Source organism: Spirosoma sordidisoli, assembly GCF_004138325.1.
GTDB lineage: Bacteria > Bacteroidota > Bacteroidia > Cytophagales > Spirosomataceae > Spirosoma > Spirosoma sordidisoli.
Window position 1 is genome coordinate 57,672 of sequence record NZ_SBLB01000014.1, and the last position, 48,174, is coordinate 105,845.

Sequence of the window (48,174 nt, forward strand, 5' to 3'; positions counted from 1 at the left end):
TTGCTGAAGGGTTTGCTCAATTTCGCCCAACTCAATGCGGAATCCCCGAATTTTAACCTGCGCGTCAATACGGCCCAGGTACTCCAGTTCGCCCTGCGGTAACAGCCGCACCAAATCGCCACTGCGGTAAAGCCGGTGGGACACGGGGTGGGTTAGGTCGTCGGTCTGATCCGACAACGGGTTTGGCATAAATCGCTGCGCGGTTAGTTCCGGCTGGTTCAGATAACCCCTCGCCAGTCCCGCGCCACCCACGTATAGCTCACCCGTTTCGCCAACGGCTACCGGTCGTTGCTGTTCGTCCAGGACGTGCGTAGTCAGCGTTGAAATGGACCGACCAATCAGACTACTCGATTGGGCAAGATGTTCTCCCCGGAGGGCCAGGTAGGTTACGTGTACGGTGGTTTCGGTAATGCCGTACATATTGACGAGCTGACAAGTTGGGAATGCCTCTTGCCAGGGGCGAAGTTTTCCCGGATGCAGGGCCTCACCACCAAAAATGACGTATCGAACCGATAACGGAACTGACCGCCCCACAATATGCTCCTGCAATACATAAAACGCGGACGGTGTTTGATTAAGCACCGTGACGCGGTGCGTAGCAAGCAACGCGCCATACAGGTGAGCGTCTTTGGCGATGTGCTTAGGCACGATAATAAGCCGCCCCCCAAACAGCAACGCGCCGTACATTTCCCAGACGGAGAAATCGAAACAGAACGAGTGAAACATCGTCCAGACATCCCGTTCGCTGAAATCAAAAAGCGACGCGTTCATCTTCATTAGACTGACTACATTGGCGTGTTCGATCATTACGCCCTTTGGTCTGCCCGTCGATCCTGATGTGTAGATGATATAGGCTAACTGGCGGGGTGTCGGTGGCTCTGATACAGCTTCAATGAATTCACTGTTAATGACCGATGCATCCCGATCAAGGCACACGAGGGTTCGGGTCGCTGGTTGCTTCAATCCCTCGGTCGGATGGGCTGGTTCGGCTTCCAGTTTGGGGCGCGCAATGCCATCGGTAACAACTACCGTTGCGTTCAAATCAGCAAGGATATACTCGATTCGGTCAGCCGGATAATCCGGGTCAATGGGTACGTAAGCTCCCCCCGCTTTAAGAATTCCCAATAGCCCCACAATCATGGCGATGGAACGGTCCAGGCAAATAGGAACCAGGGTTTCCGGCTTTACGCCCTGTTTTCGGAGGTAGTGCGCCAACTGGTTCGATTGCTGGTCCAGTTCAGCGTAGGTTAGTTGGCTGTCAGCACACACGACGGCCACTTGATCGGGTGTCTGGCGGGCCTGATCCACAAATAGGTCAACTAATGTTTTGTCCGTTGGGTACAGCGGTTCGGCCAGATTCGGTGAGGCTTGAGTCGGTTTGTTCATGTTCAATTAGAGAAGTTCATTCCTATCAGCCAGCCAATCGCTCGACAGGTACGCATAGAGGACGGTATCCATCAACACATTATTTTTAACGACACTGTCCCGGAGTAACCCTTCCCGACGAAAGCCGGCCTTTTCAAGTACCTTGATCGAGGCCGCATTGTGCGCCATTGGCTGCGCGTAAAGCCGGGTAAGCCTAAATTGCGCGAACGCATAGTCGATCATGGCCCTCAAGGCTGCCGACACAATCCCACGTCCCCAGTGCGCCTGTCCAAGCCAGTACCAAAGTTCGGCTGAAAACCGGTCAATGTCGTCGCCGATTCGTAGGCCAATATTGCCTACGGCTTCTCCGCCTACGTCAATAGCAAAGTTGGTTTCCAGTTCAGGGTCAACGACGTATTGTATCCACCGCTGGGCATCGGGTTGGGTATATGGGTGAGGGAAGCTATCGCGGAGATGAAGCCAGATGGCTTTATTGTTGGCGTGCTGAGGCAGGTGATCTTCATCGCCGTATTGCCACGAGCGGATCAGACAGGGGCCACAATCAATTTTCATGGGTTGAGGTATAAAGAAGAAGCAGACTCTACATATTAACATCGACTAATTAGAGCCACTGTTTTGACGGTAGAAACGGGAGTTGTCACCAAGTAAACAATACCAAGATTTCGCTGGATTTATGTAAAATATTTGGATTTCGTTAAAAACACGAGCGACAGGAGCGTAACCCACATAAGGTTACTCCTGTCGCTCTTATAAAAAACGTCTGCTTTCGTTACCGGGAGGCAATCTGAGCTTCGAGTTTTTTAAGTTCGGCGACCTCTTTTGTCTGAGCCTGAATGACTTTCCGAGCCATCATTTTCATCTTCTCCGTTTTTCCCTCCTTTAAAAAAGCGTTGGCCATGTCGATGCCCTGCTGATGGTGCTGTGCCATCATACTGGCAAAATCGTGATCCACATTGCCGTTCATCGAATGGCTGCCACCGTGCATAATTTCCATACCTTTCTGCCCCAATTTTGAGGAAGACATTTGGGGCTTGTGGCTGCTGATGAACTGCGTCAGCTCCTTAATTTCGTTCTGATTAGCCGTTTTGATTTTACCCGCTAAGGCTTTTACCTGTGCGTTTTTGCCCTGCCTGATTTCCATCTCCGACATCTCTACTGCCGATTGGTGGTGCATTTTAAGCATCATGGCAAAATCATGGTCGGGGTCGCCGGTCATCTTCATGCTCATCATCTGATTCATGCCGGATTGCATGGCCTTCATCATCCCGTTGCTGGCCGACTGCTGGGCCAATGTTGGTTGAGCGAGTAGTAGAGCCGCACTGAGTGAGACCACGGTGAACAGTTTGTTTTTCATACGTATTGGCAACTTGATTAATTGAGAAATGACAAAACCGCCAACACGCGCTTTTAGGCAGTATCGGCGGCAGAATGTCGATAGAATTATTTAAGTTCTGCGTTCGGTATGCCATGTTTATTAGCAAACGCAGCTAATTCCTTGAGGGCACTGGCCTGCTCCGTAATGATAATACTGGCCTCATCGGTCGGTGCTTTATCATTGCCGTACTTAAATTGAAGCGTGGCCATTGCGATAGCCCCCTTGTGATGCTCAATCAACCGGCGCACAAAATCAACGTCCACATCGGCGGTGTTCGGAACCTTTGCATAGGCCTGAATCATCTGCTTCATGGCTGTTTTCATCTCCTTTTTGAACTGCTTATAAACGTTGGCATCTATCTTTTCGGGCGCGGGATGTCCGTTCAAAAACGATTGCAGACGTGTCTGGCTTTCCTTGTCGCCCTTAATGGCCATATCGGCCAGTTTCTTCGCTTCAGCGTGTTTGCCATACTGATTTTCAGCGGTTCCCAGATCAATGCTTCCCTGGTGGTGCATCTTCATCATCATGGCGAAGTCCATGTCCGGGTCGCCCGTCATGTCCATGTTTTCCATATCGCGCATCATCTGCCCCAGTACCCGGTCCGATTCCCGGTCAAATGCTTGGTCGTTGGGATCATTCGATGAGGTCCGCGCACTGGCTTCCGTCAGGATTTCGGGTTCAATAGCTTCACTGCTATTCTTGTCGCACCCCGTCAGGGTGAGGGCCATAGCTAATGCCAGCCCGGTCAGGTTGGTTGCTGATAAAAAGTTCTTTTTCATGCTGTTGAGTAATGTGATTTTACCCCTGTATAACTGTGGGTAGTTTGTAAAGGTTGTTACAATATTCTCTACCAAGCTTATAGAATTTTTGGGTTAGGGTATTTTGGGGTTAATTAGCATCTGTTTTGAGTCGTAGAAGATGCTTAATTATTACTTTTTGTCCTATGATACATGATATAGCTACCTTTACCAAGCTGATCCACGAGTATAAGCAAAGCCCTGATCTAACTTACCAAAGCTGGTTTTTGCACAACGAGGACCGCCTGAAAGCTTTCCGGTCAATTCGGCGCGGTGTACTTCAGGTTATCAGCGACGTTAAAGGCGGCTCGTTTCCTAACGATTTTAAAGGAAGTTCTTTAGAGTTTGTGCTAACCTGCATTACCGAGCAGAAGCAGGTTTTTGAGGGAGCATCTCACCCATTCTACTGGAAGCCAAAATTGCGTATTCCAGATATTTATGAGAATCAGGATCACAAGCGGTATTTCGGGCAGTTTCTGGAATGTTGCCTGAAGGCTACGAAGCCCGAAACGATAGTCAATGAGATAAATCGGCTTGATGGGTACAAAATCAAAGGTTTGGGGCCTGCCGTGGCCAGTATTCTTTACTTCCTTCACCCGACTTGGGTGCCCCCTTTTAATACCGCCATCATCAACGGATATAACCGCCTTTTTAATGAAAAGCGCAAGTTGGGTTCGTGGTCAGAGTATTTAGCTATTCGGGACAAGATGTTGGCCATCAATTCTGAGTATCGGCATATACTATCAAACGACTTAGGCGCATTAGCCGGGCTGTTATTTGAAGTTGGTTCGGGGAACTTACTGGTGCCGGGTCTGGCCGACCAGCCTGCGGCTGAACGTGAAAAAGTCGAGAAACAATTATCGAAACGCCACAAGGACGTGGTCAGCGATCAGCAAGAAGAACAGACCCATTCCGAAATGCAGCATCACCTACTGACAATTGGCCGAGCTTTAGGCTATGACGTTGCAGTAGCCCGGAACGATATGTCCCGGCAATACAATGGGCAAGCCTTTTCCTTTATCAGTTTACCCAGTCTTCCCATTTTGCCTGTGTCGTCCGAGACGGCCCAAACCATCAGCCTGATCGACGCAGTGTGGTTGGAAAAGAATACAGGTCGAATTATATGCGCTTTCGAGGTAGAAAAAAGCACATCTATTTACTCTGGAATCCTGCGCCTGACCGACCTGACCTGCTCCTTACCCGACCATGCAACAACCCTGTACTTAGTGATCCCGGATAGTCGTCGAAAAGAGGTTGAAATGCAATTGACCCGCCCGTCTATTCGGCAGACGAATACGCTGATTCGCTACATTCTAATGTCCGAGCTACGCACACACTGCGACGCGCTTTGCAAGTTTGGGGATAGCCACCGGGTATTGGATAAGATAGCGAGGTCTGTTTAAATACCAATTTTTAATTCAGACAAGTTGGCTCTTCAGATTAAGACAATGGTTTCCCACACTCCACATGAAAGGCATAGTCTTCCGCGCTTAAGTTCATGCGTAATAATCCATCCATGCTCATGTCGTGTCGTTCGAGGACGTAACGCCGGAAAGGGAAGCTCCTCCTGGCCTGGTCAAGGCCACGCTCCCGCTCCGCCTGGCGCAGGCCGTCATGGGGCAACCCGTCCAAGTATTCCTCAAAGTAAATTCCTAACAATTCACGGGCCGAGCGGCTTTCTTGTTGCGGGTTTAGGTGCTTTTGCAGCCACTCTAACAGGTCTTCGGGTGTGGCAATTTCCTCACCTGCTGACTCATCAATGGCTTTCTTAAAGACACTCAGTTCGTTGGCCCTGTTGTAATAGCAATAGGTCGCGTTACCGATGCGGAACATCCGCGCCATATAGTCCCGTTGCTCTTCAGGCAATTCGGCTAACATAGCCGCTTGATTTTGATTGTATTTTTCGATAGGATGACGCATACTTATTCAGAGCCTGGCGAATCCACCGCATCGGCGGACCGGCCGGATGGCATTTTCATTTTCTCCGGTTTACCGTAAATCTTACTATCTTCTTCGCTTTGATAATAAACCCGACTGTCCGTTTCGCTTCTGGGCAATTCGCCGAAGTGAATACGCTTGATGGTATAAATCTGAGCTTAATCCAGCTTAATTCGTTCGCGCTCGGCAGGTAGTTTGTTCTTCAGAATGACATCAAACACGATACCGTCTTCTGTAAACTCTGGATTCCAAAGGGCATCATGGTTAAGGAACAACGGCGTATGCCACCAACGGGTTACTGTGCGCTCGGTCGGCGGGACAATCTCAAAATAGTTAGCGTACAGCCAGTAATGGCACTGAGTATCTTCAATATCACCCAGCATTTGCTGAAGGATGGCTGGTAGGGTTGCCTCTTCTATAATTTCTGTTCAATCTAAGCTGCTTATCTGGATGTCGCAAAAAAAGGATACCAATTGGTAATGTTATTGCTCAACCAAATGCAAAAGCCGGGCCTGAGCCTTCTGTTGGTCGGACTCATTGAGCGAATAAAATTCTACGCAGCCATTAACTAAACGAACGCATCCCACCGCCCCATGCTGTCCCGGTATATGACCGAATAACCTGCCAGGTCTCCGAGTTCAGCGCGGATATCGTCCAGCACATTTTCCATGTCGTTTGTTACGCTTTTGCTGCCCAAGTCGAGGTCTATGATGGCGATTATATTGTCGTCAATACTGTAGGTGTAATCTGCGCGAAAGGGTTTTTTCTTCATGGCCAAGGTTAGGTTGAGTGTTAAGGTTGCTGCTCCAATCTCTCCCAATCTTTAATGAATTGGTTGAGGATAGCCAATTTTTTACGATCCAGGAGACCTAATTCCTTGCGAAGGCTAAGTGCTTCGGTCAGTCTCATTGGGGCAAACTCCGTGTCGGTGGAATCAGGATTCACCAGCCACTCAAAATTGAGTTGATGCTGCTGCCGATAGTAATGACAGACCCGCAACACCATTGAAATAGATGAGTTTAGGCCATTTTCGATCCGGTAGATGAGGTTTTGCGTTGTGCCGATCTGATCGGCAACCTCCTGTTGGCTCAGGCCGGTAAACTTTCTGAATGTAGCCAGCCGCTGACCGATCAGCGTGGCGTGGGCTTGTGTCACTTGCTCCAGCGTGTTCATAAACGTTGAGCGAATTACGACTCTTCTAATTTCTTTATTTTTTCCAACGTCTTGAGCACTTCAGTATTGCCGTAAAAAACCTCTTCCAGAAACTCGCGCATATTCTTTCCCATGAGGGCCGATACCATCTTCAAATCCCGATGCATATAAGGTTCCAGTAGCATCGTCTTGTATTCGTTCGGGTTGGCTTTTTCTTCCCGCCTGACCTTCGATTTAGGTCGGCCAGGCCCTTTGCTTTCTTCGGATTCGCTGTTCATAATTTGTGTGCATTTATAGATACTATGCACTACTGACAAAGGTAGCAAATAGTTGGTTGATGGCAATCGTAGCCAGCCGCCCGCGCTGGCACCAACCCTCGCTTACTCCGTGCGCTCAGGTCCGTGCCAGCGCGAAAAAAGCACCGGTTCGTACCTCACCCGTGCTAACCTGAGTCCAGCCTTAATTGTCTGGTATAATGGATTTTAGCTATATGAGTTTCCTGTGTCAAACAGCCGGAAAAACAAAAAGGGCCAAAGGGGAACAAAGAGCAATTTACATCAAAAATAAGTGCAAAAATAATTATAGTGCATTGTATTTATTAGTGCTTTGTATTATCTTTACAGAGTAATCAATGATACAGAAAAGCATCGCAACGGCGAACCGTATGAAAACTTTCAGCCAACACAAGACCGAACAACCGACCGGAGATACAAACCGCCAGACGGTCAACTCATCCGAAACCCGCCCCAACTGGCATAATGACGAGGTGCGCGGAACGCTTGACCCCCTAATTCAAGCCCTGTTTATGCCATCGGTGGAGGAGTTTGTAAACGAGTACCAATACTAATCCTTTCAGCTATGACAACGACCATGACGCTGGAACTTGAATTGGAAATTGTGTTCAGCCACACGCCCGGAACCTCCGCCGATTACTGGCATCCCGGCGACCCCGCCGAGGTGGACATTAAGGCGGTCAAGCTCGGTACTCACCTGATACCCCTTAGTTGCTTTAGCAGCGACGACCAAGAAGCCATTCAGGAAGCCGCCCTAACCGAAGCCGAAGAATACGAACCTGATTACAATTAACCAAACTAACGGCCCGGTGGGGCAACCACCTACCGGGCTACACTTTCAACCCTCAAACAACTAATGCCATGAAAACCAACGGCAAAGCAGTAGCAGTAAACAACCAAACCAACCAATCCGAACCGATGGAGACAACAACCGCCCCCGCCCTGACCGCCGAGGTCGCCGAATTAGTCACCGCCCCTACCCTGCAAACGTGGGAGAAAGTACACCCGCTAACGGGCGAGGTGGTCAGCAAGTATAAGTATCTGGAAGGCCACCCCCGGCAGTACCGTTTCGACGCAAAAGAAGGGGTTTTTAACATCAACGGCGTGGAGAAAATTGGGCGAACGCTCACGTTTCAGCCGTTGGCGTGGCGGATTTTTCGGGATAATATCCTGAACATGGGGACGAAAAATTGGGCTGAAATTTTCTTCATTGACGCGCAGAATTGCGTTTCGGCGGTACTCTTTCACGGGTATTCGGTGGATAATATTTTCCGCTTGATTGAGCCGCTATACTACGACGACAAAACTCTTGCCGACGTGGTGATTACAGCCACCGCCGAGAAGAAGGAGAACAACAAAATCCAGCCCAAAGGGACGTACTATATTGGTAGTTTCAGTTACCAGTTTGGCGACCCCGAACACAGCCGCGAACTAAAAGGGTTTGCCGAAAGCCGCCGACTGTTCCGGCAGGAGACCCTTACCGACGTGGCCGACGTGAAAACGTCGCACAACTTCTACAACCCGTTTGCCGAAGGCAATAACGGCGAGGATGAAACGGCCTTACTCACGAAGTAAATAGGAACGGGCCGGACATTCCGCCTGTCAGGTAACAGCGTAACGGCTGAGAGTCTGGCCCCCTCCTACCCTTTAATGATGTACGAGTTTCTGACGACTGACGGGCGGAGGTTCAGCACTTTATTCAGCCCGCGAGAGATAGCCCCAACATGGTGTTTTGATGCTTACGACGAGGAAGGTAACAGCCACGTCATTCTAACTAAAGAGACCAATTTTCTAACCTTTCAATACAATCAATGATATGAGCAAGTTAACCAAAGTAATCAGCATTGACCCGACCCGCCAGGTTGTGGAAGAAATCGAATTGGACGTAAATAACCTACGCGCCCTGTACGAGCATATTGGATGCCGGACGATTGACGTAGTGTGCCGCCAGCCAAATGGCGACGCGCTGACAGTGGACGATGAAGCCCTGTTAGTAGAGCCGCAGCCGCCAGCCTTTGAATTTGAAGGTTTTTCCGGCAGTATTCACGGTATCGCTATTGTGTCAGGGTGTAACCGAAACGGTAGAAGTACGGCTCCCAAAATGACGGTAGAAGAAGTACGCGAGAAGGTTAAATTTATTGGCGACGTATATACAGAGCCGTTTTTGATGGTTGTGTCATTTGATTGGCCGTAACAAAAGCAGGGGGTACTTCCCCCCTGCACCCCCGCCGTTCCAGCCTATGCCCATTTAGCCGGTCTCTTTTCCCCTTTGGCCCTTTATCAACTATGAATTACCGACAACTCAACCGAATTGCTAACAGCGACCTGACCGAACTCAAAAACTATCTGTTTGGATACCCGCAATGGCCGTGCAGTCAGGCACAGGAGTTTGGCACCCGATTTCACGATTTTCTTTTGCTCGATACGGAAACGACTCCAACGGGTAAAGGAGCCGCAGCTACCAAACGAATGCTGGACGTACTACGAGCCGACACTTTTTTTAGCCGCCTTGTGATAACGGCTGACATCGAAATAGCGCAATTCTGGGAAGACGAGCCGACTGGCCTACCCTGCAAGGCCCGGCTCGATTTGAAACTACCCGACGAGGGGCTTATTGTCGATGTAAAAACGACCTCGGCCCGTACCCAACGCGAGTTTGAAGCAAATTGCTATCGCTACGAATACGACCGGCAGGCCGCGTATTACCTCGACGGTTGCCGACAGGCCGGGGACTGTGCCGACCGCTTTATTTTGTTGGGCATCCAGAAACAAAAACCGCATAATTTGTACGTCGTGGAGATATTAGCGGACAGTATCTTTATGGATGAAGGCCGACGTAAGTACCGTCGTTTACTTCGCTCGTGGCAGGAATTAGGTTTCCGGCCTTCATCGTGGGGTACGAATGCCCACTTTGCTAACGTTATTAATGGAACCGAAGAGTTGAGAAATGGCGAAGTTGAAATTCACTGAAAAAGGTCAGAAACTATTGTATGAGCGTATCAAACACACCCGCCCCCAACTTTTGGAGGTGGTAGAGCAGTGGGTGAACGCGGGCTTCTCGCCAACCCGTATAGAGTCGCTGGTAATGTCGCTTCGGCCAGTTGATGAAAACTTGCCGGTTTATTTGGCAGAGGTAGCCAGATACCTGATTAAAAGCAAACTGCCCGCCAACTGACCGGCGAGGAATAGCTATCTTTGTGCCACGCTGGTTTCCAGCTTTAATATCATTGATTACACGACAGCCCGTTGGCACTTGCTGACGGGCTGTTTTAGTTTTAGATCAACGTGATAAAATTCACAATGGACGGGCCTTCATCACCACGCGGTTATATACTGAGAAAGCCAGTTGCCGACCGCCGTTTTGTTCACCCGTCTGGATTTGCAGCACCTTGTCGGCGGGTAGGGTGAAACTCTGGAAGGCAAAGACCTTTTCAACCTGAGAATGGCCCTTTACGGTGCGGATCGGGTCGTTGTGGACGTAAATCGGACGAACTTCAATTTCCTGATGCGAGGCTTCTTTAGCGATGGTTTTATCGACGATGAAAAAGCGGACAAAATCAAGGTCGTAGTTGAGGTTCGAGCGGTTACGGAAAGCCAGTCGGTAATAGAGCACGTTGTCTTTCACGTACAGTCCCTTCAATTTCACGGCCATTTTGCTCCCCGTTGCTCCTATACGCAGGAGCCGCCGGGCTTTGTGCAAAATGCGGTCACTGGCCACCGCCATCTCCGATTGCGAAGCCGCAGCACCCGCGAAATGAACGGAGCCGCTCCCGATGTTTTGAGTGGTGCTGGTGATAGGCTGACCCGTTGCGGCTAAGTTGAGGGCCAGTGCAACCGGGCTTTCATTGTAGCTCACCACAAAACTGTAAAACTTGCCGTCAGCCGTGATCACCGAGAAATTTGTTTCGTTGAAGCCAATCTGGTTTGCTTTAACCTTTAGCACATTCTCCACGTCGGCAGCTTTGTCGGCAATGATGTCGCGGCTTCCAAGGTCAACGGAGCGAACCGGAGCCGGAAAGATGATAGACACTGTTTTGTTAAATGCCAACTCGACCGGGTACGACCGGATAGTCTGAGCCGTTGGAGCGGCCATTTCGGGTAAAGCCAGATTGCGGTCGGTCGTCGGTTCGCCGATACCGTTCGGTGGTACCGGAATCAATGTGGTCGGCGTAGTAACCGGGGCGGATTGGTCAACTTGAGCTACATCCGTCAGGGACCTGGGAACTGTTGCCCTCATTTTCGGAGCTGAAGAAGCCAGCACAGCCGAATGATTCAACTGACGCTTGTAGGAGGTATGGGTCGGGCGCTTTTGGGCGTAAAGCGTTGAGGCCGTTGTGATCAACAACAAAAGGAAAATTGGCTTATTCATCGTTAAGTATTTTAGTGAAACTATAATTTAGTATTGCTGGAATACTACTTTAGTGATTAGCGGAGCAACACGTAATAATTACCTTTCAGGGTCGCTTTCTGAAGTTGGGCCTTGCGTTGGAAGAGGTTTTGTACACCGCGAACGCCCGCCTGAGCGGCCGATGCAGCCGCAGCCTGCCCAATATTGGCACCCATTGAGGTATTAATGTTGACCCCACCAATGGCCTGGGCCGTAGCCTGCCGACCTTCCTGTACGCCAATGACGTTGGGGACATAAATGCCAGGCAAACCGTCCATGTCATACACCGATAGCTTGATTGGGTAAATCCGGTTGCGAAGTTGCACGGACGTAATCTGTACGGCTACCCGCTCAGACCCGAAGTTGCCGACCCCGTAAACCAGTGTCCCGCGTGGAATGACGACATCCTGAATGGTCATATTGTCGAGGAGCCGCAGTTGAACCCGGCCACCCGGTAGTACAGTCTGGTTTTGGTTGATTACCGCCCGGAATGTTCCGTTAATGGCTTCGTCCCGAACTTCGCTTTCCTGACGGGTTTCCTGCGAGTACAATCCGTAGAAACCATTCCGTGACCGATCAATTCCATCTAATCCACTTACTACATCCGCCTGACCCAATTTGCGGGGTTTTAATTCGGCCTCCTGCCGGGCAACGGCCTTGGCTTCTTTGTCGCGCTTGTATTCTTCCAGCAGCGTTTTCAGCCGGGTAAGTTCCTGTGCTTTTTTGTACTGCACGGCGGGCAAGGCCGTTGGCGCGTCGTCATCGTCGTGACTAACCGACCGATTTCTGGATGACGGAATTTCCCCCGACCGGGATAAATCCGGTTCGTAGTACTCACTCAGTGTTTTAAATTCATCGTCGGTTGGCGTGGACTTGCGATACATATACCGTTCCAGCGACCCTGGAACGGCGGCAACGGAACGCGATGGTGTTTGCGGTGTGGTCGTCAGTTGGCCACCAGCACTGCCACTACCCGGAAAACCGGGCAACGCCATCGAGGGCGATACGGCCGTGCCGGGCGGTTGCATCCGTATCCCCGCCGATGTGAGCGACGATGGTCCATCGGCACCCGGCAACGCCATCGGAACGGATTCATGCGCCTGAGACAGCACATCTAATTTGGATTTGGAAACCGAATCAACCACAGCGGAGGGAACCGTCGTGTTGAGGTTATTGGCTTCGAGCGGTTCGGCTTCCCGATTCTTAACCAGGTGAATCAAAAAAGCAGAAATCGAAAACACAAAAAGTCCGAGGGCCATCAGGAACCGCTGATCGGACAAAAGGTCACGGACGTTGCGCTTGTGCAGGTTTTGGGTTAACGTTGCCATCGGAGGATTGGGTTGTTGTTGCGTTGAGGTTATAGCGATGTAGCCGGGCGAAACGGACACTACTGGCCAGCAGTCCAAGCAAGACGATAGTAGATAGCACCAGCGTCAGCCGACGTAGTATTAGGGATTGTCCTTCCCACACCCGAAACCATCGGAGCAGCCGCCGGGCTAAAGGCCACCAGATGCGCCGGATTAGTGGCCGTAATGGAGTTGCCAATACCTGAATATCAGTCACGGGTGATGGTTTCAAGGTCGAGGTTTTCGAGAACCTTCAGCCGCTCGATCATGAACCCGTGTGAGTTGTTGTCCGAGCGGTCAATATCAATCAGGTTGCATTCCGTCACGAGTCGGCGGGTTGTGATCGTGTTGGCCCGTACCAGTAACTGCCGGGCGTAAGTGCGGATTGTGAATGGCGACTGGCTACCCGTTAGGGCAATTGAATCCACCTCAACTTTTTGGATCACGTTGCCCTGAATCAATTGGGAGAAATAGCCCTTTTCCCGCAGGTCGGAGTAAAGTCGCATCACAGAAGCATCGCCGTAGTAGGCCGCTTCGCGGATATGGGCATCAATGGCTGTTTCGTCGGGGTCGAGGTTGAAGAACAGCCGGTGGAAAGCCCGAATATGATCTTTGGCTTCGGCCTGCCGATTGACGTTCATGTCCTGGGCCAATGCCAGCGTCAGCGACTTGCTGCCGTCGAGGACGTAAATTTTTTCGCGGCTTTTCTCTACCGCGTCGAAGGCCCACCAGGCCACGCCCGCAGCGAAAGCTACCGACAGAATCATAATGCCAATCGCCACGACACGAATCAGCCGAAAGGAGTCCTCCAGATTAGTCAGGTAGCGAAAGGGGGCGGTACTACGGTTAGTATTCATAATGCGTATAGTTTAGCGAATAGCCCGCTGGAAGCGGCCAGAAATATTTCCTATAACAGCCCCTGAAGCGGCACTGCCTGTGTTGGCTGCCGAGGCTATCGGCTGAATGGCCGATCCCGCCCCACTCCCTACACCCGCTGATTCGAGAATCCAGCCCGTCACTTTGGGTACTAACAGATAACCCACTGTACCGATGACGTAAAAGACAATCATGGTAAAATCGGTGCCGACCGTAGCTTCAGGCGCGGTATTTTGTAGTTGGGCGATGTCAATTTTGAGCATCGTGATATGGACTTGCTCAATGATGCCGCCGAAAATATTCGCCACTGGAATCCACAAAATGACATGGATCACCCGTGCAAACCAGGTAGCCAGCGAACCAAAGAACCAGTCGAAGCAGGCCAGCCCGAAGGTCAGTGGGCCAACGATGAAGAGAATGAGCAGGAAAAACGTCTGGATCACTTTCAGACCGGTGGCCGCAGCGGTGTACAACATCTCCGATACCCAGCGTATCATTTCATCAAACCATACGCTCATGCCATATTGCATGGCATTGGCGGCCAGCCGACCGAGTGCCACGCCAGGAATAATCTTCTGAGCCGTAGCCAGCCAGTCGCTGCCTTCGCCCGTCATAATTTCGGTGTTGGTCTGTTCCCACTTCTTTTTCAGGAGTGCGTCTTTCTGAGCGTTCAGCACCTTTACCTGTTGCCGACTATCATTGACTAACGTGGCTGTGCCACCATCCAATGCCTGCCCGATGCCCGTCAGCCCGTCCACAATAAATGGATAGCCGATTAAGGCGAGTGCCAGGGCAAAAGGCCGCAGCAGCGGGTAAATGGCGATGGGTGGACTCAACATCCCCTGCCAGATTCGGGCGAATACGTAGCAAATCGCTCCCGTTCCGCCGATAGCCTGACCGAGCGAAATGAAATCGCTGAAGTGCGGCCGCATCGTAGTCATAAGTTGCTCGGTGGCCACCTCGACCGATGATACCACCGGAGCTTGTAGGAGAATTGTTGCCAGCATTCCAGATGAGGTTTAGTAAGACGTTGTACCGAGTGATTGCCGCAGCTTTTGCTCAGTGGTTCGTTTGTGTTGATGATTCAGAGCACCATTCAGGTCTTGCCGCATTCGGATTAAACCATTCTGCCGTTTAAGGGCTTCCCGGCGCGTTTCCCGAATCAGTTCGAGTCGTTCGTAGGGCGAGAGATAGGTTAGCCTCCCCCCTTTTTTTGCCAGAGCCAGTTTAGCTTCAAGGGTTTTGGTATCAGCCAGGCCACCGGCTGAGGTAGCAAATAGCGCGTACCCAACCTCGCCGGGATATTGATCTTTCAGCAATTTTTCGATCTCCGCTTTGCCGTAATAGTCGTTGATGAGGTTGACGGTGTTGCCGTACAGGGCTTTCATTACTTTCTGAGCGTCCGGCATCCGACCATTCTGTTCCCAGCCGGTTGGCAACTCGTTCATGGCTTTCTGATACGCTACCCGCAGTTTCAGGTTCTGGTAACGGAGTTTATTTGTGCGTTCAACGCCATCTTTCATGAGGACTGTCAGCTTGCGGAGTTCCTTCGTCAGCGCTTCCTGTTTCTGTTTGTTACGCATTTCCATGATCTTCACGGCTGGCACTGAGAAGACAGTTGCTTCGGCCACACCCTTATAGACCTCGTCCAGAAGTTTCTCTACCAGGATGCTGCCCCAATCCATACCCGGATCGGTCAGGCCGCTCATGATGGCCTGTTCATTCTCACCCAGCAGTTGATCAATGGCCTGTTCCAGATCACGCTGGGTAGCCGGGCCGGTGCGTAAATCACCAGTACCCGGCACCGAATTTTGGGCTAAAGCGGTTGAAAGCGCAAGAAGGCCCCAACCCGTCAGGCAGCAAAGCCCAACTCGCCATTGTCGTTTCATCCTGTCCGTTGATTTTAGGTATCGGCGGTCGCGCTATTTGCTGCCCACGTACCGGTTTATACTCGATTTGTCTTTATAAAATGCCTTAGCCGCAGCCGCTTCGTAGGCTTGTTTGGCCCGATATGCGTAAGCCCGCTGCAACTCGATTCCCACCGTCCGCAAAGCCCGCTGCCGTTCGGCCAGCTCTTCCTGAACGTGTTCCAGCACTTTCACGCGCTCCCCTTCCGACATCCAGACCGGCTTTTGGCCGAGGTTAACCGTGAACCTGACTTCCATTGCCAGATCATCCGTGTTAGCCAATTGTTCGACGATTGTACGGTAGGCCGAGACCTCGTTGGCGGAGAATACGGACTGGTTGAGGAGTTTTCGGATTGGGCTGGCTGCGTTGCTGACCTGACCGAAATCGGCCTGTATATCTAATTTATCATAAAATTTGACGAATGTGGGAGATAGTTCGGTATGTGCTTTCTTCCATTCAAAATTCACCTTATAATCCTGGTACTCAATTTTTTGCTGGCGCGAGAAGCCTTCTTTCATCATCTTCCGTAGGCGGGCTACTTCACTGGTGGGCGACACGTTGAGGATGTCATTGAGAATATTCATCAACTCGTCTTTGATACCCTGCATGATGTCGCGTTCGGTCTCGCCCAGAATATCTTCAATCTGCCGGGTAATATCATCGCCCCCATTCTGGTCCATACGGTCGCCCGGTAGTATGCCCTGCCCATAGCTGGCTGTGCTTAAAAAGACACTGAGCAATAACGTACCCAACAGTTTGCAATTCATAGGACTCGGTATTTCGGTTGATAAAGAGCAATCGAGGTTTTACAAAGGCTTGCGGGTGAGCACCAGTGGTCCCCGGCCAGCGGCAGATCGGTTCGAGGCCAACGGGCTTCGGTTCTCCAGTTTCTCATCGACGATAAAGAGACTATCCTTGACCGACTGGCTTGGCATACCACAAATAAGGCACTTACGGTCAGCTATATACGTGCAGGTGAGCGGCCCGTTGATTTTATTCCGAAACCATTCCTTTCGGGTCTTGATGTCGAGTGCAGCCGCCCATTTCGTCAGTGTTGCCTGGTTATTTGCGATGACTATTTCGTACTCGGTTCGGTCGTAGTGATCCGGCTCCGGGTCGGGTGGTGTCCGTGCTGGCACATCGTTGACCCAGGAACCGGCAAAGGCCGTGGGTACATCGGTCGTCGTGGAAGTCTCGTTCGTTTGCTCTTTATTCTCAGAAGAGTTGCCGGAGCAGGCCAGTAAGCCAGCCCCCAGTAACAGCAGATAAACAGTTGGTTGTCGCATATCAATTGTAGCGGATTTCGTCGGCGTACTCGCGCAGGGCCACATCATAGCTGCCACCGTTTTCGTACACCTTCTGTTGCAACCGGAGTTTTTCCCGGTATTCCGTTGTAAACGCCAGATACTCTTCCAGCGATACTTCTACCCCGTAAACCTTAGCCATCTGCCCGCCCCACGATATAAACACCTCTTTGTATTTCCGACGTGGGTCGTTGTCCCGGTTCAGCGACAGGCAGAGGTCTTTTTCTTTCACCGTTAGGGCCAGCAGGTCCATCACCTGCCTGAATTTGTTCTGGTACTTACGCTGATCGAGCAGAATCTTGGTGTCAGCATTGTTGATGATAGATTCTTTTACAATTGGCGAACCGATAATGTCGTCCACCTCTTGCGTCACAATCCAGGCTTCACCGAAGAATTTTCGCACCGTTTTGTAGAGGTACTTGATGTATTCGGCCATACCATCTTTCATGATCGCTTTCCATGCCTCCTCGATTAGGATAATCTTTCGAACTCCGCCCAGTTTTCGCATCTTCGAGATAAAGGTGTCCATGATGATAATCGTCACGACCGGGTACAGAATCGGGTGGTCCTTGATATTGTCCAACTCGAAGACGATAAACCGTTCGTGCAGTAAGTCAAGGTTATCCCGGCTATTGAGCAGATAAGCATACTCACCACCCCGGTAGAACGGTTTCAGCACGTACATGAAGTTATCGTAGTGGAAGTAGTCGTCACGTAGCTTGTGTTCCGCGATGTACGTCCGAAACTCTTCCTGCATAAACTCATAGAAGCTGTCGAAACAGGGAAACACGTCCGGCCTGGCAGCCAGATGTTCGTAATAGCCAGAGATAGCCGCCGACAAAGCCGTGTATTCAGCCATCGTCTGCCGCTCATCGCTTCGTTTCCAGAGCGTCTGAAGCAATACCTTCAGGGCTTCCCGTTTCTCAACATCCGGGTTATGCCGACCCTCAATAAAGAAAGGGTTGAAGCTGATCGGCGACTCCTCCGAGTAGGTAATATACCGCCCGCCCAGCAGCGCACACAACCCCTGATACGAGTGGCCAACGTCCACAACAACCGTGTGGCTGCCCTGCGTATGATACGACCGCAGCGCGTGGTTGGTGAAAAACGATTTTCCACTCCCCGACGGCCCGATAATAAACTTGTTGCGGTTCGTCACCCAGCCTTTCTGCATCGGCTCATCCGACAAATCCACCAGAATCGGTTTGCCCGATAACCGTTCCACCAACTTCAAGCCGTGCGTACTCTGCGAGTCTAAGTAGTTGGTTTCGTGGTTAAAAAAGCACACCGCCTGCGGAACAAATGACCAGAATTTATCCTCACGGGGTAAATCGGCGGCATTACCCGGAATTCCCGCCCAAAATAAGGTCGCGGCATCAAGGCTATTTTCGCGGGGACGCACCCCCATTTTGGCGATGGCCGACGAAACCATATTCCGCAACACGGGTAGCTGCGACTTTTCCTCGGTCCAGATTTGCACGTTGTAGTGAACCCGAACCGGCGAAAACCCCGTCTCAGCGGCATAGCCGAGAAACTGATCAATCAACCGTGAATTCACTTCGTTGTTGGTCGAGAAATTCGACAGCGACCGCATCTGAGTGGCCCGTTGCTCTAATTGCGGAAAAATCTGTTGCCGATCCTCGACGAAGATGTATTGGTTGTAAAGGTGATTGCAGTTCAGCATTAGGCTCACTGGAGCCGCATACCCCACCGATACATTTGAGTTCTCCGACGACAGGTTTTCCAGCCGGTTGTTGGTGCCAAGCTGTTCGGGCAAATCCTCAACATCCGAGATGGTATAGAACTTCGAGTACTTACCACCCACGCGCAGCTCCTCCCCCATTTCAATGTCGGCCAGCGTAACCACTTCATCGCGCAGAGCCAGACTCATGTAGCGTTCGAGCAAACCAGGCCGCGCAGCCGTACCCGCCTTGCGGTCGGCATCCTGACCCGCCAACTCCTCATTAGTCAATCGTTGGAGCGTAATTCGGCGCGTACTTTCCAGAATAGCTTTGAACTGTTCGATGGCGTTCAGGAACTCGTCAATCTTCCGTTTATCGCCTAATTCACGGGGCAAGAGTCGTCCCCGCGCCAGGGTCGTCTGCAAAGCAGACGCATTATGCCGGTCGGCGTGAGTCTTGGTGATGAAGAGGTAACAGGCGTGATGCAGGAATGGCCGCTCGTTGAAGTGCCGTTCACTGGCTTTGTCGAGAAAGTTAGCTACTTGCCCACCCGGCACATATTTTTCCTCTACGAACCAGTCTTGTTTATGCACAATCGTATGAACCGGCAACACCCCAATGGCTTTCGTCCATGCCTCGCAGAGTTCCCGGTAATCGCCCATCTCGACGCGCTCGTCGAACTGCACATTCAGCGTGAAGATTTCGGGCAGGGTGACGGCAAAGGCAACGGTGATGTCGCCGTGTTTGGAAATAAGGCAATCATTTTCGACTGATCCAATCGGAAACACCGACCGGACATCTTTCATGCGAACATTCATACCGTTGAGTTTTTGTATTATGCCTTACCAACAGGCTTGTGGCGTAACTGCCGATACACACCTGAATCACGAACCAACACTACTTTGGGATGCCGCTCCCGCCCGCGCTGTTTGTTCAGTCCCCGCTCACCATGTTGCTGCGATAGCCGGGCGAAAACACTATACAGGGCCAGTAGAAGGACAATGTAGCCCCCGAAGGCAATTTTTGCCGGAATCCCGAACAGAAACATCAGCAGGCAGGTGAGCAACAATAGCCCTACAGCAGCCCCAGCTAAGTAGTAGATAAAGTCCATACCCCGAATGCCCAGCACTTCGGGTGGGCGGTCAATGCCTTTATTGACCTTGAACATTACATAAAAACCGCTTCGAGCACCAATACCGATACAGCCGCAAAAATCAGGGCACCCACCCACGAACCAGCAGCTTTGCGCGTATCCGGGTCGCCACTCGACATCTTTGAGAATACCTGAATGGCACTGACCACCCCAACAGCCGCGCAGACATAAAACATGAGTTTCGTCAGCGATTTGAACGTTCCTTTGACTTCTGATGCCGCTTTGTCTAACCCGGCATCAATTGGGCCAGCGTGTACCCCCACCACACAGACCAGCAGCAACACGGCTGCAATCACCCACACGTTTGGCTTTTTCATGTGTACTTCGGTTATATGAATTGAAAATTGATACTCACGGTCTATTAGGCAGTGGCCAGTTCTGCCGACTGGTCGGCTTGCTCCATCTGCTCGAATAAAGTGGCGTAAAAGGCAAAGCCTGTTTCTGTCCCCTCTCCTACCCCATCGGTTTCGTTTGGGATCATGCCCACGTCTTCTGCTATCGCGTTGACAACCCGTTCGAGACTGGCATCGCCATATTGCGGTAAGGATTCGAGGTATGAGCGTAGTTGTGGCCACAGCTCATGCGTGATTAGAGCAGCAATTTTGGGGACAACGGGAGTCCACTGATTGAGGTAGTCTGAAACGTCCACTTCGGGCAAGTCGTCATCATATTGTTCCGACTCATTACCAACTACGACAAAATCCTCGTCAACTTCTTCAATACCTAATGCACTGTAACCTGTCTGCCGGTTAGAATCGATAATCAGAGGATTAATGCCAACTGCGACAAAATCCTCGTTAGGTCGTTCATAAGTGCCGTTTTCATTAGCAACTACGACAAAATCCTCGTCAGGTTCATTAACCTCGTTCACATCCTTGCCTACCTCCTGCTCGTTTGTAGGGGCTACTTCCGTATAGTGTTGATCGGTAAAGTGCTGATCTTCTGAGGGTATCAGGTCATTAGTTCCATTCCAATTTGTCTGCGTTGAGCCAAGCAGATCGTTTTCTGCCTGTAATGATCCTGATTGAAAGGTGTCCCCTCCCCTATTGTTCTGACTTACACTAACATTTCTGTAAGAGGGATTACGACCAGGCGGCACCCGGCTGGAGCTTCCTCTAACCTGAATGTCGCTCCGGCCGAATGCTGCCCAGTCATAATCTCGCCAGACTAACCACCCGAACCAGCCTGCACCAGCGAGGCCAGCCGCCGAAATCCACAGTAACATGCGATACTCCGGCGCGACCCGGCCCAACGCTTAAAATCCTTTAGACTGTCGTTCCAAATGCTCCTGCTGCATTTGAGCGATGACGGACTCATTGTCCCTAATGTGCTGACTAAGAATGTTTTCCAGTATCTCTGGCATCGTAATTTTGGCATTACTTTCCTTTGAACACCGGAGCAAAAACGTTAGTAGCCGATACGTCTTTTCGCTCATATACATCATATTCGTCGGCTTCTTGAAGCCTTCGATCCGTCGGAAAAACTGGCCTTCATAGCGTTCCCGCTGTTTAACTGTTTTCCCTGTTGCCTGAGCCGACGAACCCGACTCAACTGGTTGAGAAGTCGCTTTTACAACCTCCTCCTTCTGTTTGAGCGGAGATGGCTCCAGTTCCCTTTCCATCGTTGTTACTTGAGAAGCCGGTTCTGGCCCCTTAGCCACTATAGACTGAGCCACAACTGGGGCATTCTCCTTTGTCTCTTCTCCGCCAATGCCCTGCTGATTTAGCCAGGCATCAAGATCAGAACCGATTCCCGAAGAGGTCATCAACGCAATGTCGTCGGCCGCCCCCTTACTCTGTTTTTTTGCCATAAAGGTACGTGAGTTTAACTGTTAAAAGCAAGTTTTTGATTTATCTCAGCAATCAATTTTTTTATTTCCCCATAAGGGAATAGGGTGGAGCGATTGTTTTTCCACACCACAGAATCCTTAACCCGAGTGTCCAGAATGGTCAGGTCGGGTCGCTGCCCAGCCATTGTCTCGATGGACTCATAAATGGTCTGCCGTTCGCTCGACTTGTATTTGTTCCACAGGAGGTAGCTCTTCAGTGGCTTTCCTGCCGGTCGGTTGATTTTCGAGAAAGCATCCAGCGTCATCATGCCAGCCGCAAAGGTGAGTTTGTCAGCCTCCATCGGCAGAATAATGTAATCGAGTCGGCGAACGACCTGGTCGTAGCCTGCAATATTGATGGTTCCCGGCATATCTAAGAACACAATCGTGTCGGGCGTGTCGGCCAACTGATCGAGCAGGGTAGGCGCATCCGTCATGGCTACCTTGCGAACCTCGTAGGGAGCCCTCCCCTGCTGTTGTAATGTCGCGATAAGTTCCGGGTCTTGGCGGAGCTTGGCGATTTCCAGGGCGCGTTCGTTGAAAAACGAATGTTGGGGAAAGTCGGCATCCAGCACAATCACATTTCGCTTCTCAACGACGTGATAGTAGGTAGCCATGTGCATGGTCAGGGTCGTCTTGCCCGTCCCCCCCTTCTGTGTACAGATAGAAATGAATACTGCCATACTGTAGTAAATGATTTTAGGCAAACTTACAGACTTTATTTTATTTAGTCTTACAGCAGTACTTTAAAAAATACTGTTATAAATTATTTTATCTTCCAATAATTCATAAAATACTAAAAGTTATTATGTAATTCTGGAATACTTTTTTTTAGTATTTTATAAAAATATAGATATTCTGTGAACAAGGCAAGTGTCTGGTATTTTATATTTTTAGTATTTTATTAACACTGTGTTTTATTGATGCAGTATTAGGAGGGCAGATTAAGGGAGCGATACAATTGCAGGAGACGGGGAGGGGTTGGCTAAAAATATAAAACTTAGATTTTTAGTATTTTATGAATAATGATGAAGCTCTATAGTCTGGCCCAAAAAACACTTCTTGCCAAAGGGTCAACCGTTGAAGTGACCAAACCCGAAGAGTCAATTTCGGCTACTCGAAAAAAGCAAGATGTGTTTTTTAGACGAATTAGGCGTATTTTGAAGTTATATAGCTATAGATAGGGATGCCAATGGCGGAAGGAAGAGGAGGGAGAACCCGAAAAAAAGAGGAACACCAGGTCAATAAAACGGTGAAGACCACCCTAACTGGCAAAGACTTCGACTGGTTAGAAACTGAGTATAAGCGAGAAACGACAGGGCAAAAAGTAAGCTTTGCCGAATTCATCAGGCAACGGATATTATCAACGAAACGGGTAGGGGAGAGGGCCAATCAGCGGGCCGAAGCCTTGACGATTCAGATGACCTTATCCGAAATTCGGGACGAGATTCAAATCCTTGCCAGCTACAAAACTGATACCGTGGAGTATAGTAGCGGGGAAGAAGGCGAACAAAAACACTCACAACATGAGAGGGAAAGTGCGACTGCTGCGAGTCAGCTACTAGCAATTTCTCAACAATTAACAGAAACCATTAAGGGAATTTCGATATGGTTGTACGGCTCCTCACCGGAAAAAATATAGCGGGCGCACTACAGTATAACGAACAAAAAGTACTGAGCGGGCAAGCGCAGCGATTGTACATTGGCAATTACCCTGACCCGGAAACTACCAACTGGTCATGGCTGGCCAAGCGGGAAATGCTTGAGTTTTTAGCGAGTAAGAACCCGCGCGTGGAAAAGCCAACTGTCCATATTTCGCTGGCTTTTCATCCCGACGAGCAGCTATCGGATAAACAGCTTCGCCAGATTACAGGCCAGTTTTTAGCGTCAGCCGGGTATGGAAAACAGCCTTATATTCTATACCAGCATCAAGATACAGCCCACCCACACGTACATATAGTGACTGTATGTGTGGATCGAAACGGGCGAAAAATTTCTGATACGTTTATCAGGAACCGGCTGAATGCAATCCGCAAGGACATCGAAATTCAGTTTGGTTTGGTGCAGGCGGAAGGGCAACAGCCCGCGCAAAACATACCGATTATCACCGGGATAGGCGAACCGTTTGGGGGCCGCATCAGCCAAGAGCAGACCAAAGCTGCACTCGATGCGACGATACAACACGTACTGAACGAATACAATTGCACCTCGTTCGCCGACCTGAGCAGGCTGTTGGACCGTTTTCACATTCAGGTCCGAACCCTAATCCGCAATGTGCAGGGGCGTGAGTCAACCGGGGTAGTTTTCCGACTCACTGATGGAGACAAAGCCGTCTCGCCTGCTATAAAAGCCAGCAAACTGATTGGAAAACCTACGTTTAACCGCCTAAAGGCCATATTTGAACAGGGCCAAATCAAGAAAGAACAGCTAAGGCCCGCCTTCCTGAATAGGCTTCAGCGTGAGCTTACGGCATTTTCTTCCCTAACCGAGTCAGATTTTTATGCGACACTTCGGGCCGTAGGTGTTCAGGTCATTGATGATGGACAGACATACTTGTACCTCGATACCCATACTAAAACTCTCTGGAACGAAGTAGAATTGGGTAAGCCATATAGTAAAGTAGCCCTACAAAAGGAATTTAGCACTCACACCGAACGCCTGAGCATTCAGATCAGCCCGGAGGAAGGTCAGTCATTAGGCCGTCAGGTTGCCCGGCAGTATGCTATATATAGGGAACAAACAGGGAGTAATTTCGAGAGCCAGGTCATAGAAGCCTTTCCATTCACACAATTAGTGCGTCAATTACGGGCGGAAGGCGTGGCAACCGACCGAGCTATAACCGCCGTTCGCCAGTTTGAACAGTACAAACAAGGGCAATTGACCCTGATGCGAGCCAGGGAGGGGGCTGAATTTAGGCGATCAGCAACAAATTATGTTGAATTAGCCAGTCAGTTAACGCTGTCGCCAAGTGGCCGACTCGCATTTCTACGGGCTGTTGACATCACACTTCTCGAAGGGGTGGTGACTCACCGTCATAATCCGCAACTAAAGCTGCCCCTAATAGCCAGTCAGCAGGAAAATTTGATGACATCGTCGTATGGGCATCGGGTAGTTTTCGGAAAAAACTTTCCGGTAGGAGAGAAGCGGTTATACGAATGGCTGGCAGTAGGGGAGAGGCTAACAGGGGGCCACTTCGATAGTGTGAATATGAATCGGCTTCAAAAAATGTTGCCCTCTGACTTGTGGAGCCAGGTGGGTAAGCAATACAACGAGTATCAGGCTGGCTTATTGACCCAACAAATGTCCGGCAACAAGGAGTGGGCTACGGTCGAACAGTTCTACCGACAGGGAATACTTATCCAGCCAGACGGTTCGACGTTTCGGGTTGGCCACTATAAAACAGACCCGGCTACCCACGTGGATCTTTCAGAGGAGACTGTCAACCAACTCCGCTTGCTTGGCTACGGCGAACATCAGTTCCGAACCTACCAGGCGGGTCTTGAAACACCATTGGGAAGGCAGATGATACAGTTAGCCAATGCGCTTGCTGTAGGCAATCAAGGACGGGTCGATGGGGCCAGACGATTGATTTATTTTGCAAATCAAAAATCAATTCCGTTTTTTGCTGACGATATGACTCTGCTACTCGATTTGACGCGCCGGAGTCAGGAAAATGTCAACCAAAAAAGCCTGAGCAATGACCTGAAGGACCAACCCATACGAGCCCTAACTGATCGCCCTGACAATAACGGAATAAGATTCCAATCAATGGCTGGCTTAACCGAGACAACCATTGGTGAGAACGATAGACACTTACGCGGAATTCGTCGTAATTAGGCTGACTATGCCTTTTTCCACAAGGAAATTGTCGTAGATAGCCCGGTTCAGCGCGAGGTTTTTGTCGTAGTAGATTGATGAAATTGAATGGGTATGGCGATTTCACGAGGATTTTGTCGTAGTTAGAGCGGGTTACTGTCGGGAAACCTGTGCCTATTCGCTAACGAGGTATTTGTCGTAGTTGTAGGGTAGCGCATTGAGCGGGGTAGGGGATGGGCAAATTAACCGCATGAGTACGGAACAGGACAAAGAATACCGGGGCATTCTTGCCGTCATCTTATATCTGGCTTTCGCCATTATCGCGAGCCATCTTTATTTTTTTGGCTACGAGACCTGGCAGGGTAATGGCTTCACGCATCCGTTAATTGATAAGTTTCTTATAAATCTCAACCAACGGCTGCACCTGTTTTCGAGTCCGGGTATCAGCAAGCTCCTTGCCCTTCTGCCTTTAGCAGTGTATTCATTTGGGAACAAACCAAAGAAAACGCTGACCATTACCTGGCAGCGGGTCTTACTGGGTGCTGGGGCTGGCGGCCTGCTGATGTTCGCCAACACACCCCTGCTTCATTGGGAGTGGCTTTCAATAGCACTCAGGACGGGTATATACACCCTGACGACCCTCAGCGGGTTCTTGCTGCTGATCCGGGCGGGAAATGATGCCAACCGGATCATTAATATTCGGTTGGACAAAGATTTGTTCAATGATGAAAACGAGTCGTTCCCCCAGGAAGACAAGCTGATCGACAATGAATTTTCGGTCAATATACCCACTGAATACCGGTATCGGGGCCGAACGAAGCAGGGGTGGGTCAATGTTGTCAACCCCTTCCGGGCCGCGATGGTGTTGGGTACACCTGGCTCCGGCAAAACCTTTGCGGTTATTAACAATTATATCCGGCAGCATATTGAGAAAGGCTTCGCGATGTATATCTACGATTTCAAGTTCCCCGACCTGTCAACGGTGGCCTACAACTACCTGTTACAACACCACCAGAATTACGCAGTCAAGCCAAAATTCTTTATTATCAACTTCGATGATCCGCGTCGGTCGCACCGCTGTAACCCACTGTCGCCTGAGGGCATGACTGACATTGTGGACGCGCAGGAGTCGGCTCGTACCATCCTGCTAAACCTCAACAAAACCTGGATTCAGCGGCAGGGCGACTTCTTTGTTGAGTCGCCTATGAACTTCCTGACGGCCTGCATCTGGTTTCTAAAAAAATACCAGAATGGCCGGTATTGTACCTTTCCCCACGTCATCGAGTTTGCCAACCGCGAGTATGAAAAAATCTTTCCGGTGCTGCTGGCGGAGCGTGATGTTGAGAATTACACGATTCCGTTTGCCAGTGCCTTGAAAAAACGGGCCTTTGAGCAATTGGAAGGGCAGATTGCTTCCGCCCGAATTCCGCTGGCCCGCCTTGCTTCGCCTGCCTTATACTGGGTGATGACGGGTAATGATTTCACGCTGGAAATTAATGATCCCAAGGCTCCCAAAATTCTGTGCGTAGGCAACAACCCGACCCGGCAGGAAGTCTATGGAGCCGCGCTGGGACTCTATAACGCCCGGTTGGTGCGGCTCGTTAACCGTAAAGGGCGACTCAAATCGTCGATTATTATTGATGAGTTGCCTACTATTTATTTCCGGGGTCTCGATAACCTCATTGCTACCGCACGAAGCAATAAGGTTTCTACCTGCCTGGGCTTGCAGGACCTCAGCCAGTTGAAAAGGGACTATGGCGACAAAGAGGCTACCGTTATCTTCAACACCGTTGGCAATGTATTTTCGGGACAGGTTGTGGGCGAAACCGCCAAGACGCTCTCGGCTCGATTTGGTAAAATTGTGCAGCGTCGGCAGTCCTATACAATTAGTGAAAAAGATACGACAACGAGCATCTCCACGCAATTGGACTCTTTAATTCCCGAAAGTAAACTCAGTAATCTATCACAGGGCTTTTTTGTAGGAGCTGTAGCCGATAATTTTGTGGAAGCGATTAGTCAGAAAATTTTTCACGGGCAGTTACTCGTTAGCGAGCAGACGCAACAGGAGATGGCGGCTTTCCAGCCCATCCCTGAATTAACGGCGCAGGCTAAACTATCCGACGATGCCTTAGCCAATCTACTGGAGCAAAACTACCGGCAGATAAAGGCCGATGTGGATACACTGCTGACCGCCGAATTAGACCGAATTGCCCAAACCCCGGAACTCAGTTACCTGCTGGTAGCTCCTTAGTCACCGGCAATACCCAACCCTCGCCTATGGCTATAGATATACAACCTTACCGCTCAGAACTCGCCCATCGGCTTGGTCAACTCCGTACTCAGTTCGGGCTTTCACAACGTGACTTTCAGGACACGCTTGGCCTGGGCCAGAACATTATCTTTCGGGCCGAAAAAGACCTCAGTATGAGCATAGAGGCTCTTTTAGCTTTAGCCCTCTACTACGTGCAGGAACATGACATAAACCCCGACTGGTTGTTCAATCCCGACAACACCGATTTACCTTTGCTGAACAGCCAAGCCACCAAAAACCGAATAAAAGTCAAAATTTGGGATAGGATGGAAGAAATGCGGGTAGCGGAGTTGGTGTGAAGATGCCTCCAGCCCAATTTTGCAAGGCCGCTTGCAAAATTAGGCTTAATAGTTATAAGCTACTGATTATCTGTGCGATGTATAAAATTATAATACCAAAAAACAATATCGTTTTGGGTCAATTGCCCTTCCCCGATACTGTACAGTATAATGCAAGTGTGGCCCGGTAGTCAGCCCCGTTTTTCCGACGCGGCCGATACATTGCCCCCGACGTACCCATTGGCCGGGTTTTACCTCGAATTGGCTTAGGTGACCATATAGAGTTGCAAAACCGTCGCGGTGCGTCACCTGAATTGTTAGCCCCATACCACTTGGTTGAAGCCCCACTTTACTAACCTGTCCATCGGCTGTCGCATAGATGGGTGTGCCGAGGGGTTGCGGAAAATCTATGCCATTATGTAGTTGAGTACGGCCCGAGAGGGGGTGGCATCGCCAGCCAAACCAACTACTCACTCTGTATTGCTCCCTCCGGTCAATCCGCACGGGTAGTATCGACGGGATATGCCGCAGGCGATCAGCCGCCCCCACATATGCTTCGCCTGAACCAACTACTGGCTTTCTCTCGCCAACCCCACTTAGCCAGGCCACCAACGCCGAATCCGTGCGGCTTTCTGTAGTCGAATCAGAGAAAAAATTATTGATTGGTTTGGTAAATCTTACTGGTTCGTTAAAATAGCTGACTTTCAACGAGTCTTGGGTTAGTTTTTGCTCCCTAAAAATAACCTGAGCCTGGCTAAAAGGGCAAAAAACGACCCTTATGATGATCAAAAACACAAAAAACTTAACCTTCTTACGTTGATAATTCATACGTTCTACCTTAATTTTATCTATAGTAAAGATAGATTTTGATTTGCAAAGAAAATCGAAAAGCATCATGAATAAAGCACAGACTATCGCCGAACAGACTGAGACGGAAGAATACGCCCTGAAACTACCCAGTCAGTCAGAGGCATTACGGCAGTACCTGGGCAACGATGGGTTGCTCTCGAACGAGGAGATTGCCAGGGCGTTGTACGATGACAACCTAACCAAAAAGGCTCTTCGTGAAAAAGTGGTTGGGGCAGACGTGACGACCGACCGGAAGTTACTGGATCGGCTGACGAACCACTTATGGGCGACGCATCAGTCGGTGAAGGCGACTAAACACTTATTGCCCGCCGAAGGAATTGACCCCAAGGCCACTTACCGCCTGACTATCACGGACGAACAGACGCAACGCATTGAGCCAGCAAAGCCACAACAGGCAGATGTACCAATGCCCAAAGTGGTGATCGTGAGCGGCAACTTACTGGCTAATTTCCTGCACAACTACAGGTTGAACCGCGATATGCAGCTCCGGGTCGAGAAGTTAACGGGTCAGCAGCAAGGCGTGTCGCCCCGTCCGGTCAACGATAGCCAGCCACAGCCGGTCATCCCGGAAAAGGTATCCAGGCCAGCGCCTATACATGCTCAACGGGCTGAACCTGTAATGATTAGGACATACTCGTGGGAACAGGTGGCAAGCCAATTAGCCGCAGCCGGCATCAGCCGGGAGCAACTTACTGACAAAGGGCAGCTTACCCGGCTGTTGGGTGGGCAGCAGACCGGGCCACTTACGCTTGACCAAAAAATTGATGGGCGTTATGTGTCGCTGACGGGTAAACTCCGCGTGGTTGAGGTCAATGGGCAGCTTAAACTCCGCATCCAGCCGATACGTGACCAAAAACTCGTCCGCGCCCTAACCATACCTAAACAGATTCAGGGCTACACCTTCACTGCCGACGACCGGGCCAATCTGATCAAATCTGGCGAATTGGGTAGGGCAGTGGAGTTGACTGATCCGCGCATGAAACAACCTTACCGGGCTTTCATCGGCACCGATGCCAGGACTCAACAACTCATAGTGACGCGGGAGGAGCAAATTAAACTGCCCAAAACCATCAACGGCGTACCGCTGACACAAACCCAGCGCGAACTGATTGGCCAGGGAAAAGCCATCCGGCTCGACGGGTTGACTGGGCAGAATGGTCAGATGTTTTCGGCTTATGTGCAGGTGTCAGCCGCCAAACGGAGCCTGAATGTGACCAGCGTTCCCGACACCGCCGTGAAAAAAACGACCGACCTTAAAACCACCAGCGACCTGAACCGGCCGAGCCATCAACTGAAAGGAACGTCGTCGGGGCAAAGCGCGAAGACGGAGAAAAAACCGCCCGCCCGGCGGCCCGGTGTTCGATCTGGTCAAGTCCCTCAACCTGCCGCCAATGAGGAGCAACGACGCGGCCCTCGACTTCGCTAACTGATTGGTTATGCAGCCTACACATTCGTTAGATGACTATCGGAGAGAGATTGATTTGGTCGTGTTTTTGGAACAGGAGGGGTTTCGGGTCAAAACGACCAAAGGATCGCGGCACAGCAAATGGGTGACGATGGAGCAGCCCGATACCGACCGGCATCTGATTGTGTCGCGCAAACAGAATGGCGAATACCGATACTACAACCCCAGCGACGACTTCGACAAAGGAACCGTTATTGACTTTGTGGCGGGTAAGAAACACTATGACCTAAGCACCAAAAAAGGCTGGCGGGAGGTAGCCGATTACCTCAACGATTATTTGGGTCGCCCTACGCATCAGCAGCATACAGTACACCAGCAACCTACTGAGGAGGTGAAGCGGAGCCGGGCGGTCGCCCAATATTTTCGGATGGAGCCGCTAACGGATACGCGCTATTTAGAGAGCCGGGGCATTCGGCCCGAAACACTGTCTTCGTTCCCCTTTAGCCAACGTATTTTCAACCAAACCTATACCAGCGAAGACAATAAATTCAGCACGACTAACACCGTCTTCCCACTCGAAAATGGTAATGGAATGTTGGGCCTTGTGGTTCGGAACGATAGCTTCAACCAGATTCGGGGTAGCAAAGACGATGGTGTTTGGGTCAGCAACGTTGACCCCACCCGGCTACCGAAGGAGCTATTTATCTGTGAAAGCCCGATTGATGCTTTGTCCTACCACGAGTTGCACCCGCCCGCGCAGCCACACGAGCGGGTCTATGTGTCATTGGCGGGTACGCCCTCATACGCTCAACCCCTGACCGTCCAGCGGCTCATCAGTCGCCTTCGGCCTGAGCGTATTTTGTTGGGTAATGACAATGACCCCAGCGGCATCTATTACAATACGATGTGGCTGGCCCAACTAAACCCGGCGCGGTCGCCGGTGGGGGTAGGGCCGATAGGCCGGGTGATGGCTTCGGAGCGGAAATGCACCGTAATCTTCGATGGACTGGCTACCGCTACGCCCCAAACCGATGCATTTACACGCTATTGGCAACAGGGCGTAACGATTCTCAACCGGGGCTACGAACCCGACCAGCAGCGGGCCAGCTTAGAAGTAGTGGGAGGGGGGCCATCAGATCTTACCCAACTTCGGCTTGAAATGCCCAAACAACGGCCATTCCTGATCCGGCTGGAAAAAATGCTGCTCGATTTTCGGGGACTCACGCAGGTTGTAGAAATTAAACGGCCCGCCGAAAAAGATTGGAATGAGCAACTTCAACAGTATCAGAAACAAACACAAGCGTTAGCCAACAAGCCGACCGAAAAACCGCAACAGACGGCTCAGACGCCAGGGTCGCCTAACGAGGAGACTCGGCGAACATTTCCCCGGCATTAATTGTCTAAGCAAAAATGTCTTTACTCAACCTAAACGTATGAACATGGAATCTCACATTCTGGAGTATAGAAGTGCAGCCTTCGAGGTTTGCCAGTGCAGTGTGGAGGTGTGCCGAACTCTGAATGTGGTGATTGCCACCGAGGTTAGGAACGGCTTAGAAGTGACTGAAAACGTCGAGACAATTGCCAATGAAGCTGTGCGTCAGTTCGAGTTAGACCCGCGCCGGTTGTTTTTCATCGAGCGGTATTATCCCGAAACCCCTTTCGAGAATGCCAGCTTAGTCGAGTTCTGCTTAGACGAAGGAGCGGAACTCCGCAACCCCCGACGGTTTGAGTTGCCCCCGTCTGTACTACACAAAATCAAGCCGAGTGGCACCGGCCCGGACTTTAGTCGCTTCAATGATCTGGTTACAGTTGACGATGAATCATCTACAGAATAGGGACGATAAAGATCGCCCCAATACTCTATTGGAAGCCGCTGGCCGGTATCGGGAGATATTGGCGAAGATGACCGAACGGGTATCAGAGGAAGACGCGCCAACTATGGCCATGTATCTGGGGTTGAGCATGACCAACTACTACATTAAGCGACGTGGAGAGCGGCCATTTAACTATGCCGATATTGCCCGATTGGTCGAACGGTACGGTAGTGACGAGGAGCAGGCCGATTTACAAGCCTTCTTTACGATCCGTGACGGGTTGTATGAATGGTTGCAAAAGTCCCCTATTCCTTTGGTGCAATTCCGACGATTGCTGGGTTTACAGCACTACCGGGATTTAGCCCACCGAGGGACGCAACCCAATACATGGCGGTTGGACGACTTGGAGAAGATTGGAGCATTTCTGGCGCAAATTGGCCAGGTATAACCGCATCAGCAACTGAATTTCAATAACTCGTGGCATGATACCAGTAAAAAAAGGCTTCTGCCGAGGATTTCTTTAGCTTATTTAGCCAGCCCAACGCCGGATTGTCTATCTGCCAGTCGGCGATTTGGGCCGCATTGTCGTAGCGTTCAATACCCGCAGATTCTGTTAGGATTAACTGGCTGAGATAAGCGGCTTTCGCACCCGCTACAATTGCCTGCTCAATCCGAAACTCGTCCATAACGAAGCTGTTGAGCCGTTTGATACCGTCCTGTAGGAACATGAATTCTTGCTGCCGAACATCGCGTCGGGCTAAGAGCAGGGCCGTATCGAAAATATCATTCAGCACGTCATCTGGGGAAATTGTTAATTGCCGGAAGGTAATTTCCTGGCCCGCCAGCCGCTCAAACGTTTGTTGGACCAGGTTCAGGTCAGTGGCGTGGTCGAAGAGCAATGCCACATCGAACAATTGCTTGATGACCTCTAAAGGTCGCTTTTTTGCATACAGAATGCCGGTCGTATTGGGAGCAAAAGCCGTTAGTTTATCGCCAAGTAAACAGTTAATGTCTGGCAATTGTACGGAGTGAATAGGCTGAGTAACCTGTAGCCAGGCGTGGTTAAGCGGTTTTGTTGTTAGGGTCGGGTAGTCCGCTTCGGCATACAGAATGTCCAGCAATACCGGCTCCTCGCCAAACCCCACCCGGACTCCTGCATCAATCCGGCTGGTATAGAAAAACTTGTAATGCTCAACGGGGACGTGCTGATGGCTTTTTCGGTTGGAGTCATCTGCCCACCGGGTAAACTGACCCTGACCAACAATCTTGTCGAACAGGGTGATCAGGTTGTCGGGCCGATGGGGCATGATGATGTCAATATCAATGGACAGTCGGCTCGGCTGGTCGAAATGGAGCATGAGCGACGTTCCGCCTTTGAAAACGAACGATAGGTTCTGGTCGTGCAGTTGTTCGAGCAGATACAACGCCCAGGTTACTTTCTCAAGCAGTTTTACGTCCAGTTTCTTCGGGTACTGAGCGGCAATGGTCTGCAGCCAGGTAGCGGTAAAGGTTTGTGGGAGAATCACGCTTTAGACTGGTTTGGTATAGCAACCGACGTTCCGGTGGTCAGCAGGTCTTTGAGTTGGGGTAAGTGGTTCCGTCGGCGGGCGTACCGCTGAAGCCGATTCACATTAATGACGTAATTTTCAGTGAGCCCTTCCATAATTCGGGGTAGCTCTTCCTGGTACATAAAGAATAATGAACTATCGGCGAGTAAATCCACGAGTAGCTTTTCAACCGTTATCGTCGTCACGCTGCCCAACGGTTGTAGGGGGGCCTCGCTGATAAGCGGTTTGATGATGGCAATCGTTGGGTGATCGGTCAGGTAGGTCTCCAGTACGGGCCAGTCTGTAGCCCGCACCACCGGCACGGCTGAGTCCGACCCCGTCGCAAACGTTTTCTGGCAAAACCCACGAACCGCATCAACGGCATCCCGCTCAACCTCAATTAGCCAGTATTCTACAAAGGGTATGTGCATCAGCAGCGGCTGTAGCCACCGCGTAGTCCACAGGCAGATGGTCAGGTAGGGGAATTCCTGACGTAACGGCTCCAGCCAGGCGTTAAATGAGTTTGGTAATTGAGCGTTGGCCCCAAAAGTAGATTGCCCTGCCTGATCGACTACCTGGTATTGACCCCGCCCTGACTTAGCCAGCCAACCCTGTTGCAGCAGACCGTAAATGTGCCAGTCAATGGTAGTTGGCTTGGCTGTTGGGTAGAGCAATCGTAACCGACTTGCCAACTCTTGCCGGGATACTGTTGCACCTATATGAAACTGCCCGATAAATACTTGATTAGCCATTGTGTGCCAAGTTTCGGCAAATGTAGGTATATTTGCCGAAACTTGGTATTTGTACAGGTAGATAACAGAAAAAAAATGTCTTATCTTGCTGCTTATGAATACATCTAAATTGGCTGTATCGCTTCCGACGGACACATTGGCCCGGAACCCAGTTGAGGAGATAGATGCTTTAATCACCCGCTTCGCCCGCGACCAGGATGTGGTTGAGTCGTCGCGGGAATTATACGTGCGAACATTGAGGCTGTTTCTGAACTGGCTACAGGGCCAAAACTACGCCCTCAACCAGGTTGACCGCTCCATTATTATTCACTACAAAGAATCCCTGTTAGCCAATGGTCTGAGCGGGCTAACGGTCGGCTCGTACCTGACGACAGTTCGTAAATTCTACGAGTGGGCCGAAGCCAATAAACTGTATCCAAACGTCGCTCGTGGGGTGAAGTCGCCCAAGCGCAAACAGCAATTCCGTCGGCAACCACTCACCGCCGAGCAGGGTAAAAACTTGTTAACGACCGCCGACCCTTCTGCCCAACAACCAGAGGAACAACTCGCTCCGACCGATCAGGAGCAACTACAAGCACTGCGCGACCACGCTATCGCCAGCTTACTACTCAGGACGGGTTTACGCACGATTGAATTAATCAGGGCCGACGTGGGCGACATTAGTATGAAAGCGGGGAAGCGGGTGCTGAAAATTCAGGGGAAGGGACGCGATGAAAAAGATGACTTCGTGATTCTAACTGACAAAGCCTATGAACCCATTCGGCTTTATCTGATAAATCGTTCTGCATCCTCTGGAAAACCCGCCCGACAGAAGACTGATCCGGCGGAGCCGCTGTTTGTATCGCACTCCAATAACAACCGCGATGGGCGACTGACGACGCGCACGATTCGGCAGATTGCCAAGCGGCAACTCCAGGATATTGGTATAAACAGTCCAGATTATACGGCGCACTCGTTTCGCCACAGCACGGCGGTGAATATCTTGCTCAACGGGGGCAGCATCGAGGAGGCTCAAGGGGTACTGCGTCACGCATCACCGGCAACGACGCAGATATACACGCATACAGTGAAAGAGCAAATGCGCTTGGCACGGGCGAGTGAAGAGCGGTTGGACGACGTATTTTGAGTAAGCCATTCCGACTTCCGTAATGTCTTCTTTATGGAAGTCGAAAAAAGCAGTGATGGGGGTGAGGCAAAACCAACATGGATAAGCGCATAGCAATGACCGACAGCATCGCACAGGAAACAACCCACAAAACGGAGTCGCAACCCGAATCCAACCCGGAATCGTTTGTGGAATTGCATGAGTACTTACGTCAACTTCTCTCGCCCCAGCAGGAAGCCTTGCGGGGAGAGCCGGACTTTGCGCGGGTAGAAGCGTACTGGCATATCGGGCGAATCATCGTCGAGACCGAGCAGCAGGGTCAGGGTCGGGCTGACTACGGCATTCATTTAGTCGAATCGCTTGCCGACGAATTGACTCAGCATTATGGCAAGGGTTACAAGACATCGAATTTGTGGTGGTTTAAACAGTTTTATCTGGTTTTTCCAATTCTCCACGCAGTGCGTGGAGAATTCAGGAGTCTGCGCGAACAGCTCCGCACTGAACTGACCTGGACCCACTACCGACTGCTGATTGCCATCGAAAACAAGCAGGAACGACACTTTTACCTCCACAATGCGGCAGATGAAAGTTGGTCGTACCGAACCCTGAATCGGCTGATTAAATCGAGGTATTATTATCAAGTTGCCCTTGGCGAGGATCAGTTACTATCGACTCGAACTGCTCCAAAAAAAGTCAATCAGGCTGAAAAACACCGGAGTCGGGTCGCGCAGATTCGGCGATTGCTGCTCGATCAGCCCGGCTGGGCGTTCGTGGAGCGGACAGGTTCGGGATTACCGATGACAATTTTAAAACCAGATATATTTTTTTACCAATACAATTTGCAGCGATTTGTAGGTATATGGCTTGCTGAAAATACCCCTAATTTATTGGAATCTATCCGTCAGCAACTCGCCGAATGGCAGCCTAAACAACCAGCAACTATTCTTTTCTCCCCGTTGGCCCTGTTGGTCAATGCTCAAAATAAGTCGCAGCTTATCACTACTGCCATGACCCCTGCCCTATCTGAAAACGAACTAAGTCAGCTACCTAAGCAACTGTAAATCAGACACCAAACGATTTAGCGGTGTAACCACCAATATTTTGAATTTTGCCATCCGAGCGCATAATCTGAATATCGTATAGACGTTTAGCTATATCAGCCGCGCTAAAACGGTCAACAACCGCCTGCGCCTGTTCCTTCCGAAGCCGAAAATCATTGACCAACCGGCTAAACAGGGCAGTGTTCTCATCTTTATAGTCAATCACCATTTGCTGAAGTCCAGCTTTTATCGTGAAAACCAGTGAATCAACCCGGCGACCCTGTTTCACCGTTGCATAGGAAATACGCAGATCCGTTTTTTCATTGATTTCTTTCTGAGCCACAATCAGAATCCGACGTTCAAAGTCAGCCCAGTTTTTATATTGCTCGGAGCCGGTCTTTTCGTCATATAGGTATAACCGACGTTTTAACTCAATCACCTCAATCTTCAATTCGCCCAGATTTTTGTACTGAGCCAGCATTTCATACACCCGCTTGGCATATTTACTGTCCAAACTAAGAGCCATGTGAAGCTGAAAAGCAGTGAAGTTTTGTTTCAGGTCAAAAAAGAACGGGCGAATTTTAGGATCAAGGCCAATCTCGATAATTCCCTGACCAACCATGTACTCTGCCGACGAGATCATGGCTACCTGAAGCAAATTCCCATTTGGCCGGTGAATCTGTAGCACCCTGCCTATAAGCTGCTCAGTGGCCCGCTTGAAATCTTCGTAGGAGTTCTTGGTAGCTGTTTTATCCATTAACTCCCGCACCGATATATAGTAAATTGTGTCGGCAGCATCATCTTTCCGAAGCTGGGCCATCATCATATAGACGATGTTCTTTTCCAGGGCGTTCATCTCATAACGCGCGCTGGTGATGGCGTTGTCCTGGACAATTAATTTGTTTTCCATACAGCAAAAGCTATCCGTATGCAAAGTTATACACATTTACGACAAGCAAAAACGACGGTCGTAATAGCTTGTCATAGTTCACGAGGATTTTGTCGTAGCTCTACGAGGATTTTGTCGCATAAAACTCGGAATCTGTCGTAGTTCCACGAGGATTTTGTCGTATAAAACTCGGATTTTGTCGTAATTAGACCTTATAAAATACTGGAAATCAAACAGTTAAGGAGCCTATAAATAATAAATAAAACATAAAATTCTCAAAATTTGTGAAGGGGGGCTTCTAAAGCGAAAAAATATTGTGGATAAAATTTCAATCAGAAATTAGCTCTGGGTAAAAACAAAGAAAAAACAAAAATCAAAAAGGGAAAAATACAAAATAATGGGCGCAGCCCCCAGTTTGACGAGGATTTTGTCGTAATTCACGAGGATTTTGTCGTAGTTAAATATATCAGGATAGTACAGGGAAAGATGTTGAGGGGGAACTAAGTAGAAAAACTTACAGATAAGTATTTTCCATACATTGCGCTGAAAGCCTTTTTAAAGCAATCTGTCATAAGAAAGCTGGGCAAAGCGACCTTTTTCTATGGGCCAAAATTGAAATTTAGGGAAGTCTAAACTTTTACCCACTCAACGTGTTATGAGTATGAAAAAGTGAATCAACGCATTTTAAGGGTATTGCTATATAGTTGTTGATACGGGAGAACATACGGCAACCAATCGCCCGGCTATTGCTGGGACTGCTCGTGTTGATGCAAATCAACTCGGTGGTGTTCCGTCATGCTCACCGATTAGCGAACGGGCAGATTATTACCCACGCGCACCCCTACAACATTTTCGGTAAGTCGTGTCCGCTCTCTCCTAATCCGCACACGACCCACGAACTGCTGCTGCTCGATGCGGTTAGCAATCCGGCGTTCATGCCTGCTTTTGCCCTGCTTGTGGCATTTTTGCTATTGGTTAGGCTCATCGTTCAGCCCGTTTTCTTTCGGCCTACGCCTTCAACCCTGACGGTTTATCTGGCCCGGCCCATTCCACGAGGGCCACCCCGTTTGTCTTCTTCGCGGGGGTAACAGTTCGATGCTTCGACGTATCGGCTCCACTACGGGCATACAGTCGCTGGTATCCATCTCAGCAAGTATCCTGCTGAGTACTCGAACTCGTCTATCTCCCACTTTTTATTCCCTAACATTCAGTCATTTAGACTATCATAATTTTAGTATGAAGAAGACAACTCTACTCTTCCTGTATGGGGCAGTGCTGGTCTTTGCAGCCGTTGCCTGCGAGACCTTGTTGCCGGGCACACCCGCCAACGACGCACTACTCGACGGGCCAATTGCCGAACTAACCCCTGAACAGAACGCCCTGTTTCTGGCAGGTGATGCGGCTTTCAATAACGAAATATTCACCCCCGCTACTGGTCTGGGGCCAATATTCGTGGCTACCTCCTGCGGCTCCTGCCATGCCGGAGACGGAAAAGGGCATCCGTTCACAACGTTGACTCGCTTCGGACAGTCCGACGAAACGGGCAACCAATTTATGCACCAGGGCGGACCCCAACTCCAGAATCGGGCCATTAGTGGGCATACTCCGGAACAACTGCCCAAAGGAGCAGCCTTCTCCAACTTTATGCCCCCGGCCAATACGGGCCTGGGCCTGCTGGGTGCTTTGTCTGACGAGCAGATTTTAGCCAACGCTGACCCTGCCGACAAAGACGGCGATGGCATTTCGGGCGTACCCAACTGGATTGCACCACCTCACTTTTTTAAGTCTCAATGGTATCATAAGCCACAGAACGACAAATACATTGGGCGGTTTGGTAAAAAGGCTGCTGCTATCGACCTGCTGCATCAGACCGTCAACGCCTACAAGCAGGACATGGGGATTACCAGCGAGTTCGACTCCGAAGACCCGATTAACTACGCAGTATCGGGGCAGGCAGGGGATTTGGCCGATGATCCCGAAGTATCCTCGGCGAAAATCAACGCGGTGGTTTTCTACCTGCGAACTCTGAAAGTACCCGTACAGCGCACGGCGGACGATGCTGACGTAATGTCTGGCAAAGCCCTGTTCATGAGTACCGATTGCGGCAAATGCCATACGGCCCAATGGAAAACGCCCCAATCGGATGTTGCCGTATTATCCAACCAAACCTTCGCCCCCTATACCGATCTGCTGCTGCACGATATGGGTTCGAGCTTGGATGATGGCTACACCGAAGGCACCGCCAAAACATCGGAGTGGCGTACACCACCTCTTTGGGGGCTGGGTCTGTCGAAGAACTCACAGGGGGGTCGGGTGTTTCTGCTCCACGATGGCCGCGCTCACTCGGTGGATGAAGCCATTCGGATGCACGGCGGAGAAGCGACCAAAAGCCGGGGCAAATACGTAGCTCTGACGGATACGGATCGGTCGAAACTGCTCAAATTTTTAGACTCTCTATAACCCTCCTCAAACCAACTATGGAATCCAATCCAATCATTACCCGTACCGATTTTCTGAAAACCTGTGGGGCCGTTTGTCTCGGCACGGCTTCGCTGTCCATGTTGCTGAGTAGCTGTAAAAGTGTCTATTACGCGCAGATGCCCGTGTTGAAAGACCGGGCTATTCAAGTCAATAAGAAAGAATTCGAGAGTGTGGACAAAAAAGGGGCAGTCACGATGCGCCCGTTCATTTTAGTCGAAATGAAGGGACAGTCACACCCGATCTACCTGCGCCGAAAAGGAACCGGCGACGAATACACGGCGGTGCTGATGAAGTGTACCCATCAGGGCAACGAGTTGAATGCCCACGATGGCTATCTGACCTGCCCGGCTCACGGCAGCGAGTACACGGCCGAGGGAAAGGTCACGGAAGGCCCTGCTGAAAAGGATTTGACGACCTACCGCGTGACAACTGATGAAGGAAACATTTACATCAACATCGGCTGAGGATGAAACACACGCTACTACTCCTGATCGGTATTGTGCTGCTTATGGCTCCCGCCCAGGCACAGACGGACTCGACTTCGGCTTTTAACCAGTTGTTTGGCCGTGATACCACACTGCGGACGAAAGATCAGCAGTTGAAGTTGAACATGGATGCGACGTATGACCGCCCGTTTCTGACAGCCAACAAAATGCCCGTCTCGGTTGGGGGGTACCTGGAAGCCAACACCCAGTACATGCAAACCGATGGCATTACGGAAGGATTATCGTTTCAGGCCCGCCGAATGACGATTTTTCTGGCATCGAGCATCAACCGGCGTATCAAGTTTCTTTCGGAGATCGAGTTCGAGGACGGGACGAAGGAAATTAACATTGAGTTTGCCGCTATGGACATCGAGTTGCACCCGTTGGTAAACCTGCGGGGTGGCATCATTATGAATCCGATTGGCTCGTTCAACCAGAACCATGACGGCCCCAAGTGGGAATTCATTGACCGGCCTTTATCGTCGATTACCATCATTCCTTCCACCTGGAGCAATGTGGGCTTCGGTCTGTACGGCAAGAAATACACCCGCGATTGGGTATGGGCTTACGAAGCGTATTTGACCAACGGCTTTGACGATCAGATTATCGCCAATAATCAGAACCGGACGTTTCTGCCTGCCACCAAAGCGAACCGTGACCGCTTTGAAGAAAGCTTCAACGGGGTGCCACTGGTCACACTCAAATCAGCGATCAAACGTCGGAAAATAGGTGAAATTGGCCTTTCGTGGATGGGAGGGGTCTTTAACAAGTTTCAGGACGATGGGCTGACACTCGACAAACGGCGACGGGTGGATGTCTGGGCGTTGGATTTCAATACCACGCTGCCAATGGGTACGTACATCAACGGCGAGTTGGTTTGGGCCAGTATCGACGTGCCAGCGACTTATACGCAACAGTTTGGCCGGATGCAACAAGGGGGCTGGGTAGACATCGTACAGCCATTAGTTCGTAAACGAATGTTGGGCTGGAATAAGGCGGTCGTCAATGCGGCTCTGCGCGTTGAACGGGTGGATTATAATGTCGGCACGTTTGCCGAAACAGGCGACCCGATCCGAGACGACATCTGGGCCATCGTACCCGGCATCAGCTTCCGGCCTTCTCCAACGACGGTTATCCGGGGGAACTACCGCTATCACTGGCAGACGGATCTGCTGGGCAACCCGCCCGCCCGCACCGCTGGCTTCCAGTTTGGCTTTTCGACTTATTTCTAAACCCTGTCAGGCTCACCGGTTTAGTCCGGTGAGCCACTTTCTGGTATGAAGATATTGCTTTGGGGGGCATTATGCCTCCTGCTGACCGGACCACTGTACGCGCAGGATACAACGCGGGTAGTGTCACCTACGGCCGCTGATAGTTTGCTGACGGAATTATTCGATAGTTCGTCCACCGTTCAACCACTGCTACCGGAGCGGATGGTATTTACCCAACGGGCTTTTTGGGGTGAAAAAGGCTTGTTAAGGCTAACGGGCCTGGCTCCGTTGACTACTGAAAGTCGGCAGAGAGAATTGAAAGTACGACGTACAATGCTGGTAAGCCATCAGGTACTGGGCTTTGTGACGCTGGCAGGTTTTATCGCTCAGGGTATTCTGGGAGCCAACCTCTACCATGCTGAGGGTGCCCGTTACACGCGGCTACGGAACGCGCACGAAGCTGTTGGCACGGCGGTCAACATCAGCTACGCTACCACCGCACTGCTATCGCTAACGGCCCCACCCCCAATTTTGGGAAAACGGCAACGTGGACTTAACTCCATCAAACTACACAAATACTTAGCCATCGTTCACCTGACGGGAATGATTGCCACAAATATTCTGGCGAAACAGATCCAGCATAACTACGAGTTGAAACCCTATCACCGGGCCGCTGCTTACACGACCTTCGGGGCTTTCGCAGCGGCCATGATTGTCATCAAGTTCTAACCGGAGTAACCCCATGACTATTCCTAAACTGGACCTGCATGAAACTCTTACTACTTCTCAGCCTGGGCCTGCTGGCGATTCAGCCTCGTCGGAGCGGACTCCCGGCGGCTAATCAGCACTGGTGCGAACAGCCCGTTCGTAAGCTACGGTGGCTGAACCAGATGATTCAGAATGCCCAGTCGTGGCCTGCCTATCACTACGGCTGGGAAGTACATCAGGCCCATTATCGAGGTCAGGAAGTGTTTGTCCTGCACCTATGCCGCTATTGTGGTCGGAGCCGGGGATTTCTGCTCTACAACCACTACGGCGAACTGATCGGGCGGGGCGAAGGAGCCGACTCGATTTGGGTAACAACCCTGGCTAACGACCGGCTTTTGGCGGCTCATCCAGGACGATTTATGGCTGCACGATGACCCTTATACCATATACGCTCACAAACTGACTATACACCTGATTTACCAATACGTAGTCTATTACAACGGCTATTTCTGTGGACAATGGCTGGTCTATACTCCAAACGATTATTGGCTGCTATAGTTGGCTTAGTAGTCTTGTGCCTGGCAAGTTGCCAGCCATTACGCATTGCATCGTCCTCACACTGGTGTGACTATCCAGTCGAGCAATTGCGCTGGCTTAATGACTTGATCGCTGATGTTCGTTCCTACGCGGCCCGTGGTGGCTGGGAAATGCATCAGGCCCGTTACGAACGGCAGGAAGTATTTGTCCTGTATCTGATCGTACCACGAGCTACCCAAAGCACCTTCGTCCTCTACAATCACTACGGGGATGAGATTCACCGCGCTCCTGTCAGCGAGAGCACAATTTTACCCAAACTTCAGAATGATCGGCTATTAGCGGGTGTTGTTGGCAGGCACAACTTACGCTGATTCAAAACCGGGTGTCGTTACTTAGCCGGGTGGTTTGTAGTCGCGTGAAAATGATAACAAAGTGACTTTTTTTTAGATCTTTTGAAGGCATCTACACCTTTATTTTTAATCAATCTAAATAATAATTAGGTTTGTGTTCTGTTTAGCCAATGGATTTTTTCTCCCACAGGCTGATCGACACAACAACCTGATTAATGATGTCCAATTCGCTCCCTACGCTATCGTTATACCGCTGTTTCTGGCTTTACCTTGTCCTTAGTTCATTGGCCGTAACGCCAATGTTAGCCCGTCATTTACCGGGCGACAATGAAAACCCCGCATTTGTCATGCTTTCGGGAAGCGTCCGCACTGCCGATGATCAGCCCGCCGAATTAGTCACGATTGCCCTGCGGGAGATAAACACCGGGCGACTACGACATGGCACCATCACGGACGTAGCCGGGCGGTTCTCGCTAAAAGCCTCACCCGGACGATACACCCTGACGGCTTCGATAGTTGGCTACGCGCCCAGTGAAACGCCTTTGCTGATTGAGGTTGGTCAAGCCATCCAGCTACCGCCTATCACGCTGACACAAACGGCCCGACAGCTTCAAGAAGTAATCGTGACCACCCGCCGAGCCGGAGCTTATACCGAAAAAACTACCGAGTTGGGTACCCGAATGCCCGCCCGACTGCGTGACATCCCTCAATCTGTACAGATCATCAACCGGGAGATTTTACAGGATCGGCAAGTGCTCACCGTAGCCGAAGCGACCAAAAGCATGGTGGGTGTCAACGCATTCTCGTCCAGTCAGTACAGCGACTACGTGCTACGGGGCTTTCGGTCAACGCCGGGCAACTTCGCGTACAACGGCATACGGGGCGATTTTTTTCAGTTCGACCAGGCAGCCCTAACCTATAACATCGAACGAATCGAAGCCGTGAAAGGTCCGGCCTCCGTTTTGTTCAGCGCGGGGAATCCGGGCGGGGTGATCAACCATGTCACTAAGCGGGCGCAGGCGGCTCCCCGCTACGAGGTAGCCGCTACGGTTGGCAGCTTCAATCAGTACCGATTTATGGGCGATGCGACTGGAACCCTCACCAAAAATCAGAAACTGCTCTACCGGTTCATCGTTGGCTACGAAAACACCGGGCAGTTAGACCCCAATCAGAAAATTCGCAACGTATTCCTGGCTCCGCAACTCCAGTATACTTTCTCGGACCGGACGACGCTGAACTACGAACTCAACTACGGCTACGACCGCCGGACGATGGGTTATCAACGGGGTGTTCCCGCCCTGTCGCTGGGTGAAGGGAGGTGGCAGTTAGACCGGTATCCACGAGACTTCTCAATGGTTGACCCGCGTGGCTTCAGTAAAACGAGCAGCGTGTCCAATCAATTGATGTTTTCTCACCGCTTTACGGAGCGAATCAAATTAACCTCGCTGCTTAGAACGTACCAGGCCACCCAGGATCAGTTCGACGTATCGCCGGGCGACTTCAGCATCGGTGCCACCAATGATTCGATCACCCTCGGTCATGGCTATTTCCGGCAAAAACCGCTCTACCAATTCCAGTCAACGACGTACCTCAACGCCGAACTCGAAACGGGAGTTATAAAACACGCGCTCATTGCGGGCATTGATGTGAACAGTTCGGGGCGAACCTACGAATACGCCGGTTTATCGGAACGGCGGGTGAGTCTGCTGAACCTCGATTTTAGCTGGGCGACCTACGACCGCAGCCGGGCGGCTTTGGCGACGGCCATCTACCAGAGTGGCGTAACCGAGAATACGCAGTTTTATGGGCTGTACGTACAGGATCAACTTTCGCTGGGTGAACGCTGGAAACTGCTCCTGGGCGGTCGGTTTGAAGCGCACCGTTTCCGAAATCGCTCGTTTGATTTGGTAGCTGATACGACGACCGCCCGCGATACACTCCGGGCATCCCGGTTCATTCCGCGCGTGGGCGTGGTGTTTCAGCCCGGAAAAAACACGTCGCTGTATGCCAGCTATACCGAAGGGTTTCAACCCCAATACGGCTCCAACCGGGGTGGAGGTGGGCCGTACCCACCAGAAGGCAGTCGCCAAATTGAGGTGGGGATGAAAAACGAATGGCTGGCGGGCCGGTTAATCACGTCGGTGGCAGCCTACTATATCCAGAAAACGGATGTGCTGACTACTGATCCCAACGACCCGGACGGGCTGCGACTGATTCAGGTTGACGAAGTAAAAAGCAAGGGCATTGAGTTGTCGGTACAGGGCAATGTGACTGATAACCTAAGCCTGCTGGCGAATTACGCCTACAACGAAGCCCGCACCCCCGGTGATGCCGGCTTCGATTTCTACGCGCCGGGCTGGTTTCCCAACGCGCCCAACCATAACGGCAACCTGTGGGCCACTTACAAACTGACACAGGGGGTACTAAAGGGACTCAAAATCGGGGCCGGTTTCAACCACCTGAGTAAACGCAGTACGTTCGTACCAAACTTCGAGGTGCCGGGCTATACAACCGTCGATGCCTCGGTTAGCTACGAGCGAAACGGATTCAGGATCAACGGCGGCTTATTCAACATGACCGATACCCGGTACTACCACGGGGTGTATGGCCCGGCGAATCTCTGGCCGGGTAACCCCCGTTCGTTTCGGCTGACGCTGAGTCAGGTGTTTTGATGGACATTTATTCGGTAGAACCAGTACGTTATGAACCGCAAACTTTTCAAAATACACAGTTGGGCGGGCCTAATTACCGGCGTTTTTCTGTTGCTGGTCGGGGTATCGGGGTCGATACTGGTGTTTAACGAAGACCTTAACCACTGGCTCTACGCCGACCGGCTGACGGTAAGGATACCCACGGCCAGTCGGCGGCATTCGCTCGATGCCTGTTACGAACGGGTGCGGACGCGCTACCCACAGATGAACTACATCGGCTTAGACGAGGTGCCACAACGAGCGAATCAGAGCGTAGCCTTCTGGATGGAAGCTGATGGGGTGCAATACAAAGCCTACGTTAATCCCTACACGGGCCGGGTTATCTGGTTTGGCAAGCGGTACAATCAGGTCTGCGACTGGCTGTTGCTGTTTCACTACACGCTGTTGGGGGGTAAACCTGGGGAATTGGTAGTCGCTCTGCTGGGTATTGTGCTGCTGGTATCGGTGCTGACCGGGTTTTGGATTTATCGGAAGAGCATCGTGCCGGTACTCTTATTTCGGGTACGTGTCAACCGCAAAAACTGGCGAACCATCTCATCAGGTCTGCACCGGATTGTAGGGGTCTGGGCCTTGCTCTTCAATGCTATGATTGCCCTAACCGGGTTCTGGATGCTCCGCTACACATTTACAAAGGAGTACTATGAGCCACTTGCCAATCCGCCCACGAAACAAGCCCCCCTCCCGTTTTCCATTGATCGCACCCTGACCATAGTCCGGCAAACATACCCCGACCTGGTAGTCTCCTCACTTTATGTACCGGAAAAAGCAGCCGATGATGTTGTCGTGTATGGCAGTTTTGGTGGTCGGTCGTTTCTGTTTGGCGATTACGGGGATGAACTGACGCTCGACGGGCGTACCGGAACGATAAAAGCCACTAAATTCATCGCGCAGAAAACGGTGTCTGAGAAAGTTGACAGCCTTATTTTCCCGGTTCATGCCGGGATGTACGGCCACTGGACAATCAAAATTCTGTATGCCCTATTGGGCCTGACACCCGGTTTGTTGTCGATAACGGGTTTTATGCTCTGGTGGCGACGGAAGCGAAAAACGGGCAAGAAGCGGCCGGTTGGCAGGCAACAACCAGAAAACAAGTCGTTCGTTGAGACGCAGCACGGAGTTTAAGCAGACAGCTTGCTGAGTCGCTGTTAATTCAGTTGCTTACTGGTCTAACCCGTTAGGTTTTAACCCAACTTTTCTAATCCCGTTTCAGACGTATCAACGTTTTACACTTTGCCTGTTTCAGTACCGACTACATGGTTAACTCCTCCAGCGTGTTCTTTTCTGGATAAGTCAACTATGTGATCGACAAATTCTCTTGCTTTAACTTCTTTAATGCTGGCATATCGTTTCCGGTCATCGTTTGCCTCCCGCGCTACTTCGTACTTTGGGGTAGCTAACACATTCCGGGTATATGCGCCACGTGAAGGCTATAATTAGCTAATATTTAGGCAGTTATACGGATTCAACTCTTAATACCCGGATTCGGTGATTAATGGTTCACAGCATTAAAAACCAAACGGTTCCCATCTGGGTCTTTGAGGGTAAAACTTCGACCCAGCTCGTCTTCCTCCAGTTCGCCCTGTTTCACGAGTTGCTTGGCCAAATAGGTATCGAACAAGGCTTCCAAATTATCAACGACAATGTAGAATTTCGCGCCCCTGGCACTCTCCGGGTGTTCCGTCAGGTAAAATTCCACAGCTCCCCGGCTAACTGAAATGCATCGGGGAAATTTGGGGCCAAACTGATGCTCCCAATTTTTGGTAAAACCCAACTGGTCACAGTAAAAATGAAGGTTGGTTTCTGCCCGCGTGATCTGCACGTAAGGCACCATGCTCACAAAAATAGAATCGGTCATAGTCGATTAGGCACAACAGCCCTTTTGCTCCTGGCTCGGGGGGCACTTCGCCGATCCATACGAACAGAATACGCAACAATCCCCCGCCAACGGCTTTAGAAGGAGGTGGCAGGAGGTGCATTCATAAAAATAGGCACAAGCATCGGTCGGCATGATCTCTGCGGCCTGATGACTACAACTCGGGCAGGTAATCACGGATTCGATTGTGACGGTCATTCCTTAAAGCGTTTTTGTGCCGGTGACCTTGTAGCCGGTGGCATCCACGGCTTTTTTGATGTCGGCTAAGGAGGTTTTTTTACCATCGTATTTCACGGTGGCCGCTCCTTTTGAGTACGATACATCCACCGCCGATACGCCCTTGATTTTGGCGACTTCCTGCTTGATATGTCCTTCGCAACCTTCGCAGGTCATGCCTTTGATGGTCACATAGGCCACCTGTTGCCTGTCTAATGGACCGGGTTGCTGTACTGGGGTTTTATCCTGGTAAAGCCAGTTTGAATAAGAGGGGAAAGCCAGGAGAAGCAAGGCAATTCCCGTGACGACACTCAAGAAACCTCGACTCTGCCAGAAGGTTGTTTTTTTTT

Annotated in this window: 54 protein-coding genes (1 of these 54 cut by a window edge); 24 read left to right on the forward strand and 30 right to left on the reverse strand. The window is 50.7% G+C overall.

The window, feature by feature from the left end; translation table 11 throughout:
• From EQG79_RS29370 to EQG79_RS29385, 4 genes are all read right to left on the reverse strand, one after another.
• Nucleotides 1-1,386, reverse strand: the start of a protein-coding gene (locus EQG79_RS29370) for a polyketide synthase (protein WP_129606621.1). The gene continues 5,454 nt to the left of window position 1, outside the view; the window shows 1,386 of its 6,840 coding nt (coding positions 1-1,386); its start codon is at nucleotides 1,384-1,386; the stop codon falls past the left edge of the window.
• A gap of 6 nt (nucleotides 1,387-1,392) precedes the next feature.
• Nucleotides 1,393-1,938, reverse strand: coding sequence for a GNAT family N-acetyltransferase (locus EQG79_RS29375; RefSeq protein ID WP_129606623.1), 546 nt, complete (start codon nucleotides 1,936-1,938; stop codon nucleotides 1,393-1,395).
• A 217-nt stretch (nucleotides 1,939-2,155) separates the two neighbouring features.
• A complete protein-coding gene (locus EQG79_RS29380) occupies nucleotides 2,156-2,740 on the reverse strand; it encodes a DUF305 domain-containing protein (protein WP_129606625.1) in 585 nt (194 codons plus the stop codon).
• 86 nt (nucleotides 2,741-2,826) lie between these two features.
• Nucleotides 2,827-3,540, reverse strand: coding sequence for a DUF305 domain-containing protein (locus EQG79_RS29385; protein WP_129606627.1), 714 nt, complete (start codon nucleotides 3,538-3,540; stop codon nucleotides 2,827-2,829).
• A 164-nt stretch (nucleotides 3,541-3,704) separates the two neighbouring features.
• On the opposite strand from EQG79_RS29385, the gene EQG79_RS29390 reads away from it, so the two are divergent.
• Nucleotides 3,705-4,961 (forward strand): hypothetical protein, encoded by a 1,257-nt coding sequence (locus tag EQG79_RS29390; protein WP_129606629.1) that lies wholly within the window; start codon nucleotides 3,705-3,707, stop codon nucleotides 4,959-4,961.
• 37 nt (nucleotides 4,962-4,998) lie between these two features.
• On the opposite strand, the gene EQG79_RS29395 is transcribed toward EQG79_RS29390, so the two are convergent.
• The 5 genes from EQG79_RS29395 to EQG79_RS29415 form a co-directional block, all read right to left on the reverse strand.
• On the reverse strand, nucleotides 4,999-5,478 hold the full coding sequence (locus tag EQG79_RS29395; protein WP_129606631.1) for a hypothetical protein: 480 nt from the start codon (nucleotides 5,476-5,478) through the stop codon (nucleotides 4,999-5,001).
• Nucleotides 5,479-5,654: 176 nt separating this feature from the next.
• On the reverse strand, nucleotides 5,655-5,879 hold the full coding sequence (locus EQG79_RS29400; protein ID WP_129606633.1) for a hypothetical protein: 225 nt from the start codon (nucleotides 5,877-5,879) through the stop codon (nucleotides 5,655-5,657).
• Nucleotides 5,880-6,064: 185 nt separating this feature from the next.
• Complete coding sequence (locus tag EQG79_RS29405) at nucleotides 6,065-6,268, reverse strand: hypothetical protein (RefSeq protein ID WP_240699514.1); 204 nt, start codon at nucleotides 6,266-6,268, stop codon at nucleotides 6,065-6,067.
• 20 nt (nucleotides 6,269-6,288) lie between these two features.
• Nucleotides 6,289-6,669, reverse strand: a complete 381-nt coding sequence (locus EQG79_RS29410; RefSeq protein ID WP_129606635.1) for a helix-turn-helix domain-containing protein — start codon at nucleotides 6,667-6,669, stop codon at nucleotides 6,289-6,291.
• Between the two features lie 14 nt (nucleotides 6,670-6,683).
• A complete protein-coding gene (locus EQG79_RS29415) occupies nucleotides 6,684-6,926 on the reverse strand; it encodes a hypothetical protein (RefSeq protein ID WP_129606637.1) in 243 nt (80 codons plus the stop codon).
• Between the two features lie 386 nt (nucleotides 6,927-7,312).
• On the opposite strand from EQG79_RS29415, the gene EQG79_RS29420 reads away from it, so the two are divergent.
• From EQG79_RS29420 to EQG79_RS29440, 5 genes are all read left to right on the forward strand, one after another.
• On the forward strand, nucleotides 7,313-7,495 hold the full coding sequence (locus tag EQG79_RS29420) for a hypothetical protein (RefSeq protein WP_129606639.1): 183 nt from the start codon (nucleotides 7,313-7,315) through the stop codon (nucleotides 7,493-7,495).
• An 11-nt stretch (nucleotides 7,496-7,506) separates the two neighbouring features.
• A complete protein-coding gene (locus EQG79_RS29425) occupies nucleotides 7,507-7,734 on the forward strand; it encodes a hypothetical protein (protein ID WP_129606641.1) in 228 nt (75 codons plus the stop codon).
• A gap of 68 nt (nucleotides 7,735-7,802) precedes the next feature.
• Nucleotides 7,803-8,516 (forward strand): hypothetical protein, encoded by a 714-nt coding sequence (locus tag EQG79_RS29430; RefSeq protein ID WP_240699515.1) that lies wholly within the window; start codon nucleotides 7,803-7,805, stop codon nucleotides 8,514-8,516.
• Between the two features lie 241 nt (nucleotides 8,517-8,757).
• The gene (locus EQG79_RS29435) at nucleotides 8,758-9,135 is read left to right on the forward strand and encodes a DUF3846 domain-containing protein (protein ID WP_129606643.1); all 378 of its coding nucleotides are present in this window, start codon (nucleotides 8,758-8,760) and stop codon (nucleotides 9,133-9,135) included.
• 92 nt (nucleotides 9,136-9,227) lie between these two features.
• Nucleotides 9,228-9,911 carry a PD-(D/E)XK nuclease-like domain-containing protein gene (locus EQG79_RS29440; protein ID WP_129606645.1) on the forward strand — a complete coding sequence of 228 codons (684 nt, stop codon included), beginning with the start codon at nucleotides 9,228-9,230 and terminating at the stop codon, nucleotides 9,909-9,911.
• A gap of 325 nt (nucleotides 9,912-10,236) precedes the next feature.
• Here EQG79_RS29440 and traN read toward each other — a convergent pair whose 3' ends face one another.
• The 13 genes from traN to EQG79_RS29505 all read right to left on the reverse strand — a co-directional run bounded on the left by traN (nucleotide 10,237) and on the right by EQG79_RS29505 (nucleotide 22,108).
• Complete coding sequence (gene traN, locus EQG79_RS29445) at nucleotides 10,237-11,100, reverse strand: conjugative transposon protein TraN (protein WP_240699516.1); 864 nt, start codon at nucleotides 11,098-11,100, stop codon at nucleotides 10,237-10,239.
• Between the two features lie 266 nt (nucleotides 11,101-11,366).
• Nucleotides 11,367-12,656 (reverse strand): conjugative transposon protein TraM, encoded by a 1,290-nt coding sequence (traM, locus tag EQG79_RS29450; RefSeq protein ID WP_129606649.1) that lies wholly within the window; start codon nucleotides 12,654-12,656, stop codon nucleotides 11,367-11,369.
• Between the two features lie 227 nt (nucleotides 12,657-12,883).
• Complete coding sequence (gene traK, locus EQG79_RS29455; RefSeq protein WP_129606651.1) at nucleotides 12,884-13,531, reverse strand: conjugative transposon protein TraK; 648 nt, start codon at nucleotides 13,529-13,531, stop codon at nucleotides 12,884-12,886.
• Nucleotides 13,532-13,543: 12 nt separating this feature from the next.
• The gene (locus EQG79_RS29460; protein ID WP_129606653.1) at nucleotides 13,544-14,557 is read right to left on the reverse strand and encodes a hypothetical protein; all 1,014 of its coding nucleotides are present in this window, start codon (nucleotides 14,555-14,557) and stop codon (nucleotides 13,544-13,546) included.
• Between the two features lie 12 nt (nucleotides 14,558-14,569).
• A complete protein-coding gene (locus EQG79_RS29465; protein WP_129606655.1) occupies nucleotides 14,570-15,439 on the reverse strand; it encodes a hypothetical protein in 870 nt (289 codons plus the stop codon).
• Nucleotides 15,440-15,472: 33 nt separating this feature from the next.
• A complete protein-coding gene (locus tag EQG79_RS29470) occupies nucleotides 15,473-16,225 on the reverse strand; it encodes a hypothetical protein (RefSeq protein ID WP_129606657.1) in 753 nt (250 codons plus the stop codon).
• 39 nt (nucleotides 16,226-16,264) lie between these two features.
• On the reverse strand, nucleotides 16,265-16,744 hold the full coding sequence (locus tag EQG79_RS29475) for a hypothetical protein (protein WP_129606659.1): 480 nt from the start codon (nucleotides 16,742-16,744) through the stop codon (nucleotides 16,265-16,267).
• 1 nt (nucleotide 16,745) lies between these two features.
• Nucleotides 16,746-19,262: a TraG family conjugative transposon ATPase gene (locus EQG79_RS29480; RefSeq protein ID WP_129606661.1), complete on the reverse strand. Its 2,517-nt coding sequence runs from the start codon at nucleotides 19,260-19,262 to the stop codon at nucleotides 16,746-16,748.
• A gap of 17 nt (nucleotides 19,263-19,279) precedes the next feature.
• On the reverse strand, nucleotides 19,280-19,612 hold the full coding sequence (locus EQG79_RS29485; RefSeq protein WP_129606671.1) for a DUF4133 domain-containing protein: 333 nt from the start codon (nucleotides 19,610-19,612) through the stop codon (nucleotides 19,280-19,282).
• Nucleotides 19,612-19,914 carry a DUF4134 family protein gene (locus tag EQG79_RS29490; RefSeq protein ID WP_129606673.1) on the reverse strand — a complete coding sequence of 101 codons (303 nt, stop codon included), beginning with the start codon at nucleotides 19,912-19,914 and terminating at the stop codon, nucleotides 19,612-19,614. Before EQG79_RS29490 ends, EQG79_RS29485 begins: the two co-directional genes overlap by 1 nt.
• Nucleotides 19,915-19,958: 44 nt before the next feature.
• Entirely contained in the window at nucleotides 19,959-20,822 is an 864-nt protein-coding gene (locus EQG79_RS29495) for a hypothetical protein (protein WP_129606675.1), read from the reverse strand.
• Nucleotides 20,823-20,852: 30 nt separating this feature from the next.
• On the reverse strand, nucleotides 20,853-21,407 hold the full coding sequence (locus tag EQG79_RS29500; protein ID WP_129606677.1) for a DUF3408 domain-containing protein: 555 nt from the start codon (nucleotides 21,405-21,407) through the stop codon (nucleotides 20,853-20,855).
• A 14-nt stretch (nucleotides 21,408-21,421) separates the two neighbouring features.
• Entirely contained in the window at nucleotides 21,422-22,108 is a 687-nt protein-coding gene (locus tag EQG79_RS29505; protein WP_129606679.1) for a ParA family protein, read from the reverse strand.
• Nucleotides 22,109-22,617: 509 nt separating this feature from the next.
• Between EQG79_RS29505 and EQG79_RS29510 the strand changes: the two genes are divergently transcribed.
• From EQG79_RS29510 to EQG79_RS29525, 4 genes are all read left to right on the forward strand, one after another.
• The gene (locus EQG79_RS29510) at nucleotides 22,618-23,067 is read left to right on the forward strand and encodes a hypothetical protein (protein ID WP_129606681.1); all 450 of its coding nucleotides are present in this window, start codon (nucleotides 22,618-22,620) and stop codon (nucleotides 23,065-23,067) included.
• Nucleotides 23,034-25,262 carry a relaxase/mobilization nuclease domain-containing protein gene (locus tag EQG79_RS29515; RefSeq protein ID WP_129606683.1) on the forward strand — a complete coding sequence of 743 codons (2,229 nt, stop codon included), beginning with the start codon at nucleotides 23,034-23,036 and terminating at the stop codon, nucleotides 25,260-25,262. Before EQG79_RS29510 ends, EQG79_RS29515 begins: the two co-directional genes overlap by 34 nt.
• Before the next feature lie 229 nt (nucleotides 25,263-25,491).
• Nucleotides 25,492-27,492, forward strand: coding sequence for a conjugal transfer protein MobC (gene mobC / locus EQG79_RS29520; protein ID WP_129606685.1), 2,001 nt, complete (start codon nucleotides 25,492-25,494; stop codon nucleotides 27,490-27,492).
• 26 nt (nucleotides 27,493-27,518) lie between these two features.
• A complete protein-coding gene (locus EQG79_RS29525; RefSeq protein ID WP_129606687.1) occupies nucleotides 27,519-27,851 on the forward strand; it encodes a helix-turn-helix domain-containing protein in 333 nt (110 codons plus the stop codon).
• Nucleotides 27,852-27,938: 87 nt separating this feature from the next.
• Here EQG79_RS29525 and EQG79_RS29530 read toward each other — a convergent pair whose 3' ends face one another.
• The gene (locus EQG79_RS29530) at nucleotides 27,939-28,727 is read right to left on the reverse strand and encodes a M23 family metallopeptidase (RefSeq protein ID WP_129606689.1); all 789 of its coding nucleotides are present in this window, start codon (nucleotides 28,725-28,727) and stop codon (nucleotides 27,939-27,941) included.
• Here EQG79_RS29530 and EQG79_RS29535 point away from each other — a divergent pair.
• Genes EQG79_RS29535 through EQG79_RS29550 form a run of 4 tightly spaced genes read left to right on the forward strand, consistent with a single transcriptional unit; the run spans nucleotide 28,726 to nucleotide 32,367 of the window.
• Entirely contained in the window at nucleotides 28,726-30,126 is a 1,401-nt protein-coding gene (locus EQG79_RS29535) for a DUF3945 domain-containing protein (RefSeq protein WP_129606691.1), read from the forward strand. The genes EQG79_RS29530 and EQG79_RS29535 overlap by 2 nt on opposite strands.
• A gap of 10 nt (nucleotides 30,127-30,136) precedes the next feature.
• Nucleotides 30,137-31,501: a toprim domain-containing protein gene (locus EQG79_RS29540; protein WP_129606693.1), complete on the forward strand. Its 1,365-nt coding sequence runs from the start codon at nucleotides 30,137-30,139 to the stop codon at nucleotides 31,499-31,501.
• A gap of 43 nt (nucleotides 31,502-31,544) precedes the next feature.
• Nucleotides 31,545-31,940 (forward strand): hypothetical protein, encoded by a 396-nt coding sequence (locus tag EQG79_RS29545; RefSeq protein WP_129606695.1) that lies wholly within the window; start codon nucleotides 31,545-31,547, stop codon nucleotides 31,938-31,940.
• Nucleotides 31,921-32,367, forward strand: coding sequence for a hypothetical protein (locus EQG79_RS29550; protein ID WP_240699517.1), 447 nt, complete (start codon nucleotides 31,921-31,923; stop codon nucleotides 32,365-32,367). The genes EQG79_RS29545 and EQG79_RS29550 overlap by 20 nt, the downstream gene beginning before the upstream one ends.
• A 19-nt stretch (nucleotides 32,368-32,386) precedes the next feature.
• Here EQG79_RS29550 and EQG79_RS29555 read toward each other — a convergent pair whose 3' ends face one another.
• Both EQG79_RS29555 and EQG79_RS29560 read right to left on the reverse strand, forming a co-directional pair.
• Nucleotides 32,387-33,445: a nucleotidyl transferase AbiEii/AbiGii toxin family protein gene (locus EQG79_RS29555; RefSeq protein WP_129606697.1), complete on the reverse strand. Its 1,059-nt coding sequence runs from the start codon at nucleotides 33,443-33,445 to the stop codon at nucleotides 32,387-32,389.
• A complete protein-coding gene (locus EQG79_RS29560) occupies nucleotides 33,442-34,140 on the reverse strand; it encodes a DUF6577 family protein (RefSeq protein WP_129606699.1) in 699 nt (232 codons plus the stop codon). The genes EQG79_RS29555 and EQG79_RS29560 overlap by 4 nt, the downstream gene beginning before the upstream one ends.
• Before the next feature lie 172 nt (nucleotides 34,141-34,312).
• Here EQG79_RS29560 and EQG79_RS29565 point away from each other — a divergent pair, with 172 nt between their 5' ends.
• Together EQG79_RS29565 and EQG79_RS29570 are read left to right on the forward strand one after the other, a co-directional pair.
• On the forward strand, nucleotides 34,313-35,344 hold the full coding sequence (locus tag EQG79_RS29565; protein ID WP_129606701.1) for a tyrosine-type recombinase/integrase: 1,032 nt from the start codon (nucleotides 34,313-34,315) through the stop codon (nucleotides 35,342-35,344).
• A gap of 77 nt (nucleotides 35,345-35,421) precedes the next feature.
• Entirely contained in the window at nucleotides 35,422-36,384 is a 963-nt protein-coding gene (locus tag EQG79_RS29570) for a DUF1016 N-terminal domain-containing protein (protein ID WP_129606702.1), read from the forward strand.
• A gap of 1 nt (nucleotide 36,385) precedes the next feature.
• Here EQG79_RS29570 and EQG79_RS29575 read toward each other — a convergent pair whose 3' ends face one another.
• Nucleotides 36,386-37,273, reverse strand: coding sequence for a replication initiation protein (locus EQG79_RS29575; protein ID WP_129606705.1), 888 nt, complete (start codon nucleotides 37,271-37,273; stop codon nucleotides 36,386-36,388).
• 725 nt (nucleotides 37,274-37,998) lie between these two features.
• Between EQG79_RS29575 and EQG79_RS29580 the strand changes: the two genes are divergently transcribed.
• From EQG79_RS29580 to EQG79_RS29605, 6 genes are all read left to right on the forward strand, one after another.
• A complete protein-coding gene (locus EQG79_RS29580; RefSeq protein ID WP_165358983.1) occupies nucleotides 37,999-38,340 on the forward strand; it encodes a hypothetical protein in 342 nt (113 codons plus the stop codon).
• 148 nt (nucleotides 38,341-38,488) lie between these two features.
• Entirely contained in the window at nucleotides 38,489-39,712 is a 1,224-nt protein-coding gene (locus tag EQG79_RS29585) for a di-heme oxidoredictase family protein (protein ID WP_129606709.1), read from the forward strand.
• A gap of 17 nt (nucleotides 39,713-39,729) precedes the next feature.
• The gene (locus EQG79_RS29590) at nucleotides 39,730-40,197 is read left to right on the forward strand and encodes a QcrA and Rieske domain-containing protein (RefSeq protein WP_129606711.1); all 468 of its coding nucleotides are present in this window, start codon (nucleotides 39,730-39,732) and stop codon (nucleotides 40,195-40,197) included.
• Nucleotides 40,198-40,199: 2 nt separating this feature from the next.
• Complete coding sequence (locus EQG79_RS29595) at nucleotides 40,200-41,450, forward strand: hypothetical protein (protein ID WP_129606713.1); 1,251 nt, start codon at nucleotides 40,200-40,202, stop codon at nucleotides 41,448-41,450.
• A gap of 45 nt (nucleotides 41,451-41,495) precedes the next feature.
• Nucleotides 41,496-42,158: a hypothetical protein gene (locus tag EQG79_RS29600; RefSeq protein WP_129606715.1), complete on the forward strand. Its 663-nt coding sequence runs from the start codon at nucleotides 41,496-41,498 to the stop codon at nucleotides 42,156-42,158.
• A gap of 38 nt (nucleotides 42,159-42,196) precedes the next feature.
• Complete coding sequence (locus EQG79_RS29605; protein WP_129606717.1) at nucleotides 42,197-42,571, forward strand: hypothetical protein; 375 nt, start codon at nucleotides 42,197-42,199, stop codon at nucleotides 42,569-42,571.
• Nucleotides 42,572-42,751: 180 nt separating this feature from the next.
• On the opposite strand, the gene EQG79_RS29610 is transcribed toward EQG79_RS29605, so the two are convergent.
• On the reverse strand, nucleotides 42,752-42,955 hold the full coding sequence (locus EQG79_RS29610; protein ID WP_129606719.1) for a hypothetical protein: 204 nt from the start codon (nucleotides 42,953-42,955) through the stop codon (nucleotides 42,752-42,754).
• Between the two features lie 416 nt (nucleotides 42,956-43,371).
• On the opposite strand from EQG79_RS29610, the gene EQG79_RS29615 reads away from it, so the two are divergent.
• The gene (locus EQG79_RS29615; RefSeq protein ID WP_165358984.1) at nucleotides 43,372-45,696 is read left to right on the forward strand and encodes a TonB-dependent siderophore receptor; all 2,325 of its coding nucleotides are present in this window, start codon (nucleotides 43,372-43,374) and stop codon (nucleotides 45,694-45,696) included.
• 30 nt (nucleotides 45,697-45,726) lie between these two features.
• Nucleotides 45,727-46,857, forward strand: coding sequence for a PepSY-associated TM helix domain-containing protein (locus EQG79_RS29620; protein ID WP_129606723.1), 1,131 nt, complete (start codon nucleotides 45,727-45,729; stop codon nucleotides 46,855-46,857).
• Nucleotides 46,858-47,224: 367 nt separating this feature from the next.
• On the opposite strand, the gene EQG79_RS29625 is transcribed toward EQG79_RS29620, so the two are convergent.
• From EQG79_RS29625 to EQG79_RS29635, 3 genes are all read right to left on the reverse strand, one after another.
• Complete coding sequence (locus tag EQG79_RS29625) at nucleotides 47,225-47,590, reverse strand: glyoxalase superfamily protein (protein WP_129606725.1); 366 nt, start codon at nucleotides 47,588-47,590, stop codon at nucleotides 47,225-47,227.
• A gap of 6 nt (nucleotides 47,591-47,596) precedes the next feature.
• The gene (locus EQG79_RS31420; protein WP_129606727.1) at nucleotides 47,597-47,806 is read right to left on the reverse strand and encodes a GDCCVxC domain-containing (seleno)protein; all 210 of its coding nucleotides are present in this window, start codon (nucleotides 47,804-47,806) and stop codon (nucleotides 47,597-47,599) included.
• A 3-nt stretch (nucleotides 47,807-47,809) separates the two neighbouring features.
• The coding region (locus tag EQG79_RS29635) for a cation transporter (protein WP_165358985.1) at nucleotides 47,810-48,174 on the reverse strand (365 nt) is incomplete at its 5' end.

What these genes read in the sequence shown, in the direction of transcription:
- EQG79_RS29375 (WP_129606623.1), bottom strand. Translation starts at nt 1,938, where the DNA reads ATGAAAATTGATTGTGGCCCCTGTCTGATCCGCTCGTGGCAATACGGC.
- EQG79_RS29380 (WP_129606625.1), bottom strand. Translation starts at nt 2,740, where the DNA reads ATGAAAAACAAACTGTTCACCGTGGTCTCACTCAGTGCGGCTCTACTA.
- EQG79_RS29385 (WP_129606627.1), bottom strand. Translation starts at nt 3,540, where the DNA reads ATGAAAAAGAACTTTTTATCAGCAACCAACCTGACCGGGCTGGCATTA.
- EQG79_RS29390 (WP_129606629.1), top strand. Translation starts at nt 3,705, where the DNA reads ATGATACATGATATAGCTACCTTTACCAAGCTGATCCACGAGTATAAG.
- EQG79_RS29395 (WP_129606631.1), bottom strand. Translation starts at nt 5,478, where the DNA reads ATGCGTCATCCTATCGAAAAATACAATCAAAATCAAGCGGCTATGTTA.
- EQG79_RS29400 (WP_129606633.1), bottom strand. Translation starts at nt 5,879, where the DNA reads ATGCTGGGTGATATTGAAGATACTCAGTGCCATTACTGGCTGTACGCT.
- EQG79_RS29405 (WP_240699514.1), bottom strand. Translation starts at nt 6,268, where the DNA reads ATGAAGAAAAAACCCTTTCGCGCAGATTACACCTACAGTATTGACGAC.
- EQG79_RS29410 (WP_129606635.1), bottom strand. Translation starts at nt 6,669, where the DNA reads ATGAACACGCTGGAGCAAGTGACACAAGCCCACGCCACGCTGATCGGT.
- EQG79_RS29415 (WP_129606637.1), bottom strand. Translation starts at nt 6,926, where the DNA reads ATGAACAGCGAATCCGAAGAAAGCAAAGGGCCTGGCCGACCTAAATCG.
- EQG79_RS29420 (WP_129606639.1), top strand. Translation starts at nt 7,313, where the DNA reads ATGAAAACTTTCAGCCAACACAAGACCGAACAACCGACCGGAGATACA.
- EQG79_RS29425 (WP_129606641.1), top strand. Translation starts at nt 7,507, where the DNA reads ATGACAACGACCATGACGCTGGAACTTGAATTGGAAATTGTGTTCAGC.
- EQG79_RS29430 (WP_240699515.1), top strand. Translation starts at nt 7,803, where the DNA reads ATGAAAACCAACGGCAAAGCAGTAGCAGTAAACAACCAAACCAACCAA.
- EQG79_RS29435 (WP_129606643.1), top strand. Translation starts at nt 8,758, where the DNA reads ATGAGCAAGTTAACCAAAGTAATCAGCATTGACCCGACCCGCCAGGTT.
- EQG79_RS29440 (WP_129606645.1), top strand. Translation starts at nt 9,228, where the DNA reads ATGAATTACCGACAACTCAACCGAATTGCTAACAGCGACCTGACCGAA.
- traM (WP_129606649.1), bottom strand. Translation starts at nt 12,656, where the DNA reads ATGGCAACGTTAACCCAAAACCTGCACAAGCGCAACGTCCGTGACCTT.
- traK (WP_129606651.1), bottom strand. Translation starts at nt 13,531, where the DNA reads ATGAATACTAACCGTAGTACCGCCCCCTTTCGCTACCTGACTAATCTG.
- EQG79_RS29460 (WP_129606653.1), bottom strand. Translation starts at nt 14,557, where the DNA reads ATGCTGGCAACAATTCTCCTACAAGCTCCGGTGGTATCATCGGTCGAG.
- EQG79_RS29465 (WP_129606655.1), bottom strand. Translation starts at nt 15,439, where the DNA reads ATGAAACGACAATGGCGAGTTGGGCTTTGCTGCCTGACGGGTTGGGGC.
- EQG79_RS29470 (WP_129606657.1), bottom strand. Translation starts at nt 16,225, where the DNA reads ATGAATTGCAAACTGTTGGGTACGTTATTGCTCAGTGTCTTTTTAAGC.
- EQG79_RS29475 (WP_129606659.1), bottom strand. Translation starts at nt 16,744, where the DNA reads ATGCGACAACCAACTGTTTATCTGCTGTTACTGGGGGCTGGCTTACTG.
- EQG79_RS29480 (WP_129606661.1), bottom strand. Translation starts at nt 19,262, where the DNA reads ATGAATGTTCGCATGAAAGATGTCCGGTCGGTGTTTCCGATTGGATCA.
- EQG79_RS29485 (WP_129606671.1), bottom strand. Translation starts at nt 19,612, where the DNA reads ATGTTCAAGGTCAATAAAGGCATTGACCGCCCACCCGAAGTGCTGGGC.
- EQG79_RS29490 (WP_129606673.1), bottom strand. Translation starts at nt 19,914, where the DNA reads ATGAAAAAGCCAAACGTGTGGGTGATTGCAGCCGTGTTGCTGCTGGTC.
- EQG79_RS29495 (WP_129606675.1), bottom strand. Translation starts at nt 20,822, where the DNA reads ATGTTACTGTGGATTTCGGCGGCTGGCCTCGCTGGTGCAGGCTGGTTC.
- EQG79_RS29500 (WP_129606677.1), bottom strand. Translation starts at nt 21,407, where the DNA reads ATGGCAAAAAAACAGAGTAAGGGGGCGGCCGACGACATTGCGTTGATG.
- EQG79_RS29505 (WP_129606679.1), bottom strand. Translation starts at nt 22,108, where the DNA reads ATGGCAGTATTCATTTCTATCTGTACACAGAAGGGGGGGACGGGCAAG.
- EQG79_RS29510 (WP_129606681.1), top strand. Translation starts at nt 22,618, where the DNA reads ATGGCGGAAGGAAGAGGAGGGAGAACCCGAAAAAAAGAGGAACACCAG.
- EQG79_RS29515 (WP_129606683.1), top strand. Translation starts at nt 23,034, where the DNA reads ATGGTTGTACGGCTCCTCACCGGAAAAAATATAGCGGGCGCACTACAG.
- mobC (WP_129606685.1), top strand. Translation starts at nt 25,492, where the DNA reads ATGAGTACGGAACAGGACAAAGAATACCGGGGCATTCTTGCCGTCATC.
- EQG79_RS29525 (WP_129606687.1), top strand. Translation starts at nt 27,519, where the DNA reads ATGGCTATAGATATACAACCTTACCGCTCAGAACTCGCCCATCGGCTT.
- EQG79_RS29535 (WP_129606691.1), top strand. Translation starts at nt 28,726, where the DNA reads ATGAATAAAGCACAGACTATCGCCGAACAGACTGAGACGGAAGAATAC.
- EQG79_RS29530 (WP_129606689.1), bottom strand. Translation starts at nt 28,727, where the DNA reads ATGATGCTTTTCGATTTTCTTTGCAAATCAAAATCTATCTTTACTATA.
- EQG79_RS29540 (WP_129606693.1), top strand. Translation starts at nt 30,137, where the DNA reads ATGCAGCCTACACATTCGTTAGATGACTATCGGAGAGAGATTGATTTG.
- EQG79_RS29545 (WP_129606695.1), top strand. Translation starts at nt 31,545, where the DNA reads ATGGAATCTCACATTCTGGAGTATAGAAGTGCAGCCTTCGAGGTTTGC.
- EQG79_RS29550 (WP_240699517.1), top strand. Translation starts at nt 31,921, where the DNA reads ATGAATCATCTACAGAATAGGGACGATAAAGATCGCCCCAATACTCTA.
- EQG79_RS29565 (WP_129606701.1), top strand. Translation starts at nt 34,313, where the DNA reads ATGAATACATCTAAATTGGCTGTATCGCTTCCGACGGACACATTGGCC.
- EQG79_RS29570 (WP_129606702.1), top strand. Translation starts at nt 35,422, where the DNA reads ATGGATAAGCGCATAGCAATGACCGACAGCATCGCACAGGAAACAACC.
- EQG79_RS29575 (WP_129606705.1), bottom strand. Translation starts at nt 37,273, where the DNA reads ATGGAAAACAAATTAATTGTCCAGGACAACGCCATCACCAGCGCGCGT.
- EQG79_RS29585 (WP_129606709.1), top strand. Translation starts at nt 38,489, where the DNA reads ATGAAGAAGACAACTCTACTCTTCCTGTATGGGGCAGTGCTGGTCTTT.
- EQG79_RS29590 (WP_129606711.1), top strand. Translation starts at nt 39,730, where the DNA reads ATGGAATCCAATCCAATCATTACCCGTACCGATTTTCTGAAAACCTGT.
- EQG79_RS29595 (WP_129606713.1), top strand. Translation starts at nt 40,200, where the DNA reads ATGAAACACACGCTACTACTCCTGATCGGTATTGTGCTGCTTATGGCT.
- EQG79_RS29600 (WP_129606715.1), top strand. Translation starts at nt 41,496, where the DNA reads ATGAAGATATTGCTTTGGGGGGCATTATGCCTCCTGCTGACCGGACCA.
- EQG79_RS29605 (WP_129606717.1), top strand. Translation starts at nt 42,197, where the DNA reads ATGAAACTCTTACTACTTCTCAGCCTGGGCCTGCTGGCGATTCAGCCT.
- EQG79_RS29615 (WP_165358984.1), top strand. Translation starts at nt 43,372, where the DNA reads ATGCTTTCGGGAAGCGTCCGCACTGCCGATGATCAGCCCGCCGAATTA.
- EQG79_RS29620 (WP_129606723.1), top strand. Translation starts at nt 45,727, where the DNA reads ATGAACCGCAAACTTTTCAAAATACACAGTTGGGCGGGCCTAATTACC.
- EQG79_RS29625 (WP_129606725.1), bottom strand. Translation starts at nt 47,590, where the DNA reads ATGACCGATTCTATTTTTGTGAGCATGGTGCCTTACGTGCAGATCACG.
- EQG79_RS31420 (WP_129606727.1), bottom strand. Translation starts at nt 47,806, where the DNA reads ATGACCGTCACAATCGAATCCGTGATTACCTGCCCGAGTTGTAGTCAT.